The sequence below is a fragment of the Wolbachia endosymbiont (group B) of Xanthorhoe designata genome, assembly GCF_964028585.1.
Taxonomy (GTDB): Bacteria; Pseudomonadota; Alphaproteobacteria; order Rickettsiales; family Anaplasmataceae; genus Wolbachia.
On record NZ_OZ034794.1, the window covers coordinates 1210660 to 1268330 of the forward strand.

General features: G+C 33.9%; 60 protein-coding genes, 4 tRNA genes, 2 other RNA genes and 3 pseudogenes (2 of these 69 only partly in view). 28 read left to right on the forward strand and 41 right to left on the reverse strand.

The features are described from left to right. Window positions 1-348: pseudogene (gene truA / locus ABWU64_RS05950) on the forward strand (tRNA pseudouridine(38-40) synthase TruA) (it extends 392 nt beyond the left edge of the window). Between the two features lies 1 nt (window position 349). Here the strand turns inward: truA and dnaN are convergent. The 7 genes from dnaN to ffs all read right to left on the reverse strand — a co-directional run bounded on the left by dnaN (window position 350) and on the right by ffs (window position 6348). Beyond that, window positions 350-1513, reverse strand: a complete 1164-nt coding sequence (dnaN, locus tag ABWU64_RS05955; protein WP_341815652.1) for a DNA polymerase III subunit beta — start codon at window positions 1511-1513, stop codon at window positions 350-352. 111 nt (window positions 1514-1624) lie between these two features. Beyond that, window positions 1625-2122: an invasion associated locus B family protein gene (locus ABWU64_RS05960; protein ID WP_015588158.1), complete on the reverse strand. Its 498-nt coding sequence runs from the start codon at window positions 2120-2122 to the stop codon at window positions 1625-1627. Further along, on the reverse strand, window positions 2115-3008 hold the full coding sequence (locus ABWU64_RS05965) for an RNA polymerase factor sigma-32 (RefSeq protein ID WP_015588157.1): 894 nt from the start codon (window positions 3006-3008) through the stop codon (window positions 2115-2117). The genes ABWU64_RS05960 and ABWU64_RS05965 overlap by 8 nt, the downstream gene beginning before the upstream one ends. Before the next feature lie 283 nt (window positions 3009-3291). Then, window positions 3292-3978, reverse strand: coding sequence for a P44/Msp2 family outer membrane protein (locus ABWU64_RS05970; protein WP_353279518.1), 687 nt, complete (start codon window positions 3976-3978; stop codon window positions 3292-3294). 336 nt (window positions 3979-4314) lie between these two features. Continuing rightward, on the reverse strand, window positions 4315-4629 hold the full coding sequence (locus tag ABWU64_RS05975) for a YbaB/EbfC family nucleoid-associated protein (protein ID WP_341816075.1): 315 nt from the start codon (window positions 4627-4629) through the stop codon (window positions 4315-4317). A gap of 21 nt (window positions 4630-4650) precedes the next feature. Beyond that, window positions 4651-6234 carry a DNA polymerase III subunit gamma/tau gene (dnaX, locus tag ABWU64_RS05980; RefSeq protein ID WP_353279519.1) on the reverse strand — a complete coding sequence of 528 codons (1584 nt, stop codon included), beginning with the start codon at window positions 6232-6234 and terminating at the stop codon, window positions 4651-4653. Between the two features lie 15 nt (window positions 6235-6249). Then, window positions 6250-6348: signal recognition particle sRNA small type (gene ffs / locus ABWU64_RS05985), an RNA gene on the reverse strand. 115 nt (window positions 6349-6463) lie between these two features. Between ffs and ABWU64_RS06470 the strand changes: the two are divergent. Continuing rightward, window positions 6464-6580 (forward strand): annotated as a pseudogene (locus tag ABWU64_RS06470) (WPE palindromic element domain-containing protein); the annotation flags it as partial. A 203-nt stretch (window positions 6581-6783) separates the two neighbouring features. Beyond that, window positions 6784-7437, forward strand: a complete 654-nt coding sequence (locus tag ABWU64_RS05995) for a glutathione S-transferase family protein (protein WP_015588152.1) — start codon at window positions 6784-6786, stop codon at window positions 7435-7437. Here ABWU64_RS05995 and ABWU64_RS06000 read toward each other — a convergent pair. Beyond that, the gene (locus ABWU64_RS06000) at window positions 7409-8086 is read right to left on the reverse strand and encodes an O-methyltransferase (RefSeq protein WP_353279520.1); all 678 of its coding nucleotides are present in this window, start codon (window positions 8084-8086) and stop codon (window positions 7409-7411) included. The genes ABWU64_RS05995 and ABWU64_RS06000 overlap by 29 nt on opposite strands. 250 nt (window positions 8087-8336) lie before the next feature. On the opposite strand from ABWU64_RS06000, the gene ABWU64_RS06005 reads away from it, so the two are divergent. Then, window positions 8337-8615 carry a DUF2671 domain-containing protein gene (locus tag ABWU64_RS06005; protein WP_015588151.1) on the forward strand — a complete coding sequence of 93 codons (279 nt, stop codon included), beginning with the start codon at window positions 8337-8339 and terminating at the stop codon, window positions 8613-8615. A gap of 28 nt (window positions 8616-8643) precedes the next feature. Here the strand turns inward: ABWU64_RS06005 and ABWU64_RS06010 are convergent, their stop codons facing one another. The 3 genes from ABWU64_RS06010 to ssrS all read right to left on the reverse strand — a co-directional run bounded on the left by ABWU64_RS06010 (window position 8644) and on the right by ssrS (window position 10030). Beyond that, window positions 8644-9336 carry a thioredoxin domain-containing protein gene (locus ABWU64_RS06010; protein WP_015588150.1) on the reverse strand — a complete coding sequence of 231 codons (693 nt, stop codon included), beginning with the start codon at window positions 9334-9336 and terminating at the stop codon, window positions 8644-8646. A 53-nt stretch (window positions 9337-9389) separates the two neighbouring features. Then, entirely contained in the window at window positions 9390-9851 is a 462-nt protein-coding gene (locus ABWU64_RS06015; protein WP_015588149.1) for a type II toxin-antitoxin system RatA family toxin, read from the reverse strand. 17 nt (window positions 9852-9868) lie between these two features. Continuing rightward, window positions 9869-10030, reverse strand: a non-coding RNA gene (ssrS, locus tag ABWU64_RS06020) — 6S RNA. Window positions 10031-10145: 115 nt separating this feature from the next. Here ssrS and ABWU64_RS06025 point away from each other — a divergent pair. Together ABWU64_RS06025 and ABWU64_RS06030 are read left to right on the forward strand one after the other, a co-directional pair. Then, the gene (locus ABWU64_RS06025) at window positions 10146-10730 is read left to right on the forward strand and encodes a phospholipid-binding protein MlaC (protein ID WP_015588148.1); all 585 of its coding nucleotides are present in this window, start codon (window positions 10146-10148) and stop codon (window positions 10728-10730) included. Next, the gene (locus tag ABWU64_RS06030; RefSeq protein ID WP_015588147.1) at window positions 10727-12025 is read left to right on the forward strand and encodes a bifunctional folylpolyglutamate synthase/dihydrofolate synthase; all 1299 of its coding nucleotides are present in this window, start codon (window positions 10727-10729) and stop codon (window positions 12023-12025) included. The genes ABWU64_RS06025 and ABWU64_RS06030 overlap by 4 nt, the downstream gene beginning before the upstream one ends. Here the strand turns inward: ABWU64_RS06030 and ABWU64_RS06035 are convergent. The 7 genes and pseudogenes from ABWU64_RS06035 to ABWU64_RS06070 all read right to left on the reverse strand — a co-directional run bounded on the left by ABWU64_RS06035 (window position 12013) and on the right by ABWU64_RS06070 (window position 15195). Continuing rightward, a complete protein-coding gene (locus ABWU64_RS06035) occupies window positions 12013-12408 on the reverse strand; it encodes a hypothetical protein (protein WP_353279521.1) in 396 nt (131 codons plus the stop codon). The genes ABWU64_RS06030 and ABWU64_RS06035 overlap by 13 nt on opposite strands. Beyond that, window positions 12374-12850 (reverse strand): hypothetical protein, encoded by a 477-nt coding sequence (locus ABWU64_RS06040; RefSeq protein WP_353279522.1) that lies wholly within the window; start codon window positions 12848-12850, stop codon window positions 12374-12376. Before ABWU64_RS06040 ends, ABWU64_RS06035 begins: the two co-directional genes overlap by 35 nt. Beyond that, window positions 12847-13630, reverse strand: a pseudogene (locus ABWU64_RS06045) (IS5 family transposase). Before ABWU64_RS06045 ends, ABWU64_RS06040 begins: the two are co-directional and overlap by 4 nt. A gap of 25 nt (window positions 13631-13655) precedes the next feature. Then, window positions 13656-13790 carry a hypothetical protein gene (locus tag ABWU64_RS06050; RefSeq protein ID WP_353279523.1) on the reverse strand — a complete coding sequence of 45 codons (135 nt, stop codon included), beginning with the start codon at window positions 13788-13790 and terminating at the stop codon, window positions 13656-13658. Window positions 13791-13842: 52 nt separating this feature from the next. Beyond that, a complete protein-coding gene (locus tag ABWU64_RS06055) occupies window positions 13843-13971 on the reverse strand; it encodes a hypothetical protein (protein WP_353279524.1) in 129 nt (42 codons plus the stop codon). Between the two features lie 571 nt (window positions 13972-14542). Next, window positions 14543-15049, reverse strand: coding sequence for a hypothetical protein (locus ABWU64_RS06065; protein WP_341815646.1), 507 nt, complete (start codon window positions 15047-15049; stop codon window positions 14543-14545). A gap of 61 nt (window positions 15050-15110) precedes the next feature. Next, window positions 15111-15195, reverse strand: a tRNA-Leu gene (locus ABWU64_RS06070). 62 nt (window positions 15196-15257) lie between these two features. On the opposite strand from ABWU64_RS06070, the gene tldD reads away from it, so the two are divergent. The 3 genes from tldD to ABWU64_RS06085 all read left to right on the forward strand — a co-directional run bounded on the left by tldD (window position 15258) and on the right by ABWU64_RS06085 (window position 18251). After that, a complete protein-coding gene (gene tldD, locus ABWU64_RS06075) occupies window positions 15258-16688 on the forward strand; it encodes a metalloprotease TldD (protein ID WP_353279525.1) in 1431 nt (476 codons plus the stop codon). A 647-nt stretch (window positions 16689-17335) separates the two neighbouring features. Beyond that, window positions 17336-17593, forward strand: a complete 258-nt coding sequence (locus ABWU64_RS06080) for a transposase (RefSeq protein ID WP_051063876.1) — start codon at window positions 17336-17338, stop codon at window positions 17591-17593. 343 nt (window positions 17594-17936) lie between these two features. Then, window positions 17937-18251, forward strand: a complete 315-nt coding sequence (locus ABWU64_RS06085) for a hypothetical protein (protein ID WP_341815644.1) — start codon at window positions 17937-17939, stop codon at window positions 18249-18251. 470 nt (window positions 18252-18721) lie between these two features. Here ABWU64_RS06085 and petA read toward each other — a convergent pair whose 3' ends face one another. The 6 genes from petA to ABWU64_RS06115 form a co-directional block, all read right to left on the reverse strand. After that, a complete protein-coding gene (petA, locus tag ABWU64_RS06090; protein WP_015588143.1) occupies window positions 18722-19321 on the reverse strand; it encodes a ubiquinol-cytochrome c reductase iron-sulfur subunit in 600 nt (199 codons plus the stop codon). Window positions 19322-19415: 94 nt separating this feature from the next. Beyond that, window positions 19416-22118, reverse strand: coding sequence for a DNA topoisomerase (ATP-hydrolyzing) subunit A (gyrA, locus tag ABWU64_RS06095; protein ID WP_353279526.1), 2703 nt, complete (start codon window positions 22116-22118; stop codon window positions 19416-19418). A 51-nt stretch (window positions 22119-22169) separates the two neighbouring features. After that, window positions 22170-22242, reverse strand: a tRNA-Val gene (locus ABWU64_RS06100). A gap of 64 nt (window positions 22243-22306) precedes the next feature. Next, window positions 22307-23173, reverse strand: a complete 867-nt coding sequence (locus ABWU64_RS06105) for a tetratricopeptide repeat protein (RefSeq protein ID WP_353279527.1) — start codon at window positions 23171-23173, stop codon at window positions 22307-22309. Between the two features lie 68 nt (window positions 23174-23241). After that, entirely contained in the window at window positions 23242-23640 is a 399-nt protein-coding gene (locus ABWU64_RS06110) for a DUF1284 domain-containing protein (protein ID WP_015588140.1), read from the reverse strand. Then, entirely contained in the window at window positions 23637-24164 is a 528-nt protein-coding gene (locus tag ABWU64_RS06115; RefSeq protein WP_341815641.1) for a biotin transporter BioY, read from the reverse strand. The genes ABWU64_RS06110 and ABWU64_RS06115 overlap by 4 nt, the downstream gene beginning before the upstream one ends. A gap of 96 nt (window positions 24165-24260) precedes the next feature. Between ABWU64_RS06115 and ABWU64_RS06120 the strand changes: the two genes are divergently transcribed. Beyond that, the gene (locus tag ABWU64_RS06120; RefSeq protein WP_353279528.1) at window positions 24261-24833 is read left to right on the forward strand and encodes a nitroreductase family protein; all 573 of its coding nucleotides are present in this window, start codon (window positions 24261-24263) and stop codon (window positions 24831-24833) included. On the opposite strand, the gene ABWU64_RS06125 is transcribed toward ABWU64_RS06120, so the two are convergent. Then, window positions 24809-25954, reverse strand: a complete 1146-nt coding sequence (locus ABWU64_RS06125) for a glycoside hydrolase family 5 protein (protein WP_353279529.1) — start codon at window positions 25952-25954, stop codon at window positions 24809-24811. The two genes, ABWU64_RS06120 and ABWU64_RS06125, sit on opposite strands and share 25 nt — an antisense overlap. A gap of 72 nt (window positions 25955-26026) precedes the next feature. On the opposite strand from ABWU64_RS06125, the gene dapF reads away from it, so the two are divergent. Next, window positions 26027-26821 (forward strand): diaminopimelate epimerase, encoded by a 795-nt coding sequence (gene dapF, locus ABWU64_RS06130; protein ID WP_341815638.1) that lies wholly within the window; start codon window positions 26027-26029, stop codon window positions 26819-26821. A gap of 6 nt (window positions 26822-26827) precedes the next feature. Here dapF and sucD read toward each other — a convergent pair whose 3' ends face one another. The 8 genes from sucD to hemF form a co-directional block, all read right to left on the reverse strand. After that, window positions 26828-27709 (reverse strand): succinate--CoA ligase subunit alpha, encoded by an 882-nt coding sequence (gene sucD, locus ABWU64_RS06135; RefSeq protein WP_341815637.1) that lies wholly within the window; start codon window positions 27707-27709, stop codon window positions 26828-26830. A gap of 3 nt (window positions 27710-27712) precedes the next feature. After that, window positions 27713-28873: an ADP-forming succinate--CoA ligase subunit beta gene (sucC, locus tag ABWU64_RS06140; protein ID WP_015588135.1), complete on the reverse strand. Its 1161-nt coding sequence runs from the start codon at window positions 28871-28873 to the stop codon at window positions 27713-27715. 30 nt (window positions 28874-28903) lie between these two features. Next, entirely contained in the window at window positions 28904-29104 is a 201-nt protein-coding gene (gene rpsU, locus ABWU64_RS06145; protein WP_015588134.1) for a 30S ribosomal protein S21, read from the reverse strand. A 198-nt stretch (window positions 29105-29302) separates the two neighbouring features. Further along, window positions 29303-29376, reverse strand: a tRNA-Pro gene (locus ABWU64_RS06150). 122 nt (window positions 29377-29498) lie between these two features. Beyond that, window positions 29499-30194, reverse strand: coding sequence for a 16S rRNA (uracil(1498)-N(3))-methyltransferase (locus ABWU64_RS06155; RefSeq protein WP_015588133.1), 696 nt, complete (start codon window positions 30192-30194; stop codon window positions 29499-29501). Window positions 30195-30226: 32 nt separating this feature from the next. Next, window positions 30227-30298: transfer RNA gene (locus tag ABWU64_RS06160), tRNA-Glu, on the reverse strand. 68 nt (window positions 30299-30366) lie between these two features. Then, window positions 30367-31509: a hypothetical protein gene (locus tag ABWU64_RS06165; protein ID WP_353279530.1), complete on the reverse strand. Its 1143-nt coding sequence runs from the start codon at window positions 31507-31509 to the stop codon at window positions 30367-30369. Between the two features lie 82 nt (window positions 31510-31591). After that, complete coding sequence (hemF, locus tag ABWU64_RS06170) at window positions 31592-32416, reverse strand: oxygen-dependent coproporphyrinogen oxidase (RefSeq protein WP_015588132.1); 825 nt, start codon at window positions 32414-32416, stop codon at window positions 31592-31594. 159 nt (window positions 32417-32575) lie between these two features. Here hemF and ABWU64_RS06175 point away from each other — a divergent pair, with 159 nt between their 5' ends. The 3 genes from ABWU64_RS06175 (at window position 32576) to ABWU64_RS06185 (ending at window position 36848) form a co-directional block, all read left to right on the forward strand. Continuing rightward, complete coding sequence (locus tag ABWU64_RS06175) at window positions 32576-35056, forward strand: response regulator (protein ID WP_353279531.1); 2481 nt, start codon at window positions 32576-32578, stop codon at window positions 35054-35056. An 86-nt stretch (window positions 35057-35142) separates the two neighbouring features. Continuing rightward, window positions 35143-35985 carry a ParA family protein gene (locus ABWU64_RS06180; RefSeq protein ID WP_353279532.1) on the forward strand — a complete coding sequence of 281 codons (843 nt, stop codon included), beginning with the start codon at window positions 35143-35145 and terminating at the stop codon, window positions 35983-35985. Beyond that, on the forward strand, window positions 35982-36848 hold the full coding sequence (locus ABWU64_RS06185; protein WP_108784373.1) for a ParB/RepB/Spo0J family partition protein: 867 nt from the start codon (window positions 35982-35984) through the stop codon (window positions 36846-36848). The genes ABWU64_RS06180 and ABWU64_RS06185 overlap by 4 nt, the downstream gene beginning before the upstream one ends. Window positions 36849-36932: 84 nt before the next feature. On the opposite strand, the gene ispD is transcribed toward ABWU64_RS06185, so the two are convergent. Beyond that, window positions 36933-38138 (reverse strand): 2-C-methyl-D-erythritol 4-phosphate cytidylyltransferase, encoded by a 1206-nt coding sequence (ispD, locus tag ABWU64_RS06190; RefSeq protein ID WP_353279533.1) that lies wholly within the window; start codon window positions 38136-38138, stop codon window positions 36933-36935. Between the two features lie 102 nt (window positions 38139-38240). On the opposite strand from ispD, the gene ABWU64_RS06195 reads away from it, so the two are divergent. From ABWU64_RS06195 to ABWU64_RS06225, 7 genes are all read left to right on the forward strand, one after another. Continuing rightward, the gene (locus ABWU64_RS06195; protein WP_353279534.1) at window positions 38241-39131 is read left to right on the forward strand and encodes an alpha/beta hydrolase; all 891 of its coding nucleotides are present in this window, start codon (window positions 38241-38243) and stop codon (window positions 39129-39131) included. 50 nt (window positions 39132-39181) lie between these two features. Next, the gene (locus tag ABWU64_RS06200; RefSeq protein WP_353279535.1) at window positions 39182-40255 is read left to right on the forward strand and encodes an AI-2E family transporter; all 1074 of its coding nucleotides are present in this window, start codon (window positions 39182-39184) and stop codon (window positions 40253-40255) included. Between the two features lie 113 nt (window positions 40256-40368). Further along, window positions 40369-41004 (forward strand): DnaA ATPase domain-containing protein, encoded by a 636-nt coding sequence (locus tag ABWU64_RS06205; protein ID WP_341815631.1) that lies wholly within the window; start codon window positions 40369-40371, stop codon window positions 41002-41004. A gap of 371 nt (window positions 41005-41375) precedes the next feature. Continuing rightward, window positions 41376-42362, forward strand: a complete 987-nt coding sequence (locus ABWU64_RS06210; protein ID WP_015588226.1) for a site-specific tyrosine recombinase — start codon at window positions 41376-41378, stop codon at window positions 42360-42362. A gap of 56 nt (window positions 42363-42418) precedes the next feature. Further along, window positions 42419-43144, forward strand: a complete 726-nt coding sequence (locus tag ABWU64_RS06215) for a lysophospholipid acyltransferase family protein (protein ID WP_341815629.1) — start codon at window positions 42419-42421, stop codon at window positions 43142-43144. Between the two features lie 43 nt (window positions 43145-43187). Next, complete coding sequence (rpsT, locus tag ABWU64_RS06220; RefSeq protein ID WP_015588228.1) at window positions 43188-43457, forward strand: 30S ribosomal protein S20; 270 nt, start codon at window positions 43188-43190, stop codon at window positions 43455-43457. Between the two features lie 79 nt (window positions 43458-43536). Next, window positions 43537-44778, forward strand: coding sequence for a citrate synthase (locus ABWU64_RS06225; RefSeq protein WP_353279536.1), 1242 nt, complete (start codon window positions 43537-43539; stop codon window positions 44776-44778). Between the two features lie 44 nt (window positions 44779-44822). Here ABWU64_RS06225 and ABWU64_RS06230 read toward each other — a convergent pair whose 3' ends face one another. Next, the gene (locus ABWU64_RS06230) at window positions 44823-46262 is read right to left on the reverse strand and encodes a hypothetical protein (RefSeq protein WP_353279537.1); all 1440 of its coding nucleotides are present in this window, start codon (window positions 46260-46262) and stop codon (window positions 44823-44825) included. Between the two features lie 26 nt (window positions 46263-46288). Further along, window positions 46289-46468, reverse strand: a complete 180-nt coding sequence (locus ABWU64_RS06235) for a hypothetical protein (RefSeq protein ID WP_353279538.1) — start codon at window positions 46466-46468, stop codon at window positions 46289-46291. Between the two features lie 384 nt (window positions 46469-46852). On the opposite strand from ABWU64_RS06235, the gene ABWU64_RS06240 reads away from it, so the two are divergent. Together ABWU64_RS06240 and ABWU64_RS06475 are read left to right on the forward strand one after the other, a co-directional pair. After that, complete coding sequence (locus ABWU64_RS06240) at window positions 46853-47146, forward strand: GIY-YIG nuclease family protein (protein ID WP_015588231.1); 294 nt, start codon at window positions 46853-46855, stop codon at window positions 47144-47146. Window positions 47147-47168: 22 nt separating this feature from the next. Next, window positions 47169-47384 carry a hypothetical protein gene (locus ABWU64_RS06475; protein ID WP_251373714.1) on the forward strand — a complete coding sequence of 72 codons (216 nt, stop codon included), beginning with the start codon at window positions 47169-47171 and terminating at the stop codon, window positions 47382-47384. A gap of 318 nt (window positions 47385-47702) precedes the next feature. On the opposite strand, the gene ABWU64_RS06250 is transcribed toward ABWU64_RS06475, so the two are convergent. The 3 genes from ABWU64_RS06250 to ruvA all read right to left on the reverse strand — a co-directional run bounded on the left by ABWU64_RS06250 (window position 47703) and on the right by ruvA (window position 50750). After that, window positions 47703-48923 (reverse strand): hypothetical protein, encoded by a 1221-nt coding sequence (locus ABWU64_RS06250; RefSeq protein WP_353279539.1) that lies wholly within the window; start codon window positions 48921-48923, stop codon window positions 47703-47705. Window positions 48924-49191: 268 nt separating this feature from the next. Beyond that, a complete protein-coding gene (gene ruvB / locus ABWU64_RS06255) occupies window positions 49192-50181 on the reverse strand; it encodes a Holliday junction branch migration DNA helicase RuvB (protein WP_353279540.1) in 990 nt (329 codons plus the stop codon). Next, window positions 50178-50750, reverse strand: coding sequence for a Holliday junction branch migration protein RuvA (gene ruvA / locus ABWU64_RS06260; RefSeq protein WP_015588234.1), 573 nt, complete (start codon window positions 50748-50750; stop codon window positions 50178-50180). Before ruvA ends, ruvB begins: the two co-directional genes overlap by 4 nt. A gap of 292 nt (window positions 50751-51042) precedes the next feature. On the opposite strand from ruvA, the gene ABWU64_RS06265 reads away from it, so the two are divergent. Next, a complete protein-coding gene (locus ABWU64_RS06265) occupies window positions 51043-51567 on the forward strand; it encodes a c-type cytochrome (protein ID WP_015588235.1) in 525 nt (174 codons plus the stop codon). A 1-nt stretch (window position 51568) separates the two neighbouring features. Further along, window positions 51569-52324, forward strand: a complete 756-nt coding sequence (locus tag ABWU64_RS06270; protein WP_015588236.1) for an alpha/beta hydrolase — start codon at window positions 51569-51571, stop codon at window positions 52322-52324. 43 nt (window positions 52325-52367) lie between these two features. Here the strand turns inward: ABWU64_RS06270 and ABWU64_RS06275 are convergent, their stop codons facing one another. Both ABWU64_RS06275 and ABWU64_RS06280 read right to left on the reverse strand, forming a co-directional pair. Next, window positions 52368-54284 carry an ATP-dependent helicase gene (locus tag ABWU64_RS06275; protein WP_353279541.1) on the reverse strand — a complete coding sequence of 639 codons (1917 nt, stop codon included), beginning with the start codon at window positions 54282-54284 and terminating at the stop codon, window positions 52368-52370. A 128-nt stretch (window positions 54285-54412) separates the two neighbouring features. Then, complete coding sequence (locus ABWU64_RS06280) at window positions 54413-54841, reverse strand: hypothetical protein (protein WP_353279542.1); 429 nt, start codon at window positions 54839-54841, stop codon at window positions 54413-54415. 187 nt (window positions 54842-55028) lie between these two features. On the opposite strand from ABWU64_RS06280, the gene ABWU64_RS06285 reads away from it, so the two are divergent. The 3 genes in view from ABWU64_RS06285 to nuoL are tightly spaced (at most 4 nt apart) and all read left to right on the forward strand, a layout consistent with a single transcriptional unit that may run on beyond the window. Then, window positions 55029-55616: an NADH-quinone oxidoreductase subunit J gene (locus ABWU64_RS06285; protein WP_353279865.1), complete on the forward strand. Its 588-nt coding sequence runs from the start codon at window positions 55029-55031 to the stop codon at window positions 55614-55616. Beyond that, window positions 55607-55915: an NADH-quinone oxidoreductase subunit NuoK gene (gene nuoK, locus ABWU64_RS06290; RefSeq protein WP_353279543.1), complete on the forward strand. Its 309-nt coding sequence runs from the start codon at window positions 55607-55609 to the stop codon at window positions 55913-55915. The genes ABWU64_RS06285 and nuoK overlap by 10 nt, the downstream gene beginning before the upstream one ends. Before the next feature lie 4 nt (window positions 55916-55919). Continuing rightward, window positions 55920-57671 carry the 5' portion of an NADH-quinone oxidoreductase subunit L gene (gene nuoL / locus ABWU64_RS06295; RefSeq protein ID WP_341815622.1) on the forward strand. The gene runs 96 nt beyond the window's last position, so only the first 1752 of its 1848 coding nucleotides appear in the window; it begins with the start codon at window positions 55920-55922; its stop codon lies off the right edge, out of view.

The window sequence follows — 57671 nt, forward strand, 5'->3', positions numbered from 1 at the left end:
CAAGTGTTCAATCCACTCGACGTAAATATCATGCGTGAAGCTGCCAAACACCTGCTTGGAAAACATAATCTTTCAAGTTTCCGCTCAAAAGACTGTCAAGCCACAAATCCAGTAAGAACAATCGATGACATTGATATAGTACAAAGCGGAAGTCATATATACATCAAAATATCTGCGATTTCCTTTTTACATAACCAAGTGAGGATTATTGTTGGCACTTTAGTTGAATTTGGAAAAAATAGAACTAATCCACAAGAAATGTTAAATATATTAAGTCAATGCAAAAGAAACGCTGCTGGAATCACAGCACCGCCTTACGGCTTATACTTAGTAAAGATAGATTACTAGCTTAAGTCCTCATTGGCATCACTATATATAGTGCGCTTTGATCATCTTCATCAGTGATAATTGTAGCACTATTACCATCTGATAAGCTAATCTTACATTTATTTTTTATGCAAGATAAAGCATCAAGCAAATAACGAGAATTAAATCCTACTTCCATAAGAGCTCCATCGTAATCCACCTCTATAGACTCAGTTGCATCACTGCACTCTTGGGAATTTGAATGTAGAGTTAATAAATTCTCTTGCAATGAAAATTTAATTGATTTTATTTTATCGGACACAACAACGGAAACTCGGTCTATAACACTAGCAAGCTTACTACTCTCAACAATCATTTGTTTATCTTGAGACGTCGGGATAACAGCTTTGTAATCTGGAAAAGTCCCATCTATCAATTTTGATATTAGAACATATTCACCACATGTAAATTTGATTTTTCTATCTGAAAGCTTTATATTAATCTCATTACAATCACCCAATACTTTCAACAATTCCATGATAGTTTTACGTGGAATAATCACCCCAAATTCACCGTTGATATCTTCAGGTTTAGGCCTTTTTATACGTGATAAACGATGGCCATCAGTTGCAACACAGTACAGAAATTGCTCGTCTGTATGCAGATATATCCCATTTAAATTATACCTTGTATCATCTAGCGACACAGCAAACTTCGTTTTAGTCAATAAGTCTACCAAATCTGCACTTAGTAGAGTGAAATCGTATTGATGATCACCTTCTTCAAGGACAGGAAAGTTATTTGAAACTACGTTCGGTAAAGAAAAATTTGCATTTCCACAGGATATCAATAATTTTCCTTGATTATTCATTTCGAAATGGACATCCAAATCAGTTGGCAACTTCTTCACTATGTCATGTAAAGTATGTGCTGAGATTTTTACTTCTCCTTCTGCTGATACATTTGCAGCAAGTGAGGCAAATATTGAAATGTCAAGATCGGTAGCCTTTAGCTTTATGCTGCCATGTTGTGCTTTGATATTTATACACGCTAAAACATCTATCGCGTTTCGTCTTTCAACCACCCCGCTCACTCTGGATAGCGTATTTAAAAGACTTGGGCGGCCAACGCTAAAACGCATTTGCTCACATATAGCTTGCTTTTTATCTGCAACTACCGCTTGCCTTTCATCCACAATTTCTGACATACCAATTCTCAAAAGTATATTTTAAATGATATTCATATTCTATGTAAAGTGCTATTCATATTTTTATCTGAGAGATAAAACAGCCTATCTTATACTTTAGCGATCAATAATCTACTTTGTATGGCATAAATCATGCATTTTTTGGTACGCTTTTTGAAATCCAAGCAAGGAATAAGTATCATCAACATTTGCTGTTTTTACTTTTCCATTAACTACCATTGATAATCCCTGCTTCATTTTTAGAATTAAATCTTGGTCTGTTTTTGTATTTTCTGACCACGCAAAATTTCTCTGTATTACCGGTAATTGATATTCAGCTTTCTTGTCAACATTGAGAACTACAGGCTCATTATTATACTGAAAGCCAGAAGTGACGCTTACTTCATCTGCTTTTTTATCAACGTAACTGACCATTACATACGGCTTGCGATCTGCTGTATAGTGTTCACTTTTTTTCTTAGGGTAGGACACAATGTAACACACTTTTTCACCATCTTCCAATGCAGTATACACAAGCCAATCTTTATATTTTTCACTCAGTTGCACGTTACTAATCGATGCAATAGTGCCTATTGAAAAAAATATTAGAAATACGAAAAGACTACGCATGCAAACCAAATTTCAAACTCTCTGATTTTATATGTTGTTTTACCTTACTCATCGCTTGCTCAGCCAACTGTCTTATTCTTTCTCTTGAAACACAATATTTTTTGCTAAGCTCATCCAAAGTTTGAGTATTCTCAGACAAATATCTGTTAATAAAAATGTCCCTTGATCTTTCGTTAAGACTTGCCAGTGCATTGCTTAAAATTTTTTCTTTTAATGTTTTCTCTTCATGATTCTGATAAGTCACTTCTTGGCTAATTGAATTACATGGAATCATGTCTTGTAGCTCCTTTTTAGAATCATCACCTATTTTTATACAATTATTTAACGACTGATCCTTACAAGCCAAACGATAGTTCATTTGTACAACATCTTCTTCAGATACAGAAAGCTCATTTGATATTGCTTTTATTTCTTCGTTACTCAAAGTTTCTCTGTTTGTGTATTGTAAAATTCTTTTTTTTATTTTACGTAAACTAAAAAACAATCTCCTTTGTGCTTGCGTTGTACCTATTTTTACAAGCGACCAAGATTTTAATATAAAGTCTTTCATTGAAGCTTCAATCCACCATACTGCATAAGTTGAAAAACGAAACCCTAAATCGGGATTGAACTTTTTCACTGCATGCATTAAACCCATATTTCCTTCCATGACCAGGTCCATCAACAATAGACCGTAATTCTTAAATTTCATTGCAATTTTTACTACCAAATTCAAATGGCTAGTAATCAACCTGTGAGCAGAAGAAATATCCTGGTATTCTTGCCAATTTTTTGCTAATCGCACTTCCTCTTCTTGGGAAAGCATAGGAAATTTTCGCACTTCAGCAATATATTGCATGAGATTAGTGCTACTATTAACACATAAATTTGCTACTGGGGCCAACATAACAACTTAAATTAAAACTCCATGTATATAATATATTGATTTTCAGCAAAAAATTCAAGCTTTAATTAAAAAAGCATAACTTTATATCTAGTTGAGATCTTAACAACAGCTACCTAAATGTAGCATTAAAATTGCTAGCGTGTAACGATAAAAACTACATTAAATAAATAATGTGTTATTCCAGTGCTCAAACACTGGAATCCACATTTCTTTTTTCTAGATCCCAGTGTCATGCTACTTGAATGACAAGAAAAACTCACTGGGATGACAAGACTGAAACAGACTAGAAATTAAACGCTACTCCAGCTTCTGCACCAACAGCGCTGTAAAGGACATTGATCTCTTTAGTAGCTGATACTGCTTCTTTATTAAAACTAGCACCATAAGAACCAAAATAACGAGCACCAGCATAAAGCTTGATTTCTGGGGTTACATCATAACTAACACCAGCTTTTGCTTGATAAGCAAAACCAAATCCTTTTTGATCTTTAACTGCACTAGCTTCTGAAGGATTGCTGATATATGCTGCACCAACACCAACACCAACGTATGGAGTGATAGGCATATCTTCAATCGCTATATCGTAATAAACGTTAACCAATCCTGAAAATGCTGCCACACTGTTTGCAACAGTTGTTGGAGTAAATGTTGCACCACTAACGTCGTTTTTGTTTAGTTGTGAGTAAAGTCCCTCAACATCAACCCTGATATCGTCCATTTTATAACCAAATGCAGCACCACCAGCCATAAAAGATGCTTTTAAAGGATCATGAACTTCGGTTCCTTTTTTATATTCAATGCCGTCAATTCTTGTTTTAAAAGGTAAAACTTCACCATTATATTGCAAACGAACATAGTAGCTAGTTTCTTCATCACTTATTGGACCAATAGGGTCTGATGAAAAAGCAGAGTTTGATAGGCTTAGCAACGTCACTAAAGCAGCTGCCGAAAAAAACTTTTTATAATGCATAATTGCCCTCGTTAAAAAAATTAAAATTCCACTTTAGCAGTCTAAATAATAACTAAAGTTAAGTCAAGTGCTAACTTAATAACACAAAACCTTCTGTATCTTAACTAACTTTTAGGAAAATACAAAGATTTTATTAATTAATAAATAGAGTTACTCTACTTTTTTTACTCTTGATCTTCTGACACCTATTTCACTAATGTCTTTTTATCTTCTGATCTGCATTCATCATTGTGAATTGCTTCGTATTCATGCAGTAATATGAATGTACTTCATGGAAGTACTAGTATAAAAGGAAAACGCTTAGTTACTGCATTAAGGCAAACTTCAGTAGTAAATTTAAAAAGGAAGTTTAATTCCAGACGGTAAACCCATCATACCTGCAAGATCAGAAGTTGCATTTGCCATATCTTCTTCTGCTTTTTTGATGGCATCATTGAATGCTGCTGTCACTAAATCTTCTACTATATCTTTTTCTTCATTTCTCATAAGCTCTAAGTCTATATTTACCTTTTTAGCTTTATAGCTACCTATTTTTATCACTTCCACTAATACAGAAACTTTACCACCACCAGAAATACCTTGAAACTCTTTTCCAATATACTTTTCTTGAGCTTCCGCAAGCTTTTTTTGCATTTCTTGCGCTTGCTTCATTATTTGACTGAAATCCACAACCTACTCCTTATTTTCTATATTAACTACCTTTGCACCTTTAAACGTATTTAATATATCCTTAACTGCAGGTGCATAATTTAAATTACTCACTTCCCTATTCATATAACTCGTATCAACTATAATAACCCACTCCTGATTAGTAGCTTGATTTAAGTAACTTTTCAAGTCATTACAAAAATTACTATTCAAGTTAGATACAGCTTTTAATTTTAAATACCCAAATTTACAATCTATTAATTGTAGATTACTACGCAGTTGTTTGTAAAGATAAATTTGGTTACTCCGCCTTAATAGTTGCAAAATCTTATCAAAATCGTAATTTTGTTGTTTATTTTTCACATGGATCCCAGTGTCACGCACTGGGATGACAGAGTGGGGTTTTTCCACATATTTTTTTGGATCCGAGTAGTCAGCTACTTGGATGACAGAGGGGGAAGGTGCAACAGGTCTGCCCTGTCTATTTCCTTGCTCTACATTCTGTGAAAGAATTTTTTTGATCACCTGTTCCGGAGAAGGCAAATCAGAAAGATAACAAAGGCTAATTAATATCATTTCAGCGGCAATTTCATTGCATGTTGAAACCTTTATATCTTGAATACCCTTAAGCAGCACCTTCCACAATCTCGAAAAAAATATTAAAGACTTTTTTGTACTCAAATCTTTTACTCTGCTCTTCTCATATTCTGTATCAATCTCTTTTATAATTAAAAAACGGCATATTAACTGGATTGTTTGCAGTAGATCTTCAAAAATATTGAGCGGATTTGCTGTTTTTACCACATTGTCGAATACTAACAAAGCCTTCTGTAAATCACTATCTAATACTGCTTCCAGTAGATCAAATATAACGTTTCTATCTACTAGACCAAGTATGTCTGTAACACTTTGAGTGGATATTGTACCATCTTTGCTATATAGCACTGCTTGATTCATCAAAAATAAAGCGTTACGCATTGAATTGCTACAGTGATGCGCAATTAATTCCGATGCTTCTTTTTCAATAAAATAATTTTCTTTTTGTGCAATATCATTTAAACGCTCCATTATCTTAGCTGAAGGAATGTTATGTAAGTCAAACCTTTGACAACGTGCAATAACAGTTATTGGTATCTTTTTTATTTCTGTAGTTGCTAGAATAAACTTTACGCTAGATGGTGGTTCTTCTAGAGTTTTAAGTAATGCATTAAATGCATTACTGGATAACATGTGTACTTCATCTATAATGTAAACTTTAAATTTAGAACTTATTGGTAAATAGCAAATATCTCCCAAGATCGCTCTAACATCCTCAACACTAGTGTGACTTGCCGCATCGATTTCAACTACATCTGGATGGCTTGAATTTTTTATTGCCAGACAACTTGTACATGATCCACAAGGTTCAAAAGTTGGCCCCAATGAGCAATTCAAACATAAAGCTATTATTCTTGCAGTGGTGGTTTTACCAATTCCACTGCTACCAGAAAGCAGTATAGATTGTGGAATTTTGTTGAGAGTAAAAGCATTTTCTAGTATACGCACCAATATATCTTGACCTACTAAATCTTTAAAGCTACTAGGACGATATTTTAATGCTATGTTCATAGCCTAGATAAAACAAATAGTACAAATAGGTATGCAACCCAAAAAGATTCTGATATGGTTGCTTCATTTCTGACCTGACCAAGTTACAGAATTTTTGCCTGCATACCTTATAAAAGGTTATACTTTTTTTTTTTTTTAGCAAGGTATATTCTATATTAATCTTATAATTTATATGTTAGACCTTTTGCAACATTACTTTGGAATAAACAGCTGTTACCTAAAATACTCTTCTTCTGTCATCCCAGTGCCCAGACACTGGGATCCAGAAAACTTAATTTTAAATGAATACATTAGGCTGTTGTATAATAAGAACTGGATTCCAGTTTCAATCACTGAAATGACACCCTTCCGGTGGGGATTGCTCTCAAACTACAATGTTCGTACAGTTGTACTGGGATCCAAGTATAAAAATATTTGGAAATTATACAATGGACAATGGATTCTAGGAGTATATGTTAAAAGTAATGTCCATAATGAAATAAGCTGGATTCCAATGTCACGTACTGGAATGACAACATATAGGCATTGGAATAACAAAAGAGGAATATTATGATTTTATATCATTTTCCTCTTTGTCCGTTTTCACGAAAAGTTAGAGCTCTTCTCAAGGAAAAAAAGCTGAGTTGTGATTTGGTATATGAAAATCCATGGGAAAAGCGGAATGAATTCATGGAGATCAATCCAATCGGACAAGTACCAGTATTAATAGATAATAACTTTGTAATAGCGGATAGTAATGCCATTTGTGAATATATAGAAGAGACTTACAATAGCGACGTCAAATTACTTGGTTCATCCACTATTATTAAGTCTAAAATACGCGCTTTAATCAATTGGTTCGATAGCAAATTTTACAATGAAGTTACTAAGTATATTATGAATGAAAAAGTAATTACTAACCGCAGCCCTGACTCTAGATTTCTTCATGCAGCTCAGCATAACCTGCCTTACCATATGGAATACATCGAACACTTAATTAACAAGAACGTTTGGCTTGCAACCGATAAGTTCACTTTAGCCGATATTACTTTAGCATCACATATTTCTATAATAGACTACGTAAATAGTTTCCCATGGGAAAAAAGTAAGATTTTAAAAGAATGGTACTCCATTGTTAAATCAAGGCCTTGTTTTCGCGAAATATTATTAGAGAGAGTTTTTGGCTTAACTCCCCCTAGACATTACGCTGACCTTGATTTTTAACTTGCGTTAGTTTTAAAGCTACAGTCATTCCTTCGTCAGTAGGAATCAATATGGAGAAATATTTTTTTTCATCTGACAATCTATCGTTAAACTCTCTCATAGCATGCCATGACTTTTTTGATACTTCTTTTGGAGGAGATTCTAAAAATACTGTATCAAATAATAGAGTGTTATCTGCAACGATTAGCCCATCTTGTTTAATGTATGACTCTGCCCAATCTAAATACTTAGGATAACTACTTTTGTCAGCATCGATGAATGTCATGTCAAATGGTGCCTTTGCTGATAATTCATTAATTTTTTCCAGTGCATCACCTTCTATTAGAGTAATTTTATCACTTAGATTAAAAGCACTAAAATTTTTTTTTGCTATTCTTGAGTGTTGAGGATTATTTTCTATTGTATATATATGACCATCTTTCGGTAAAGCTTTTACCATACAAATTGACGAATAACCATATAAAGTGCCAATTTCAACTATGCTTTTAACTTTATGGATTTTGATAAATAAATTTAATAATTTTCCTTCTTCAGGAGTGATTTGAATACGTTGTTTCTTATCAAGAGTACAATGTTCTTCTATTTTTTTATACTCTTTTGCAAATAAGCTTCTTATGTACAACGATTTTCTGCTAAAGTTATGACGCATTAAGTTTTATAATATAAACTAAGGAGGTTTAATCTATATAAGATTTATAAATATAACAATAGAGTTAAGAATAATAAAATTTTTTATTTTAAGTTGTTATTTTATAAAGTAAAATTTTAAGTGACAAAGATTATTATATATTTTACTATGGTTAACTAGTATAATAACCAATTGTTATACTAGAATTAAGGGATCGTTTATTTACATCTCTCTTAAAATGTAATTTTTATAATCAATTAGAGGGGGTTATATGTCTTATAACATTGCTAACGAAATTGAAACGTTAAGCAAGAAATCTAATAATAATGAAGGAGTGAAATTACTGCACAATCCAGCTTATCGCGAGAAGTACAAAGAACGCTTTAACGAAGCTCAGAAAAAAGTTATGGATATGGTCCAATTTTATGATGGAACGATAGTATTAATAGAGAATAAAATTGCTATGTATTATTATGCTTGGCACAGTAAAAAAAGAGAGTTTGAGCGTAAAAAGCAACAAACAGTATCAAAAAATAATGATTCAGCATAGGGTTTTTATATGGTAAGCTACAGTGTTATTACTTCACTATAGCTTTTCCATATAACTCATCTATTACATTAGTGAAGTATTCCAGCTCTCTATATCCTTCATGTTTGATTTTACCATTCTCTACATATGATTTGTCATCGTTAAGCTTGATGATGAATACAGGAGTAGCTGTGATATCAAGTTTATTAATTGCAAGTGATTTATCATTTATAATTTTGTCCATCATCTTTTTATCATTAATGCATTTGTTAAATACATCTTGCTTCAAATTGCTTAGTGCAGCAATTTTTTGTAGTATAGTTAAATCACTAAAATTAGAGTAGTTCCATGAGTCTATTGCATTAAACACAGCTTTGTTAAAATTAAAATAGTCCTCTTCTTTTTCATAGCAATAACTTAGCATTGCAGCTTTTAATCCTCTGTAATCTAGAGGAAAATGACGGAATATGTATAACATCTTACCTGTATCTATGTACTTCTCTTTGATTTTAGGAAAAACTTTCTTATGAAAAAGAGAACAGTGATAACAAGTGAGCGAGGCGTATTCTATCACTAAAATTGGCGCTTTTCGATCTCCTAATAATTTATCATCAGGCAATAGGGACAGTAGTTCTTTTGGTGTTATTTCATCAGTTTTTTGAGTGTTGGGTAAGTTTTGTTCAATAGCTGCATAAGAACTAACACTTATAAAAATAAGTAAGAACAATAATCTAAAAATCATTACAATGAAAATACTTAACTTATTAAAGAATTTATGCATTTATATAAGTGATGTCAAGATAACTTTTGTTTAGCAAGGCTTTCTAGTCTGTCTTTGAATGCAGTAATTATTTTATTTTGTGCATATTTATACACCGAGTTTAATAAAGTAGAAAACAAATTGGATTTAAACTCAAACTCTATATAGAACTCTACCATAGTTTTATTTTTGCTCATAGGAGTGAATTTCCATTCGTTGTATAAATGTTTAAATATTCCATTTGAGGACACAGCTTTTATCCAACTTTCATTTATTCCATTTGGAGCAAGGGAGGTCACTTCTGATGTGTAACTTCCTTTAATGCCATGAAAAGCTGCAAGGAGATCCACAATCATTTGGCTATCAGTTTTTTCTTTTATATAAACAGCTTTGCACCAAGGAACAAAATCAGGATATTCCTCAACGTCAATTACAACTTGAAATATCTCACGAGATGAACAGAAAAAAACACCTTGTTCTTTATATTGGTGTAACATAAATCTGAATAATAAAAATGGGATCCACATCTACCGTCAGTCTTAGTAGATTCCTGAGACCTAAAGTTAAGGTGGGTATCACATACTAATTTCAATGAAATTAACAGAGGCAATCCCCTTGATCAGAAATTATCGCTCGGGAAATTTAACTTAACTCATAACGTATAGCATAGACCCCTATTAATTATAGATTATTTATATAGAGTATGTCTATAGGTATGTTAGAGCTAGCGACTATTATTTTGCCTTTGTTAAATTTTGCATTTTAAGTATCATAGCTAATAAATACATCTTATGAATGTTATTAAGCTCTTAACCATTTTTATTTTAATATCCTCAAGTGCTTACGCGAGTTGTATAGGTCACAGAACTTTTGTGCTTGCCATGAAGCAGCAAGTAGATAATACGTCTATGAAAGGGAATAGAAAAAATTCAGAACATATACACGAAAAGCTTCGGAAGATCATTCAGAATAATGTTAACCTCAAAGAAATATCTCGATTTGTAATAGGGAAATATTGGAATTTATCTACTCAAAAAGAAAAAGAAGAGTTTCTAAAAGAATATGAAGTATATCTCGCGCGTTTGTGCACTAAAATTTTGTATAAATACATAAATAATAGTGAAATGATTATAATGAGCTCAAAGGTAGTTGATGATGAAACTTGTTTAATTGGTACAAGACTTTCTTATGGTGATGAGGAATTTACAAGTATTGACTTTAAAGTTACTAAGAGTGATAGCTCTTTCTTAATAAGTGACGTTGTAATGAGTGGGATAAGTATCGCTATTAATCAACGTTCTCAATTTAGTGAAAAGATCGACACGAATGGCATGGCAAGTGTAATAGATGAATTAAAACGTAACAATAATTTATGATATACATGCCTCATTGGCCTAAGCTGATTGGCAGTAGGCCAAAGGATTTTTCTCTTGATCGCATAAAAAGTTTTCTAAATAAATTGGGTAATCCCGAGAAAAAAATACCGCCAATAATTCACATAGCTGGCACTAATGGCAAAGGATCAACACTATCATTTATAAGATATATAATGCAAGCAGCAGGGTATAAAGTTCATACGTACACTTCTCCACATTTAGTGAATTTTAATGAGAGAATAGTTGTTGCAGGCAATGATGTCGATGATAGTGAATTACATAACTCACTGGAAGAATGCCGTATAGCAGTTGCGGAACAACCTATCACTCTATTTGAGGCCACAACAATTGCAGCTTTCTTAGCTTTTGCTCGTCATAAAGCGGATATTACTTTAGTGGAGGTGGGTATGGGTGGAAGGCTTGATGCAACAAATGTTATAGATAATCCGATCCTAACGATCATCACTTCCATTGCACTTGACCATACAGAATATCTTGGTCCTACCGTAGAAACCATAGCAGGTGAAAAGGCTGGAATAATGAAACCTAATGTTCCTTGCGTAATAGCACCACAAGAAAAATCTATAACGAACACATTAGAACATCATGCAATAAATAAGAAATCTCCTCTGTATAGAGGAGGACTTGAATGGAATTGCGAAAAACAGAATAACAGGATGGTCTTTCAATCGACTATTCAATCAATAGAATTTTCTTTGCCATCTTTAAAAGGAGATCATCAAATAATCAATTCAGGAAACGCAATTGCAGCATGTAGCATTTTGAGTGGGAAGTATGGATTTAATATTGGAGAAGAGGACATTGCTTCAGGTTTACAGAGCACTTATTGGCCTGCGCGGCTAGAGTCCATAAAAGAAGGTAATTTAATTTCTTTATTACCAAAAGATTGGCAATTATTTCTAGATGGCGCGCACAACAATGATGGTGCCAAAGTGTTAGCTAAGTGGGTAAGAGACAATTTTGCTGAAGGTATCTATATGATCTTTGGTGTTACTCGTAACAGAAACGTTGCAGAGTTCTTAGAGCACTTAAAGCCATACATCAAACTACTATGCGCCGTTTGTGTTAAATCTGAACCTAAAGCAACAAGTACAGATTTAATCAGAGAAGGAGCTAATAAGATAGGAGTAAATGCTATTGAATGTGAATCAATCAGAGATGCTATATCAAATCACATACTAAAAGCTTCTATACAAAACGTCAAAACCATACTAATCTGTGGCTCGTTATTTTTAGCCAGAGATTTGAGTATGGAGAATAATCAACCTACTTGATGAGCCGAGACGTTAAAAGCACCATCAGGATTTACAATGCTGCTTGGCTTTTCGGTTGATGCTCCTATAGGTACATTTTGTTCGTCACCTATTCCTTCAGTTTTTATAAGATCTACAACTTTCCTCTCGTAGATTTCACTTGCTAAGCGTAATAATAAACTACAACCTAGTACTGTAGCAAATCCAATGAGTATTTTACTGTCTACGCAACTAGATTGACACTGTAACACCAAACCTGCTACTAATAAAATAGAAGGAAGATAATTTGAAATTTGGGAAGTAAGAATTAGATATTTAAATGCTTTACTTTTGGATATTTCATCTTTTAGCTCTTCTTGATCTAAATTTTCACCTTGTTCCCATTGAGGATTTTGCAAATCCATAGCTTTTTTTCAATAAAGAAGCTATCAAATAAACAGATAAGAAAAAAGTTGTAACAAATGTTATTAGAGTCGCACTAAACAAAATGCCAGGTGCATCAGTAAAATTAGCAGCCTTATATAGCTTAACCGCCAAGTAAATATACGACACTAATGACGAGATGAGCAGTAGGATATTTACCCGAGTAAAAACAGCATAATACTCTGCACGCTTATCATTCTGACCTTGCTGAATTGATTGTAAATACCTTTTCCATTCCTCAGGAATGATTAATCCCTTATTCTTTCCACTTAGTGGTTTAATATATTGCAAAAGTGCTGCTTTATTTCTGTTAAGGGCTTGTATTTTTTCATCGCTACCTCCTGTTTTATCTGGGTGACACTTTATTGATAACCTTCTATAATTTTTTGCTATTATATTAGATATTTCTAAGAGCCTGTTCATAATCTTTTCAGAAGCAAAGCAGCGAAAGCAAGAACGACCATTTGCAGGCTAGTGTTGAGTTTCCGCTCGCAATTTTTCCACAATCGCCTACATTTTTGCAACCAAGCAAAAGATCTCTCAACAACCCATCTTTTCGGCAATACGACAAAGGTGTGTAATTCGCTTCACCTCAACAGTTGCACCAATAGTTACTTTCATCTGTGTTGCAAAATTTTCTCCTGTGTAGCCAGCATCAACTAGTATATTTTTAACTTCAGATAGGTTTTCTTTAGCATTTTTAACCATTCTCACAGCGCTACTACGATCAGTTATTTCTGCCGTTGTTATATAAATTGCGTGGGGTAAACCTTGTGTATCTACCGCAATATGGCGTTTTATTCCTGAAACCTTTTTGCCTGCATCATAGCCTTTTTCTTCAGCAGTATCTGCATTTTTTACGCTTTGTGCATCAATTATGCAGAAGCTGGTTTTTTCTTTCCGACCATTGTTTTGTCGGACCACGCCAACTATTTTTTTTAATACCAGCTCCAGAACACTTTCTTTATTTGCATCTGCTTTTTCACTCCACTTCTTAAAATAGTCGTAACAATTCCGCCATTTTGGAAACTCTTTTGGTAACATTCTCCACTGGCAGCCACTTTTTAAGACGTATAACACTCCACAAAATACATGATATAAATCAAGTGTTCTTGGCTTTGTCCTCTTCCTGCAAGACTCCAGATCTGCTACAATAATCTCAAACTTTTCTCGACTTATATCACTTGGATATAAACTTCGCATATCCTACTTTATATACTTTATCCTCTCATTCTATCCCTTTTTTGAGATCACGTACAGGCTCTAAGAAGTTACGACCTTCTACTTCTTGTACTTGAATGCCTATCTCTTTGAATAAACTTTCATTATAATCGTATTCTCTTTTTCTTAACTTATATCCCATATCTCCACCTAATAAATTAACTAACTATTAATACTTTATAATATATAAAATTCTAAATTATGTCAATTCTTTCATTCATGCTTATTGTATGAATTATTTCTTTCACGACTGCCATGACAAGTGTATGAAAATTATCATTTAGTGCATAATAATGTTTAGGGTTACAGTTTTCATTGGTCATTTGAGTTACTCAAATCCAATTCATGCCAGTTCTATCTATCTTGTCACTTAAGTAGCCCTTTTTGTGTAATCCCAGTACCCTCTCTTTGATGTCATCCAAGTAGCTGACACTGGGATCCAGTTAAATTTACGAGTATAAAAGTAATCAATGTTTTGATGATTATGAAAAAGCTGGATTCCAGTGACCATCTACCATATAAATAGTACCTTCAAAAACAAACGTTAGTGCGGTTGTGTGTCCCACGCTGAATTACTTTAGCTACAAATATTAAGAAATTTACTAAGTAAAAAAAAGACAAAAGAACCCCCGTATAGCGAGTTTTGACCCTATAATAATTTAAATTGGCGTTATAATAATGTGCTAACGCTTATTTTAAGCGCGATTTGGCTGAATGTAGAAAAAATTTAAAAGACATGCAGCCGCTATAATTTTTATGTAATTTGCCAATAAATATCTGAGTTTTTTACTGAATTTTGCTGTTAAATCCGCGGAGATTAAAAACAAGGATAAATACTCTTGCTATCATAGTAAGGGGGATGGCGTAATTTGTCAAGTTAAATAAGCTAACTTATTAACATGTAATAATCAGGGAGCTATTGCAGATGTTAATGTTCACTAGCTTTGAGGTTTTAGTTTCATCTATTTGCGACTGACTAATCATAGTTCGAATGAAATTAGTTGCCATAAAGGTACAGCCTAGAATAAAAAAAGCAACGGAAATAAAGGGGATAATAGGAAATTCAAGAGGTAATATAGATGTAATTCCTCCTATTAAAAATGAAACGTTAGATGTAATGTCGAGGCAGATCTTCATTAATTTATCTTGCCAAGAGGTATCGAGTTGCTTATTAAGGCCACACTGCCTAAAATGATCAGTTAATGACCATATATTTAAAGCAAGCGAAAGTGCACTTAGCATAGTGCTGACAATAGTACAGTACAAGCTTAAGGAAGAAATATTTAGGGCTAATGCTGCTATGTACCCACTCAAAGAAGCAATAGATAGTGCAGTAACTAAGCGTTTTGAATAAGTTCGTATTTTTTTCCTGTAAATAAGCCTCTCTTTCTCATAACCCATAAACTTAGCAGTAAATTCATATTATATCATAACATTAATTGACTTGAAAATCAATACAGAGTGCCCGAGAGAAGACTTGAACTTCCACAACTTGAAAAATTACTAGCACCTGAAGCTAGCGCGTCTACCAATTCCGCCACCCGGGCTTTTTGTGATTTACTATGTTAAAATAAAATAATATACTCAAATAGTTTTTAGCTCAAAGGTAATGCCAAATCTAGATCAAATATTTTTTGCTCAGAACAATGTTAATATTAATAATGTATATAAAATAGTCAACAACGCTTTGAGCAATAGTGATGGTGGTGAGCTATTTTTAGAGTTTTGCCAATCAGAATCCCTAATTTTTGATGATAATATATTAAAACATATGGATTTAAATATCAGAAGAGGATTTGGTCTAAGGTCTTTTTGTGAAGATAGTACGTCTTTTGTTTGCTCTTCTGAGATTAGCGAAAAAGAAATTAGTAAAGCTGCTTCTATGGTAAAAAGTTCAGCATCTTTAAGCAAAACAAATTCAGTAAACTTAAATGAGGAGGCAAAAAGCCTGTATTCAACGATTAATCCCATAAATGAAATGGACCTGAACTCAAAAATTAAACTGCTCAATGAGATTAATGAGTATGTAAGGTCGAAGAATAACTGCGTGAAGCAGGTAAAAATAACTCTAAATGGAGAATGGCAAGCTGTACAAATAATAAAAGATGATCACAGGTTAAGCGATATTAGGCCTTTGGTACGTTTTAATGTGCTAGTCATCGCAGAGAAAAATGGCCGAGCTGAGAGAGGTTCTGCAGGGCACGGTGGAAGAGACTCTTATAGTAAATTTGTTTCTGAGAAGAAGTGGAAAGAAGTTGCAAACCAAGCGTTAGAGCAAGCGCTGGTAAATCTTGAGGCAATTCCAGCTCCGGCTGGAGAAATGACGGTTGTTCTAGGTCCAGGTTGGCCTGGAGTACTATTACATGAAGCTGTAGGTCATGGACTTGAGGGCGATTTTAACCGTAAAGGAATCTCGGCATTTTCAAATTCTATGGGTAAACAAGTGGCAGCCAGTAACATTACTGTAGTTGATGATGGAACTCTACCTAATTTGTGTGGTTCTATTAGCATAGATGATGAGGGTACTTCACCTGGCTATAATGTGCTGATAGAAGATGGAATTCTCAAAGGATACATGCAGGATCATATGAACGCTAAACTCATGGGTGTAAGCCCAACTGGTAATGGTAGAAGAGAAAGTTACAAAGAAGTTACCATGCCACGCATGACAAACACCTATATGCTGCCAGGAAAACATACACCAGAAGAAATAATATCTAGTGTAAAGAAAGGTCTATATGCAGTAAATTTTGGTGGTGGACAGGTTGATATAACATCAGGAAAATTTGTTTTCTCATCTTCGGAAGCTTATCTAATAGAAAATGGTAAAATTATACAGCCAGTTAAAGGGGCAACACTCATTGGTGACGGTCCAACAGTGTTGAAAAAAGTATCAATGATTGGTAATGATCTAAAGTTAGATCCTGGTGTTGGTACGTGCTCAAAAAACGGACAAAATGTGCCTGTTGGAGTTGGTCAGCCAACACTCAAGGTCGATGCAATAACTGTTGGTGGAACTGAATGTTTAGATAAGGGCTAAGCGAACTCAGCTCATGCTGTACAATTGTACAAATATTATAACCATTATTCAAGTAGCTCATATAGATGCAAAAACTACTTAACAAATCTCTCTGCCTTCCTTGCCATAACGTGTATAACAATCTCACAAAAAATAATATCATAGAATTCAATAGGTGATCTTTAAGAAATCCTTAAGAAAAGTAAAATACTGTTTAAATAGGCCGATATAGATCGTTTTACGATATAATAAAATTATTATAAACAAGAACTTATAAACTCTAGCAAATGAATTTGTGAGTTTAGTGGCGTTAGGAATACCTGGCTCTTTTATGTGGATTGACATTCTCAATAACCTGCTCTAGAGATAGATTATATAATTTTGACAAGGTTCTTGGCATGTGATATTTTTCTCGAATATAGGGAATGGTATAAATGACTTTATATCTATATCCAGCTCTAGGGGAAGCTTCAATGTTTACGTCCATCCCTGATAAAGGATATTCTATGTCCATGTGCAGCTTTGGGGGATAGTTCTACTTTGAAGATTTCTTTCACTTTTACTATTGCGACTCCCGATTGGCTTTGTTGCATAGCTCAGATAAAAAGAACTGGCAGTTACTGACGAAATTCACTATAAAACAGGCATTTAACCTACGAAAGAAAAATATGCCAACTAAAATGAAGGTCAGTAACTGCCATGAATATAACAGATTTCTGCAAGAAAGAGGAAATATTTTTCATTTTATTAATGAGGCAATAGAAAATTGGTACGAAAATAGCTCCAAAATGCGAGGTGGAAATTATATTTATAGTAATAAAGTTGTGATTTTAGTGCATATAGTCGCTAGTCTCTTTAGAATTGGCTTAAGACAAACGGTAGGGTTTATAAAAGGATATTTGCAGCAAGTAGTTAGCAGTCATTAGCTATTCGCAGGCTTCAAGAAGGTTTAAAAAGCTCAATATTAAGATCAATGATTGCAGAGTTGACAAAAACAATATGGAAGATATTGAAATTACCATAGACAGTACAAGTATCAGATAATACCCCTGGTCACAGTAAGGAAAATAGCGAAGTATCGCAGTTATAAACAGGTAAGAAAGCTACACGTAATATTGAGTATAAATAGTAAAAAAGCTATAGCTGCACAATATAGCAATGGTGCCTACTCCGACCATTATGGTGCTTGCGACTTGCTCAGCTTTCAGCATGCTATAAAAGCATTATATGCAGACAGAGCCCCTATGATAGGCGCAAGCTTTATACATTGTGCAAAAATATGATATAAAGACAAAAATTTTACCGAAAAATCGTGCAGCGGAGCATACAAAATTGGATTATATGGCTGAAAGGAATGCTGCCATTAGATTATGTGGTAAAGACGGTGTGAAAGAGTGGAAGAAGGAAGCGGTTTATGGAAAAAGGTCATATATTGAAGGATTTTTTTCAAGATTAAAGCAAATATTTGGGTTTAGTTTTAGAAATAGATCTGAAGTAAATCGAGAAAAAGAGTTGCTAATAAAATGTTACTTACTCAATAAATTTACTGATATTGGCATGGCTAAGTTTGAGGTAGTTTCATGAATTTATTATGCTTTACCCACTATCCGATAAGCGATGCAACAAAGCCATCCCGATTCCACTGAAATCACTCTTTCCCTTAATTCATATTGATATGGTGACTCCATTTATTCCCTCACTTTCAGCTTTTTCTTGCTTTACCATATCTCTTCCCCTCTTGTCTCTATCTTTATGTATTAAGCTATATAACTCAAAATCTTGATGAAATGCAGAAAAGTTTTTTTAATTTCAGCTCCATCCTCGAAGAGTTAGAAAATAATTTTAAGCAAGTTAGTCAGAATTTTTCTGACGCAAAGGAACAAGTTTTAAATTTAGCTGTCAACTCTGAAGATTTGGCAGGCAAATTTCTTAATTATCACCCGAATATGTGCATAGTATAAAATTAGCTTGATAGACTTCAAGAGCTTTGCCTATGAAGTCAGTGTGCTTCTTGAAATGCAATATACTTTTATTACTTTAATTATGAAAATCCGTTAAGCCTTCTTGCCAATTACTACAATATTTTCACTTGGAAAAAAGTAGTCAGGTATAGCCATGTTTTTTGGTGCAGGACCGCCAATCACTCGGCCTGATGTGTCATAATATGAACCGTGACAAGGGCAGAACCAACCGTTGCCGTCTTTTGTAGCGTGATCAACTGGTATACATCCAAGATGGGTGCATATTCCAATCATAATTAACCATTCATCTTTCCCTTTGTATACTCTTTTTTCATCTGATTCAGGATCTCTCAAATTTTCTACATCTATGTCTCTTGCAGCCTCAATCTCTTGTTTTGTGCGCTTGCGGATAAATACTGGCTTACCTTGCCATTTTACCTTTTTTCCTTGTCCTTCTTGAATATCAGATAGATTAACCTCAACCGTAGAAATCGCTAAAACCTCAGCAGAAGGATTCATAGACTTAACCAATGGCCAAAGACCGCTTGCAGCTCCTATACCTGCCATGGCACACGTAGTTAATGTGATAAAATCTCTTCTACTCTTATTTTTGGCAAAATCTTTAACAAGAGATGTTTTTTTATTCTTCTCATTTGTCAATGATTTTTTATTTTTAGTTAACTTCTTATCCATCAATCTCTACTTGAACATAGACATATATTTTAATTTAAATACTATAGATTAATCAATAGAAATTTGCACTATTTGCTTAACCTTTGCTATACAGTTAAGAAGAAACAGAGTTTTCAATTTCGGAAATACTATCTTCAGTGGAATCAGGATCCTCAATTTTCGCTACTGACACTACCTTTTCTCTACTCTCTGTTTTAAACAGAGTGACTCCTTGAGTGCTACGTCCTGCAATTCTGATATCATTTACTGAAATACGAATTAACTTTCCTTTATCTGTAATAAGCATGATATTATCACCCTGTTCAACTGGAAAGCTAGCAACAACATTACCGTTTCTGTCGGTAGTAAGGATATTTGTAATACCAACACCACCTCTATTTGTTACCCTATACTCGTACGCAGAAGTTCTTTTACCAAAGCCATTTTCAGTAATAGCTAATATGAACTCCTCATTCATTGCAAGTTTTAAGAACAGTTTGTTATCTATTCCTAAATCATTCAAAGTTTTTTCCAATTTAGAATCAATTGAGTTGTTGGTTACAGCTTCCATCCTTTTTGCAAGCGGAACTCTTAAGTAAAGCTCTTTTGTTTCTGTTGCAATACCTATGCCGTTTAGTATGGTCATGGATATCACACTGTCATTTTTTGCAAGTTTGATACCTCTTACGCCATCTGAATTACGACTCTTAAATTGACGCACATCGCTTACAACAAATCTGATGCTTTTTCCAAGTGTTGTTGAAAGTAGAACATGATCAATTTCGCTACATACTTTAACTGATATTAACTTATCCCCTTCGTCGAGCTTTATTGCTATTTTTCCATTGCTTGGAATATAGTGAAAATCCGCTAAAGAGTTACGCCTTATGTTCCCATGAGCAGTAACAAAAACTATATTTTGATTTTCGTCATTCTCACTTGGAAGCGGCATAATGTTAGTTATTGTTTCACCATCACTAAGCGGAAATATATTAACAAGCGCTCTTCCACGTGCAGTTGGTTCTGCAAGAGGCAGTTTATAAACCTTTAATCTGTAAACTCGACCAGTATTAGAAAAGAATAAAAGACTAGTGTGGGTATTTCCAACAAATAATTTTGTAATTACGTCCTCCTCTTTTAATCCCTGTCCTAGCTTTCCCTTTCCACCACGATGCTGGGTTTTATAATGAGAGAGTTTCACACGTTTGATGTAACCATTCATAGTTACGGTCACTACCATATCCTCTTGTGGAATTAGATCTTCAGCTTCGATGTCCATATCTGATTCTTCTATTGAAGTTTTTCGCGGCACAGTAAATCTGTTCTTTATTTCTTGTAGATTGTTTTTTATTTCTTTCATCAACTTCTCTACTGAGCCAAGAAAAGCGATATATTCTTTTATCAGGTTAATCATTGAACTTAGCTCAGCTTCTAATTTGTCTTTTTCAAGGCCTGTTAAACGTTGCAATTTCATGTCAAGAATAGCTTTCGTTTGCAGCTCAGTTAATCTATACACTCCGTCTTTCAAAAAGCTCGTGCTGTCTGAGATTAATCTAATAATTGTGCTTATCTCAGCTGAAGTTTTCCATTCTTTATTTAAAAGTTCTCTACTTGCTTCCGCAGGATCTTTTGCACCACGGATGATTTTTATCACTTCATCTATGCTCAAGACCGCAATGTAGAGCCCTATATATATATGAGCTTTTTCCCTCGTTTTTCTTAGACGAAACTCTGTTCTCCTGATTAATACTTCTTTTCTAAAATCAATAAAAGCAGCTATAATTTCTTTCAACGACATCAAAGCAGGCCTGTTGTTGTTGAGGACTAAAGTGTTAACACTAAAACTACTTCTTAGTGGAGTTAGTCCCAATATTTGATTAAGTATAAAACTTGCTTCAGCATTTCTTCTGAGGTCAATTACTACCCTAATACCAGACTTATCAGATTCATCCCTAATTTCTGTTATGCCATCAATTCTTTTTTCTTTTACAAGCTCACCTATCTTCTCAATTAATTTTACTTTATTTACCTGGTAAGGTATTTCATCAATCACTATTGCTTGCCTATCTTGTGGCAGGTCTTCCATGTGAGTCTTGCCTTGCACAACAATTGATCCACGACCCGTTGCAAATGCTGATCTTATTCCAGACCTTCCAAGAATCGTTCCCCCAGTTGGGAAATCCGGTCCTGGCATCACTTCAAGTAACTCATCCAAAGTAACTTCAGGATTATCTATATATAACATACAAGCATCTATTATTTCTCCAAGGTTGTGAGAAGGAATATTGGTTGCCATACCAACTGCAACACCGCTTGCACCATTTACCAATAGATTCGGAAATTCTGCAGGCAGTACAACAGGCTCTGTTTCATTTCCATCATAGTTTGGCCTAAAATCAACTGTATCTTCGTCAATATCATTTAGTAAAAAATGCGACACTCTGTGGAGCCTTGCTTCTGTATATCGCATTGAAGCTGGCGGATCTCCATCTATCGAACCAAAGTTACCTTGCCCATCAATAAGTGGTAAAAGAAGAGAAAAATCTTGAGCCATCCTGACCAAGGAGTCATAGATAGCCATGTCACCATGTGGGTGATATTTTCCCATTACATCCCCGACTATACGAGCTGCTTTTTTATACGGTTTACCGGCATCGAACCCAGCCCTCGACATTGCGTATAATATGCGCCTATGAACAGGTTTAAATCCATCTCGCACATCAGGTATAGCTCGACTTATGATCACACTCATTGCATAGGAGAGATAAGAATCCTCTAGCTCTTTCACTATTGAAACTGGTACTATGTTGTCTTGCATTTTCTATACTTTGATTGAAATAATTGTAATATTAATATTCAACTAGGCTAATGGGCAATGACAGACTTGAACTGCCGACCTCCTCGGTGTAAACGAGATGCTCTACCAGCTGAGCTAATTGCCCCTCTAGATATAATTCTATAGTTCAATGTTGTTGTTGTAAACAAAAATAGCGATACAAGCAACTCTTATGGAATCGCTGGGTGCACACTATGGAGTTGTATAAATTTTAGTCTTGCTGCTACCTTGTATAAAGGTATTCTTTCACTTGCATTTTTTGACATGTTCAACAACTTTGAATAACATGCTGTGGCATTTTTAAAATCTGAGAGCTTATCTAGAATAACAGCTAAATTATAGGTATAAAAAATATTGTTTTGATCTAAAGAAATTGCTGCTTTCATATATTTTTTAGCTTTTACGTAATCCCCCTTTTTCATATAGATCAAACCTAAATTTGCTGATAAAGGGGCGCTATTTCTGAGTGTATCATACAATTTCAACATTTCACTCAATGCTAAATTAGGATCATATTGTGAGATTATCGTCAGAAAATTCTTTAATACATAAGGGTTGCTAGGATATTCTTTTAACAGTCTTATGTAAATCTCTACAGCTTTTTTAAATTCTTTGTTAGCGTAATAGATATTCCCTAGTCCAATTAAAGCACTTTCATGATAAGGAAATTTTGCGATAATCTGATTGAGGAGAGAAGTAGCTGTTTCACTATCTCCTAACTCAAAGGAATCTTTTGCTTTTTTTAAAATAGAGTATATGTCAAAATTCTTGCCAGAATTCTGCGAAATTTTGATATTAAATTTGTCACTTTTTCTCTCGATAACATCAAGATCTTTATATTTTTTATCAGCTTTTATATGCTTGACAACACTATCAAAGACCTTCTGTATCTCCAAATTTTCACTAGCATAGGTAACAGAAGACCTCCATAAAATCACAACGCAAATTAACATGCAGACAAACATAGATCCTAGTGTTGTGGCATTGGCTGCAGCGCGTAACCAGTAAATCTTATTTCTTTGAACTATACGTAACACATTACAAATTCATAAATGCTAAATTACTTATCTAATATAATAATAAAGATATTATTAATTGGCAGATACTATTTAGAATGAGTTAAAAGAGCACTTCTACACATTCCATATGGTTGCCAATTACACTCCTCACATGCGTAGTCAAATTTCTCTAAAGACATTTTCTTTCTAATTCTTTTTACTGCTTCACTCCAGGTCAAAATCTCGCCAATTTTTATTCCTAAAATTTCCATATGCCTTCTATCTAGCTCTAAAACTTTAGCTTGTGTGGTACATTTACCTTGTTTAGTCTGGTTTGGGCAAACACTACAAATAGTGTCAAGATTATCAACTACTTCGATTTTAGTATTAGGATCACTAATTACTTTACTTGCTATCTTTTCATAATTTTCTACAAAGCTCTGAGAATATCCATACCCTTGAAATGCAAGAGTGCACATAAAATGATGAGGACGAAACCTTATCACTTTTTCAAATACTGCAAAGCTGCTACAAGTAGAAAAATTTTTACCAAACCAGGAAGGATGAATGGTAAAACACCTACCATTATTGCTTGTTTCAGACCTACGTAAATAGTAAGCCAACTAATACCACAAATAAAGATTACGACTGTACCCGCCAGACAACTTAAAGAATTACACATAAATGATTGATATTTAGAGTTCAGTAATTCATTTACTCTGCTCATTACTACAACAGCAACTAAACAGCCAATCAAATATCCACCTGTTGGCCCGAGAAAAATGTGATGACCACCAGAAAAATTCGCAAAAACAGAAAATCCTGCTGCACCAAGTGATAGATATGTAAGCACAGAATAGAATGCTGTTCTGCGGTTAAATTTAAGCCCAACAAGCATTAATCCTAAAGTTTGCAATGTGATAGGCACAGGCTGCAATGGTATGCTTATTTGAGCCATCAAGAATAAAAGTAAAACGCAAGACAATATTTCAGCCAGTGTTGACCTACTGCTTGATTGTGTTATAAACATATCTTCCCAATAAAAATAACTTACTAAATGTAATATATGTGTATAAGAAGTTTTGCAATTTAAATTTTGCTTATATTGCGCTACAATGAATTATTTATGCGCTATTTAAAAATGATGAGTAAACAAGATCTATTATCGTTGATGAAAGCAAGACACAGCGGACGTTCATACGATAATACAAGAGCAATATCTCAGAAAGAAATGGATATTTTAATAGAAGCTGTAAGGCTAACACCCTCGTGTTTTGGTGATGAACCTTGGCGATATGTGATATGCAACAAACAGAACAATCAAAGCGCATGGAAAAAATTGCTCGATTGCCTTGATGAATCTAATCAAAAGTGGGCAAAAGATGCACAAATACTAATTATATCTCTAAGCGCTAAGAACTTCCGCAAACAAGGTAAAGGAGAAAATTTTTGGGCTAAGCATGATACTGGTGCAGCAAATTATGCACTTATGCTGCAGGCTGCAGCTATGAACTTAATGGCTCATCAAATGGGTGGATTTGATAGAGATAAAATAGTTAAGAGATTCAATATACCTGATGATTTTAATGTAATGTCAGTGATAGCAGTTGGTTACGAAAAAGAGGGTGCTGAAGTCAAAGAAAAACAAAGAAGATCAATAAAAGAAATATTCTTTTATGAAGAATGGCCAGCGAGCTGACTTGACCATTCTTCTCTTAATATCTTAAAAATCGAATTATTTGGCAAATAATTTTTTTTCATCCTACCCTCTTCAATTGCTTGCCAATCTTTCCACGATAATTTCTTATTTCCAAGTTCATAGTCCATACCATCCCATATATCTTCTCGAAAGCCATAAACAGCAAAATGCCAATTATATTCATTAAAAATAGAAGTAAGATCTCGAAAATAGTGCTCTAATCCTTTTGAGTAGCGGTGCCCGCCAAACTCTCCAGCAAGGATCTTATAATCTGGTATATTATACCTCTTTTGGAAAATTTTTACAGGTTCTATATATGATTTTAACTTATCTTTATTCCAATACTCTACTTTTTTTGCATCAAAAGATTGAACATGTCCAGGGTAGGCAAAGTTACCTTGGTTTAATTTTAAGTTTGTATAAGTAAAGGGCTCATATATATGAAATGAATAAAGAACATTTTTATCACTAACTGGTTCAAATTTGTTAAAAGTATTAGAGTCAGCATAACTGCTGCTATCAAGTATTATTGGGGTCTCTGAGTCAACTTGGCGGACACTGTTTACCACGCTGCTATAAAAGCCAAATAGATTCTTCTGAACTTTGCTTTGTTCTACGTTATAAATAGCCGAATCTGCAGTATTATAAAGCCTTTCTGGATGTGGTTCATTTAAGATATTATATCCAACAATAGCAGGATGATCTTTAAGCTCTTTCGCAAGATCTTGCCAAAATTTTGCTGCTTGTTTTTGAAAAGCTTGATCTGACCATAAACGTAAATCATCTTTATCGTTATTATTTTGCTTCCATCTAGATCCAGGTAAGCTAAGCATCGTTAATACTACTGGTATTTTTTGTTGATGAAAAGCATCTAAAATATCTTTCAGAACTTTCAGGTCTTTGGAAATCAGGCCCGGATAATTGTCTGCATTGCCTAAGAGGAAGTCACGTTGCGTAGTTTCAAATTTGTCAGGAGCAAGACGAATAAAACCAATTTTGTATTCCTTTGCTGCTTTGATTAAGTCACTATCAACTTTTCTATTGAAAACATTTGCCCCCTTTCTAACTCCAGTTTGCCAAAAGAGCATTTTGCTGTTCTCCGGTATTGACTTAGCACTCACATTACAGAAAACTATAGAATACAAAACAGCTGTAATTAGAAGAAAAATTTTCACTTATATAATTTTGCTATAATGGTAAGTAACCTAACAGACAAGATCCCGTTTGTAAAGATGCACGGTACTGGCAATAGTTTTGTTATCATAGACTCACGTTCAGCAAATAATTTAGACTGGAATTATAGACAAATTGCTGATCAAAGCAGTTGTGATCAAGTGATAATTATAACAATGTCTAATGCTGCAAACTGCTTTATGCATATCTACAATGCTGACGGTAGTCGAGCTGAAATGTGTGGAAACGCAGCACGCTGTGTTGGGTATTTGATAATGTTAGAAAAAGGTACTGAATATATCACTATTGAGCTGATAAATAATCGTATCTTAGAATGTTTTAAAGTAGGTGATAAATCAATAAAGGTCAATATGGGTAAACCACTGCTTAAATGGAATGAAATTCCTCTTTCTTGTGAATGCGATCCCCTTTATCTACCTATAGAGCTTGAAATGCTGAAAGAGCCAGTTGCAGTAAATATTGGTAACCCTCATATAGTTTTTTTTGTTGATAACATAAGCGAAATACCATTGCAGAATTTAGGACCAAAGCTAGAAAATCACGAATTATTTCCTCAGAAAACAAATGTTAGTATTGCACAAATAGAAAAATCTGGAGAAATAAACTTAAGAGTTTGGGAAAGAGGAACAGGTATTACTGCTTCATGTGGTAGTGCGGCTTGTGCAGCATTTGTTGCATCTATACTTCGTAAGTGTTTGGCTACTAAACAAACTTCAGTACATTTACCAGGAGGTCAGTTACTGATTGAGTGGTCAAAAAATATACTGATGACTGGGGATATAGGGTTTTTATGACCTAGGCTAGGCACTGACACTCATTACTTCTAACACCTTTTTACCAATCACAGCAGGGGTTTCTGCAATCGCAATCCCAGCACTGCGCATAACCTCTAACTTTGCACCAGCACTTCCGCCACTAGAGGAGATAATAGCCCCAGCGTGCCCCATACGTCTTCCTGGAGGTGCTGTTTGACCTGCTACAAAACCAACGATTGGCTTTTTAGTTTTTTCTGTTTTCACAAAATGTGATACATCCTCTTCTTCGTTTCCACCTATTTCACCAATAACTACAATACCATGAGTGTCATCATCTTTTAAAAACAACTCCATACAATCAACAAACGTCATACCATGAACAGGATCCCCTCCAATTCCTATACATGTTGACTGACCAAGACCAACAGCGGTTGTTTGTGCTACCGCTTCATAAGTTAAAGTTCCAGAGCGAGACATAATTCCTATATGTCCACGTTTGTGAATATGTCCTGGCATAATTCCTATTTTGCATTCTTCGGGTGTAATAACCCCTGGACAGTTTGGGCCAATCAATCGACTGTTTGAACCAGCGAGAGCGTGCTTTACCTTTACCATGTCAAGTATAGGAATGCCCTCTGTGATGCAAACTATTAATTCTATCTCTGCATCTATTGCCTCAAGTATTGCATCAGCTGCAAATTTAGCAGGTACATATATCACAGTAGCATTCACGTCAGTTTTTTCTTTAGCTTCTGCTACGGTATTAAAAATCGGTAAATTAAGGTGAGTGCTTCCACCCTTGCTAGGAGTTACACCGCCAACCATTTTGGTTCCATAGCTAATTGCTTGTTCTGAATGAAATGTACCTTGTGCACCAGTAAAGCCCTGGCATATTAATCTTGTATCTTTATTTACTAAAACAGACATACTCTACTTCACCTCTTGTACTATTTTCTGTGCAGCCTCGTCAAGTTCGTCTGCAGCAATAATACTTAGCCCTGACTCTTCTAAAATTCTTTTTCCTTCTTTGAAGTTAGTGCCTGATAATCTAACCACTAAAGGGACCTTAATATCTATTTCTTTTGCAGCTTCAACTATTCCATTCGCAATGATATCACAACGCATTATACCACCAAATATATTAACCAAAATTCCTTGTACATTACTATCAGATAATATAATTTTAAATGCTTCAGTGACAGTTTCCTTACTTGCTCCACCACCAACATCTAGAAAGTTAGCAGGCTCTGCTCCATAGTACTTTATTATATCCATTGTTGCCATAGCAAGACCTGCACCGTTCACCATGCAACCAATATTGCCATCCATTTTTATATAACTGAGACCATGCTTTGAAGCTTCTATTTCTTCTTTGACTTCTTCATCGTAATCACGTAGGCTCACGATTTCTGAATGACGGTATAGAGCATTGTCATCAAAATTAATTTTAGCATCAAGTGCAATAAAATCTCCAGCATTCGTTTCAACTAGTGGATTAATTTCTATCTGGCTCGCATCAGTTGTAATAAACGCATCATATATATTTTTTGCAATATTCGTTACCTTTCCTATTTGTTCTGAACTCAGATTAAAGCTATTGCAAAGCTTATTGTTATCAAGACTTGTAAAACCAGTAGCAGGGTCAATATTAAAATTCACAATCTTTGTAGGAGAGTTTTTTGCCACTTCTTCGATATCCATTCCACCTTCTGAAGAAAATATAAATACTAGCCTGCTAAGCTTTGGATCGACTACTAGACTCAAATAGTACTCTTTTTTAATGCTTGAACCTTCTTCAATGTATACTCTCTTTACCTGCTGTCCGCTTGGCCCTGTTTGATGAGTAACTAAAGTTATGCCAAGCATGTCCTTTACAAGTTGTTGAGCTTCTTTAGTTGACTTTGCTAGCTTTACGCCACCAGCCTTACCCCTACCACCTGCATGAATCTGAGCTTTAACCACAAACACGTCAGATTTTAGTTGATTTATTTGAGTTTCTACTCCTTCTGCAGATGTAGCAACAAAACCCTTTGGTACCGGGACATTAAACTTGTGTAAAATTTCCTTTGCTTGATATTCGTGAATATTCATAAGATAACTAATTATTAACCTTAGTAAAAACTACCAACCATAACGCTGTCTTCTGCATTCTTGCTGATACCTCTTTTTCCTTGCTTCAGCTTTTTTTTTAGCTGTTTTCTCTGATTTCTTTTCGTGATATTTTTTTTTCATTTTTAGCCCTCTTCCTTCCTTTTGAATTATTTTTTTCAACACTGGAAGAGCTCTATCTACATCACCATAATGGACTGATACTTCAATCAAACTCTATACCTCCTTCGGTAATCACTTCAAAATCCATTTATAAATTAGAAAATTAACATTGTCAATTATTTTATAAACTTGAGCGATAGAATATGATATGCAGTGATTTATATGAAAAAAGCTTCATTCTGCTGTCAATCATTTACTTGCTGATAAAAATTGCTCTTAGGTTACAGTGCTCTCGTAATTTTTCTAATCTCGGGGCGGAGAGATTTGAACTCCCGACCCTTTGGTCCCAAACCAAATGCGCTACCAGGCTGCGCTACGCCCCGACTTCTTTACTAAGAGTATCGATAGTTCGGAAAAATGCAAGTTTCATTTATTTCTTTTAGAAAAAATATAATGCAGATTTCTTTATATAGAGTGTCAAGTTGCACTAGCCATATTAAAAAATCTAGCTATACCAATTGGTGAAGGTTAATGCAGCAACTACAGCAGTATCAACTCTCAAAATTCTTTTTCCTAGACTCAGTTTCTGACAAAATTTATTGGCAGAATCAAGTTCGTAAGATGAAAAACCACCTTCGGGGCCAACAATAATAGCAACGTTTTTCTTGCCTTTTAGAACTTTATTAGGAGGTTGTCCTTCACCTGTTTCATCACACAAAACAAAATTTTTATTCTGGGAATCGGATAATTCACAAAAATTAATAGGAAGAAAAATCTGTGGTATACTTGTCCTACCGGATTGTTCCGCAGCTTCAATTGCCTGTAATTTCGCTCTACTTAGGTTAATGTTTTTTACTACTGTACGTTCTGTTGAAATAAATTGAATGCAGGTTACTCCCATTTCAGTTGCTTGTCTTACTATGTTGCTTAAGGCGCCGCTTTTTACCAGAGCACAATACAAATATAGATTTTTTTCATGTTGTTGTTGTTTAGTGCGTTCTTTTATTATAATTTTTGTCGATTTACTTGATATATTCACCACTTCTCCTAACCATTCTCCATCCTTTCCATTAAAAAGATAGATGTTATCATGCTTCTTAAGCCGCATTACATTGTAAATATAGTGACTTTGTCGTGGATGAAGCGCCAAACTTACATTTTGTGATAAAGCTTCTTCAACATAAAGCCTAATTTTTTTCATTCAAAACTTTAGTTATTTGCATTCTGTTTGAGTGACTCTTACGGGATTTGAACCCGTGTTACCACCGTGAAAGGGTGGTGTCCTAACCACTAGACGAAAGAGTCGACTTGAATCTAACTGAGTTATATCGATTATACATATAAAGTCAATTCAATTATTTTGAATCACACAGTTAGAGTGATATATCAGTGATTTTATATCGACAGTCTCCTATTACCCCATGTTCAATGCTTACTGAACCTATCTCAGATTTAGGAGCTTTAGATCCTAATTCTAATTTTTGTTCAACTTTTGTATCTGAATCATAGCCAGAATCGTATCCAGAATCTCTACGCTCAAAATTTTGCCTTATTTCTTTTACGTTAAAGCCAGCCTTGGTCTTGATTTGCTGACTCGCTGGCTTATTAGCACTTTGCTCATTTAGTTTTATTTGCAAATTATTTACTTTATCCTGCACTAATCCATGATAAGTTCCAGAATTAGCCTTTATATCCTTTATTTTCCTTTCTGCTCTCTTTTTGAATAAATCTACTTTAGCATAAATAGGTTCTGACTGTTCTTTATGATTTAAGCTAGCAGGCTTTTTTTGCTCTGAAAAATTATCTACATCTTCATAAATAGGTTCTCCTGATATACTAGAATAACCACTATCTTTCAATGATAAATTTTCAGTAGATCTTTTATGTGAATCATATACTTCAGCATAAATGGATTCTTCCGATACGCTCAACTCTTCTAATGAGTTACTAACCTTAGCGTCATACACCTCAGCATAAATGGGCTCTTTTAAAAGCAAAATATCATCATGCTCAAAAATTCTAGGAGGTTTTTTAGGTGAGTTGGCCTTAAATTTTAGCTCTACTTCCTCTTTAAGCTTGTCACAACCTTCCGCTTGTTTCAAAATCTCCAATATTTCTTTTCTTTCTTTTTTTATTAGCTCACCAAGCACTAAACAACATTTTTCTTTACGATCTTTGAGACTGTCCTTATCTCCGTACTGCATAGCTTCTGATGCTATTTTGTATTGAAGGATTACATTTCCTATACTATTATTTATTTCATTAATATTTGCTCCAGCACTAATAAGTAACGTCATTACATTATGATCAAGATTTGTTACTGCATACTCTAAAGCTCGATTTAAAGTTTGATCATTATTCAAGTCAAATGACCCCTTGTTCCTAAAAGGATTAATTCTAGAAAAGAGTTTTTCAAAGCTGTTTACTATATTATGAAGATTTAAAGCTAGCCTCACGCCTCTTATATTATTACTATTTCTAGCGGATTTAATTAAAAAACTATCTACTATACCCATGATTGTACCCCTCTATATAAAAGCTCACCATTGTGGTACAATTTTAAACTATAACGATTTATTTTATATTAATAACCGCTTTTCACACCCACTTAACAAGAGGCGGCATCGACATCATAATTGCATCGGGGTTACCATTAGTCATTAAACCAAACCTTGTACCACGATCATAAAGAAGATTGAACTCCACATATCTGCCACGTTTTATCAATTGTTCTTCTCGTTGTTCTTTTGTCCAAGATTTTTGCATATGTTTGTGTATGATGTGTAAGTAAATTTCTAAAAAGGCTTCACCTACTGCTTTTGTGAACTCAAAATCATTTTTCCAGTTGCCAGAAGTTAGATTGTCATAAAAAATTCCACCAATACCACGTGGCTCTTTTCTATGTTGTAAAAAAAAGTAATCATCACATTGCTTTTTAAATTTCGGATAATATTCGATGTTGAACTCATCGCAAGTTGCTTTAATTGATTCGTGAATATATTTGCAATCTCCCTCATCTTTATAAATTGGAGTAAAGTCCATTCCTCCACCAAACCATTGTTTTGAGGTATATATCAGCCTTGTGTTCATATGCGCTGCAGGGATAAGGGGAGATTGCATGTGAGACACTAAAGATATACCGCTTGCCCAAAACTCTCCATTGCTTTCACTTGCACCAGGAATTTCATTAATGGCTGAGTCTGCGAGCTTTCCGTATACTCTTGAAACGTTTACTCCAACTTTTTCAAAAATATTACTAAAGATAATTGTAGATTCACCACTTCCTCCACCTGGTCGGTTCCACTTTCTTTTTTCGATTTTTGGTTCTGTGAATGACTGCACCTCAATTGATAAGAAAGATTCGGTGATCTTGTTTCTCAGTGCGCAGAACCATTCAAATGCTTGTGTCTTTTGTTTTTCCATAATGCCTTCTGTTGGCTTATTAATATTATTGTACTCTATATTTACAGGACTTAATTAGATTGGGATAGTAACTACCCATCAAGGATGTTAATAAATCTATAATAATTAAATCAATATAGTAGAATATTTTTATATGTGCAAGGATGCCAAGCAATAATAATGAGTAAAAGATACATAGATAACAAAAAAGAGAACAGAGTTGACTTCATACTAAGAAATTATGGGATGTCAATTATTGTGATGGCAGTCATTATGTTCTTACCTCCAATAGCAATATCAGTACTCTATTTTTCTAATGTATATAGTCAGCATATTAATATAGAGATTAATTTATTAACTAGTACTCTAATGACTCTCTTCGTGGTATACAATATAAAACGTTACAAGTATCTACTTAATATCATAGAGTTTCAAAATGCAATATTTGCAAATGCGCTGAATCATAATACAGAGTTTTGTCTCATTTTACATAAAGATGAGGGTATTATTTATGCTGATGCGAGGTTCTACGAAAGGTTTAAAGATCACATAAACGATGATGTTACGCTAGATAAAATTCTTGAAGCAGGAGATGTTTCAGAAAAAGACAGAAAATCACTCTATCATGCATTAAGAAATAACACTTCTGTAAAAGTATGCATTTCCTTAAACAAGAAGAGTAGAATATCTAACTTTCTTTTGCTCTCTGAACCAATACCGGATAATCCACAAATTGCTATAAATAGTAATAAGACTTTAAATTTATCATTAGCCCCAATAGCAAGACCGAATGGGTATTTTGTACTAAAGGCAACACAGGTAAACAAAGAGCAGGTATATGAAGAGTTGATAGAGAAACACAATATAGCAACTTACGTTGCAAATACAAAAGGAGGTATCTTATCTGTAAATAAAAGATTTTTAGACATGTTTGAACTAAAAAAATTGGAAAAAGGTAGCTCAATCAATGATTTTATATCTCAATCTAAGTATGACGATACAATAACCAAAAATGAAATTATGTTTTTTACTATAAGCGGTGCTCCATTTAAGGCTTATATGAGCACTGCTATATTTTGTGATAAATACAATCATAGCTATATACACGGCTTTATAACACCAACTGAATCAAATATTGTTGATTATCAACTACACCCTTGTTTTACAAATTCGTCAATTGCTATTGCACAATGCGACATAAATGGCAATTTTATAAAGAAAAATATAGCATTAGTAAAACTTGCGGGGTCAAATAATGGTTCTATCTTTGCATTGATATCAGATGGTTATCATATGAAAGTGCGTGAATATTTTTCAAGTAATAGGATAAATAATGCGTCCTTTGATGTGCAGCTCAATGGCGGTAATAACATGAAAATATATTTTAATAAATTTCTTCATAATAAAGTGATGTTCATACTTTGTTATTTTATTGATAATACTGAACGTAAAAAACTAGAGATAAAACTTGAGCATTATCAAAAGGTGCAAGCTATAGGGCAGTTAGCAGGTGGTATTGCACATGATTTCAATAATATATTAACCGGAATAATAGGATTTTGTGATTTGCTTTTACTCCAGCACTCAGCTAGCGATCCATCTTTTGGAGATATAATACAGATACAGCAAAATGCAAAACGTGGGTCAAATTTAGTAAGACAACTGCTTGCTTTTTCAAGAAGACAGACTTTGCAGCCAAAGATTATTAATGTAAATGGTACGATAGCTAATCTTTATGAAATGATCAAAAGATTAATAGGTGAAAATATAAAATTTAATATTTATTATGGTAGCGATTTGGGTGCTGTTAGGGCTGACCAAGGACAATTAGAGCAAGTTATGCTTAACTTAGCAGTTAATGCTGGTGCTGCTATGGAAAAGGGGGGAGAGTTAACTATACGAACCTTTAATCAAAAGGTTGATTCATTAAATTCTACACCTCAGGATATGTTTTCTCCAGATAAGGAAACGATTGAACATGGAAATTATGTTGTGATTGAAGTGATTGATACTGGATGTGGAATGACGAGTGATATAATTGAAAAGGCATTTGATCCATTTTTTTCTACCAAAGATATTACTTCTGGTACAGGTCTTGGCCTCTCTACTGTATATGGCATTATTAAACAAACCGAAGGATACATCTATGTTGCTAGCAAAGTAAATCATGGAACTAAATTTAGCATATTTTTGCCCATAGTTTACATATCGGATGAAAATGATAAAGAGGAAGATAGTAAAGAAATAGAGAAACCGGTAGAGATTAAAGGTAATGGTATAATTTTATTAATTGAAGATGAAGATTCAGTAAGGGAATTTACTGCTAAGGCTCTTACAAGAAAAGGATTTAATGTAATAGAAGCGAGTATAGGCAGCGAGGCACTAGAGATCATTGGAAAAAAAAATCAACACATAGATCTAATAATCACTGATGTAATCATGCCAGAGGTGAGTGGTCCAGAAATAGTTAAAGAAATATTGATACATAGGCCAAACATCAAAGTTATTTTTATTTCTGGGTATGCAGAGGATGCTTTTTTAAAGAGCGATGAAATCAATATAGAAGACTTCCATTTTTTACCCAAACCATTTACTCTGAATGAGTTAGGAAATAAGGTTCAAAGTGTGTTACACAAGACAAAAAAAGGCAGTTTACTTTGAGCATGATTGGCAACAAAAAAATTTTTCTAATGCAAAAATTTCTTGCATATATACAATAGAGTTATTTTATACATAAGATAAAAGGCGTGAGCAAGATCATTGCAATAGTAAATCAAAAGGGTGGAGTTGGTAAAACCACAACTAGTATAAATTTATCAACAGCCTTTGCTGCTGTGGGAAAAAGTACTTTATTGGTAGATCTTGACCCTCAAGGAAATGCTAGTACAGGATTTGGGGTTTCTTATCGTAGCAGGGAAGAAAAAAATATATATAAAATACTGCTGAGCAGCGAAAGTGAATTGGTGAAATCGGCAATTTTCAATATAAAGGAAATTCCAAATCTATCGCTGATTTCATCAGTGGTTGACTTATCAGCTGCAGAAATTGAGCTATCACAACTTGAGCAGGGAAAATTCGTACTAAAAGATACGCTAGAGAAAGTACGTAATAATTATGAGTACATAATTATAGATTGTCCTCCATCACTTGGTCTGCTTACTATCAATGCTCTGACCGCTGCTGACTCGATTATTGTTCCTCTTCAGTGTGAATTTTTCGCTCTGGAAGGATTAAGCCATTTAGTTAAGACTGTAGAGCTGATAAAAAGAAATAACCTAAACCCTTTCCTGTTAATAGAAGGAATATTGCTCACAATGTATGACAGACGCAACAAACTTAGTGAGCAGATTAAAAATGATATTTGCCAATATTTAAATGATAAAGTATATAAAACTATTATCCCCTTGTATGAGACCATTATTCCACGTAATGTACGGCTATCAGAAGCACCTTCTCATGGAAAACCTGCTATTGTATATGATCTTAAGTGTCCTGGTGCACAAGCATATATAAGTTTGGCAAAAGAAATTTTAAAGAAACACATGAGCATCTGTAAAGAGAAAAAGCTGATAAGTGAGGGTGCAGCATGAAGGACAATAGGCGCTTAGGTAGAGGTCTTGCTGGCCTCATAGGCGATAATTATGATAATAAAGAAGATCGGTTACCTATTTCATTACTACACCCGAGCAAATTTCAGCCGAGAAAATATTTTGATGAGGAGTCATTAAAAGAACTTGCAGGTTCGATAGAGAAAAATGGTATAATACAACCTGTTGTGGTGCGCAAAGATCCAAATAATGAAGGTTACGAAATAGTAGCAGGGGAACGTCGTTGGCGAGCAAGTAAGGTCATAAATCTTGATAGTGTACCGGTTATCATAAAAGATTTAAATGACAAGGAATGCTTAGAAGTATCGATAATTGAAAACATACAGAGGCAAGATATTAATCCAATAGAAGAAGGTGAGGCGTACAGAAAACTAATAGATGAATTCTCCTATACACACGAAGAATTAGCCTCAACTTTAGGTAAAAGCCGCAGTCACATAACCAATATGATACGAATGCTATCACTCCCCAATGGAGTAAAAACAATGATCAACGAGAAAAAATTGTCTATGGGTCATGCAAGAGCATTGATTAATGTTGAAAATGCGGAAAGTATTGCAGAAAGAATAGTTTCTCAGAGCCTGAGCGTTAGACAAACTGAAAAATTGATAAAAGACTTACAACAAAATAACGACCGAAAAGAGCATAAGTGTACTAAAAATCAAGATATGGCAGCATTAGAAGGAGCTATATCTTCTCAGCTTGGTTTAAAGATCAAAATTAATGACAGTAATTCTAAGGGTAAAGTCATGATACGTTATAACAACTCAAATGAATTGGATTTTATATTGAAAATTTTGAATAGAAGACTTGAATCAGCTATTAATGTCGAAAGCAGCTCATAGAAATTTCTTGACAAACCTTCCCACTTTCCTTGCAATGGAAGTGAAATGGTGGAGTTTGTCAAGTAAGTTATTTCGTTTCTACCTTCAATAAAAATTTGCACACAATAGCACAGAAGCATACGTTGCTATTCCCTCATTTCTTCCAATAGAACCTAATTTTTCCGCTGTGGTTGCTTTGATATTTACGAATTCACCATTAATTTTTAATATTTTTGATATGAATTCCTTCATTCCTGCTTTGTAAGGCGATATTTTAGGCTCTTCACAAACTATAGTAATATCTAAATTAGATACGCTATATCCTTTTTCCTGTGCTTTTTTAGCAGCAAAGTCAAGAAAATGAGATGAATTGCAATCCTTCCATTTAGAGGAATTAGGAGGAAAATGTTCTCCTATATCGCCACATCCTAGTGCTCCGAGTATTGCATCAACGATTGCATGTATTGCAACATCACCATCGGAATGTGCCTCTATTGCCATATTATGCTCAATTTCCACACCGCAAATTTTTATAAAGCTCTTAGTATCATTTTGAATTTTAACAAATTTATGTATATCATAACCGGTTCCGACACGGAATTTTGGCTCTCCAAAGAGAAGTTTTGCCATATTGATATCCTCTTTTGTAGTTAACTTAAAATTCTTTTTCTCACCTTCAATAATCGCAACATGTTTTTTATGCTCCACCATTAGTGATGAATCATCAGTAAATTCTTTGACTGACTGATGGCACGATAATAATTCTCTGAAATTAAAAATTTGAGGGGTTTGTATGGCTCTAAGTTTTTCTCTTAAAATCGCAGATTCAACGAAATTATTACTCACCAACGATATAGTATCCTCGACTTCTATTGCTGGAACTACTCCTGTATATTGACCATTAATCATAGATTCAATCAAGTTATTTATTAGAATATTTGATACAAAAGGCCTACAAGCATCATGTATAATAACAAAATCTGGATTGATCTTTTGCAAACTCTCCAGTCCAAGTTTAACTGAACTCTGCCTGCTTTTTTCTCCACATACTGGACTCAGCAATTTAGTATCTATAGTTGATGACGCAACTTCTTTATAGAAATCTTTTTGACTTTCATTTACTACCACTCTTATGTAACTTATGTACTGATTAGCTAAGAATTTTCTAATTGTGTGAAATAAAACAGACTTACCTGCCAGTTTTATATACTGTTTAGGGATTTTGGCATTGCATCTACTGCCTACTCCTGCTGCAACTATTAATGCTGCTATCTTGTATTCCTCAAGTCTGTTAGTGTGCATGCTTACCATTTTCGGTGTTAATATAAGTTATCTAGCATTTTAAAAAAGTTTGATCTAATTCTCAAAAAGGAATATTCTTTTACTAGGTGTAATATATGTTAGAGGGAAATAATGCACGTTGCTAAGTATAATAAAGAAAATGAGATACATCTTATATTTTTTCATGGAATAGGTAATAATTATAAAAATGCGTCCAGGTATATACAAGATAGATCTACATATCTCCATAGGTCTAATTTTCACACTCATGCACATAAATACCCAATTGCATTTCAAAACTATATAACTTACGCAATAGCTAGTTTCTTGTTTCTAGGAACATCAATACTATTACCAACTTTAATATTACTTACTAATCCAATGACATCTAGGACAGCAAGTTTAGCCATCTTAGCAGCTTTAACTTGCATCTTTTTATCTGTACCACCACTCATGATTCCGTTTATAAATAAGAATCAAAGCTTGTCTCAGCCTTCAATAAAAGAAATCAGTAAATTAATTGACAATGGTGTGAAGCCTGAAAACATTATACTTCTCAGCCATTCCTTTGGAGGAGCAATTGCATCAGAAGTGCTGAAATATTTTACAGACAGAGATATTAAACTCGGAGGTATTATTTTTACCAGCACTTTCAGCTCTTTTCACAAGGCAATAAAGCATTTTCCAATTCCTCAGACAAAAACTCTAAGCATACTACCCTCTTGTTTGTTAAAAAAAATGCTTAAGGTCCTAAATTTAGACTTTGATATAGTAAGCAATATACAAAAGCTACAAAATAATAATATATCAATAGTGGTCATTAATCATGAAAGAGACACCTTAATACCATATCCTGCACAATTAGCAAAAGGACTAGAAGATAATCAATCATTAAATATGAATTTGACCAAAATCGTTAATTTGAAAAGCTTTGAATATGACCCGCACAACGGAGTTTTATCTGGTTGGGAATTGGATGAAAATTTAGCTGATCTAATACTTAATAAAACAATGAATAGATAGTATTTACAAAAAACTGTATATTTTTTTGGTAAATCGACTATGTTAGACATATGCAAAAACGTTATATAACTATTTGTTGTGTACTACTTTTTATAATAGGAGCATTATTTTTGATGCGTCCTATGATTGTTCCGTGTCTAATATCCGTTTTTGTTGCACATTTGTTTAACCCTCTAGTAACCAAGTTTGAAAAATACAGAATACCGCGTTCATGTTCTGTAGTTTTTATAACACTTGCCTTATTGATAGCTTTTATATTAGTTATTACATTTGTTTTACCTATTATATATTTTCAAATTACTTTAATATTAAATTTCTTAGTGAATAAGATACCTTCATTAAAGCTTAAAGTGATTCCTTCTATGCTAGAATTTCTTAATATAAAAACTGAAGATAGTTTATTTGATCACTTGTCTAAAAATCTAGTAGAAAATTACAGTGATTATATATCTTATTTTATAAATGCTCTTAGCATGGGCAGTAATCTTATAATTCAAGTGCTAAGTTCAAGCTTTAGTTTGATTTACATGGTATCATTAATAGCTATTACGCTTATGGTGTTTTTTTATGTATTACGTGATTGGCCTTCAATTGTAGAAAAGGTTAGTAAACTAATTCCCATTCTCTACAGAGAAAAAGCTGCAGGTTATTTTTCCAAAGTAGATTTCATTATATCTAATTACCTAAAGGGACAGCTAAGCGTATGTATAGTTATGATGATCTTTTACTCCGTGGGCCTTAGCATAATTGGGCTGAAGCATTCTGTAGCTATTGGAATTTTATCAGGAACATTAACATTTATACCCTATATAGGGCCATTATTATACACTATTATCGGATTTTTGAGCGCCATTACTCAATTTAGTGGATGGTTTGAAAGTGCTGCTGTCTTGCTGTTATTTAGCGTTGGTCAATTAATAGACTCAAGCATATTAGTGCCTTTATTAATAGGAAAAAAAGTTCATATACATCCAACTATCATTATTTTGGGAGTTGTCATATGCACCTCATATTTTGGGTTTATAGGTATATTATTTTTTATTCCAATAATAGCAATGTTCAGTGTGTTAGTAGAATATACAGTTAATAAATATTTTGAAAGTGAGCTTTATAAAAATGGCTAATGAACCTTTTAGTTCACGATAAAAAGAAAAAGGATCTCTGATACATTTGAGAAATGCAAGTAAATTCTTATGCAAAAATTATTATCAAAAAGTAGAAGTGTCAGAGGCTTTACGTGCAATTAAATTTATTTAGCAATAATCAAGTTGATTATTGCTGGCAAAACTATATCACCTTAGACGAAAATAAGCACGTATATAACTCAATAGTTAACGATTTATCTTGGAAATGCCTGATTCTTTTTGGACCTAACAGCTCTGGAAAAACTCACCTTGCTCATATTTGGCAATCAATAAACAATGCAATTTTTATCAATGTGAATAATTTTGCAAGCGAAATTAGGTATAGCGATGCGTTTATTTTAGAGGATGTACAAAACATTAAAGATGAGGAAATGTTGTTACATTGTTATAATTATATGAAAGAAAATGATAAGAGACTGCTAATCACTTCTTCAATTTCACCAAAAAAGCTTAACTTCAAACTAAGAGATTTAAGCTCCCGAATATTGTCAACTACCAGCGTAAAAATTTTGCCTGCAAGTGAGGAATTATTAAGAATTATGCTAATAAAACGATTTTCAGATAAACAGTTAAAAATTGATTTAAAATTGATTAATTATATTCTAGCAAGAATAGAACGTTCTTTCCACAGCATTAATAAAATTATAGAAAAAATAGATAGTGAATCCATAGGATCAAATGTAACCATTCCTTTTATTAACACTTTATTAAAAAAAAGTCCCAAGTGATTCCTTCTGCTGCAAGACATTTGTTATATATATTAAAGATTTATTAATACCCATACAATAATGAAGTTGAAATCACTATCTCTTTATGTTAAAATTACAATAAATACTATGATGTAATAAGCATAAACAGACATAGCTAAGGGATATTTTATATGATAGTAAAACTTACTTTACAGGATGTTTTTTATAGATTTGATGTTATAATTGAAATATGGTAAAAATAAGATCAAATTTAAAGAAAAGGTTAAAACAAAGGTTTGTAGTATTTACTTTATTGATAAATGTTTTATTTATCTCATATTTTCTTATAAAAAACACAAAAAATACTTTCAATCAAATTATAGTCAAAGAAATAAATATAGGAGCTGATAATGAAAAATAAACAACCACAAAATAAAAAAGAGGATCTTTACATAACGTATTACATAGATACTTTGGTTTCCGAAAAATCCTCTACACAAAATACTTTGGAAAGTTATCGTTCAGATTTACACCAACTTGAAAAATTTTTATTAGAAGGAGGCACTACCTTAGTTGGTGCAAGTAAAGCTAATATTAAAGATTATGTAAACTTTTTACGTACACAAAAGAAATATAAAACTAGCTCTATATCAAGAAAAATATCTGCTATCAAAAATTTCTATAAGTGCCTATTCAATGATGGAATAATAGATTTTAATCCAGCACCGGCTAATGATAATGAATTAAGAAATCCAAAAGTTTCCCGTCCTTTGCCTAAGTATTTAAGTGTTCAAGAAATATTTTTGCTTATGGAAACAGTAAAAAAATCAGCAAGCGGATCGAATAAAGAGATAAGCAGTAAAAGGCTATGTGCAATTTTAGATATTCTTTACTCTTCCGGGATGCGTGTTTCTGAACTAATCAATATGAAGTTATGTGAAGTATCACATTTAGTAAACAGTAATGGTAAGGAAGGCTACATAATAATAAAGGGAAAAAGTGGCAGAGAAAGGCAAATCTTTTTTAATCAACAAGCATTGCAAAGTCTTAAAAATTATTTATCAATTCGTGACAATCTGCTTCCTAAGAACAAAAAATCTGATTGGCTATTCCCAGGTGATAAACCTAATAAACCAATTACAAGGCAAAGAGTTGGTCAATTAATAAAGGAATTAGCAAGAAAGTGCGATATTGATGAAAATAAAATCTCTCCACATGTGATTAGACATTCTCTTGCTACCCATCTACTGAATAGCGGAGCAAATATTGTGCTGATACAAAAAATTCTTGGCCATACTAATCTTTCTACAACACAAATATATACTCATATTGCTAACGAAAAGTTAAAGGACAAATTAGCTGATTCTCATCCTATTACTCAGATGATCAATAATTAAACTTATTGCTTTTAGTTTTGTAGTAAAGTTAAATTCAAATAAGTTTACGTGTGTTTGTGATTGCAAGTTTATTGTTTAATTTACTCCTTATATTATGGGAAGTATTCTATACTTTAATTACTCTCCCTGTAATTTGCTTTCCTGAGTGTGTAATAACCATTTTCCTTGTTTGCTCGGTGAGAGTTGTATTATTCATGTTGCGTTTATTATGTGGCATTAAATATGAAGTGAGGGGAATGGAAAACATTCCTAAGCAACCTTTTATAATTGCATCTAAACACCAATCTCCATTTGAAACATTTATTTTTATACTACTCTTTAGAAAAGCAGTTTTTATTTTAAAACGCGAATTGAAATGGATTCCATTCATTGGTTTGCATCTCATGGCATTAAAAATGATTTTTATTAACCGCTCAGATGGTATTAGTTCTGTGCGTCATATCATGAAATTAGCAAAAGTGTGTATAAAAGAAAATAGAGGCATAATAATATTTCCTGAAGGTACAAGAACAACTATAAACCAAAATATAAAATATCAATCGGGTATTGCTGCTTTATATAGCGTATTATCTGTTCCTGTGTTACCGATTGCTTTAAACACTGGTTTGTTTTGGCCAAAAAGCATACTTTCTCTGAGAAAGAATCCCGGAAAGGCGGTAATAGAAATATTACCTCCCATATATCCTGGGTTAAACAAAAATGAATTCTTGCAAAGTTTAGAAAAAATAATTGAAGAAAGAAGTAGTAGATTAATTGCAGAAAAAACTGATATTGCAAATTAACAAAAAAACTTTATAATTAAAAGAAAAGTACAGGTATTAATATATGGCAAATCATAAGAGTGCTAAAAAAATGATGAAGGTAATAGCAAAGCGTACTTTAGTAAATAAGATGCGAAAAAGCAAAACTCGTACTGCTATTAGAAGATTAGTTGATATAATCAAGTCTGGTGATAAAGAGAATGTTGTCTTGGCATTTCGGAATGCTGAATCCAATTTACACAAATGTGTAAATAAAGGTGTCATTCATAGGAATACTGCTGCGCGTAAAATAAGTCGCTTAAATGCAAGAGTAAAAGCATTGATGACAGCATAATATGGTTAATGTAAGGTTAACCGGATTAATGTATACTCTTCAATTTGTATATTCTGTATAAAATTAAGTAGCTCAAGTGATGGATAAAAAAGCATTATTGGAACTAAGTAATGGGTCAAAAATTGATCTGCCCGTATTAAGTGGAACAATAGGTCCTGGCGTGTTAAATATCAAGGATTTATATAAGAAGACAGGATTATTCACTTACGATCCAGGATTTGTTTCTACAGCTTCATGCCCTTCCACAATTACATTCATTGATGGAGATGAAGGAGTTCTTAAATATAGGGGACATAATATAGCTGATTTGGCAGAGAATAATAATTTTACTGCTGTGATTTATTTATTGCTCTATGGTGAATTACCCAGTTCAGAGCAACACAAAAAATTTCTTCTCAAAATACAAGAATCATCCAAAGTATCAGAGCAAGTTACAAATGTAATCAAAGCATTTCCAAAAACTGCTCACCCTATGTCGATTTTAGTTGCATGTTTTGCAAATTTGTCAGCGTCTTACCATGAAATGCATGGCAACAATGTCAATGGTGAAGATTTAGATTTTGGAATTTCTGCAATAGCAAAAGTTCCTGCAATTGTTGCAATGATTTATAGACATATCAACAATCAGAAATTCATAAATGCTAATAATAAATTAAGTTATAGTGAGAATTTCTTAAATATGGTATTTGGCAGTGCTGTTAATAATACCCTTTTTGTAAAAGCTCTGGATAAAATATTTACTCTCCATGCTGATCATGAACAGAATGCTTCTACAGCAGCTGTCAGATTGGTAGGGTCAGCTGGTTCTAATCTATTTGCAAGCCTATCTGCAGGAGTTGCTACACTTTGGGGTCCAGCACACGGTGGAGCTAATGAGGCAGTTATAAATATGCTAAAAGAGATAGAGCAAAGTGGAGATGTATATAGATTCATTGAGAAAGCTAAAGATGATAAAGATCCATTTAAGCTAATGGGATTTGGACATCGTGTTTATAAAAACTATGATCCGCGCGCGCTTATATTAAAGGATGCTTGTCATGAGATTTTAAGCAAACTAGAGCAAAACAATGAATTACTTGAAATTGCAAAAAAACTTGAAGAAATAGCTTTAAAGGATGAGTATTTTATTACGCGTAAGTTGTCTCCAAATGTTGATTTTTACTCAGGTATAATGATGAATGCTATCGGTATCCCTTCAAGTATGTTTACACCCATTTTTGCACTTGCAAGAACTACTGGTTGGGTTGCCCAGTGGTATGAAATGGTAAACGATGAAGAAACCAAGATTTGTAGGCCAAGGCAGCTATACCTTGGCAAATAAACTTTCATTCACAATTCGTCCTCAAATAGTCTAATTTTCTTTAGCTATAAAATAGAGCAAATTGATTTTTTACTAATTGATGTACGCTTTTTTGGAGAACATTGGCCAGACTGTGATACAGACGGTTGGTCAAGTGTTGGTTCGGGCTGATTAGAAAAAGATCGTGCTGAAGATCGTGCTGAAGAAGCGCCAAAACCACTATCTTTAGCCGAATTATCATCTTTAATTCCTTGTGCATCTTCATCATAGTAATTGAGCCTAAGTAATTTTCTTGAGTTTCCAGTATGTGATTTACCTATAACTGAATTCTTAGGTGAACCACCAAAACCACTATCTGCACTTGTATCTGCACTTGGTCCATCTATCCTTACTTTTTCAGAAGGGGCAAGAGTTTGTGGTTTCATAGCTAGCACACGCGCAGGATCAATGGACAGTTTATAATCCTTATTGATTACAGAGCTCTCTGTGATCTTATCCATCACGCAGTAAGCAATGTCTGGGTTAGCAAAATCTATTGCATATATTTGTTCGGCACCATATGTTGGAAGACCTCTTTCTGCAATATCATTTTTTACATCACGAAATACTTTTGTACCACCAAACACCTTATTATTAATATGATCAACTTCTTTCTCATTCAAAAACTTTACATGATCACCACAATCAACAATAGGAGCCAAAATTGAAAGCTCACCATTTTCTTTATGGGAAGCATGCCAGACAGAATCAATTGGTAGGTGCGGAAGTGATTTACGAATTAAATCAACCATTGCGAACTTCAGAATCTCAATAGTTTCATTTTCGTCCCTTGACATTTCAAGATTACGATATGTCAGAGATACCTTATCCATTACTACGTCTTTAATGAATTGAGGATTATCAAAAAAGCCTTTCTTTATATACACATCACTTCCTTTCTCTTCTAAAAAATCCTTAGTTTTTTTAGGACCATTTTTATAACTTTTCACCTTTGATGAAAATGAGTTTACAAGAGAATTTTGTAATTCTCTATTCTTAAAGCGTATACAGTATAAATAGGATTTTCTGTCAAAGCTCACCTCGCGTGTATTATCATCCACATAATCTTGATCAGAGTAACTTTCCATAATAACATTTGTTGTAAACTGTACTAGTGAATTAGCTAGCAAATACTTTAGATTACGAACTACTTCTTTTTCAATTGGCACTGAAAACCTATGTTTGCTACTATCTGTAGTCCATTTTCCTTGATTAAAGTTAAAAGGAAAAGAGTCTGTATAAAAAAGATCATCGGCAGCACTTTCACTTCCACAAAACTCTTCTACTATACTCCCTCTCATATTAATCAAGCACTCTCTGCACTGATCAATATTCATATTTTTATCAAATGAGAGAACAATATGATCTTCTTCTACAGTGAGATTAGTAATAAAAGTCTCATCAAAAAGAAGAACACTATTAAACGCTTTTACTAATTCTCGATTTATTTGATTTGTACTAGGCATAACGCCACCCCCCTAAACTAATATAATTATTTACTGCTACCCCGACCACTTTTACTACTACTGGATTGATTTTGCTTCATTCGTTCTTGTTCACGCTTAATCATATCGCTGAAGTTATCTATTCTCTTTGGATCTAAATCTTTTTTATAAATCCTTGTTCTCCCTGAATCAGGTACTTTTTTATTTGGATCATTATTGCCATGCATATCAACCTCTAAATTAAATTATTATGTAATGAGTATATTAAGAATCAATTGTCAGCACAAGCAGTTTTTTTACATAAATTTTATTCACCATTTTTATACTCCTGGATTCCAGACTGGGATGACAAGAGAAGAAGTGCTGGAATAACAACTTTTTAAATTAAGCTTTCTGGATCCCAGTGTCAAGCACTGGGATGACAGGAAAATAGGCACTGGGATGACAAGAGAGAGACCTACATTGGAATAACAACGGAGGGGCTACTTGTATGACAGCCTTTTAAAATTGGTGTGACACCTTTGTGGTACACAACCTTTGGTGCATTATGCACTCAAGACAATGTCATTCCAGTGCTTGACACTGGAATCTAGTAAATTTATTTATTATATATGAAAGGTTATTATATTTATATACTTGCAAGTGAACGCAATGGAACCCTATATATAGGTATAACATCAAATTTGACTAAACGAATTTGGGAACACAAAAGCAAAGCCATCTCTGGTTTTACGTCAAAGTACAATGTTTGTAAACTAGTCTATTTTGAAGAATTTCAAGACATAAATTTAGCAATTAGTAGAGAAAAACTCCTGAAAAGTTGGCAGAGAAAATGGAAAATAAACTTAATTGAAAAAACAAATCAAGAATGGAAAGATTTATATGATGAAATTGTGTCTGGATGACAGTGTCTGAGTACACAACTTTATGAATATTGTAATCGAAACAGACCAAGAAAGATGTTATGCCGCCATTACTAGTTTTTCTTCTGGATTCCAGTGCCTATTTTCTTGTCATTCCAGCGTCTATTTTTCTGTCATCCCAGTGCTTGACACTGGGATCCACTCTTTTCCTAATCTCATCAACTTAGCATTACCTTATGTATCCAACATTTCTGGATCCCAGTGTCAAGCACTGGGATGACACCAAAGGAGCTTGCTCGCATGACACCGAAGGAGCTACTTGGATGACATTCCGCCATGTCATTCCAGCACTTGATGCTGGAATCTAGAAGAGAAAATGGATCCTAGACTGAAATAACAACTCTTTTAAACTAAGTTCTCTGGATCCCAGACTGGGATGACATCAAAGGGGCTACTGCATGACACCGAAGGGACTACTCACATGACACCCCTTTGGTACATTACACACTGATTTCCATTCAAGACGGTGTCATTCCAGCACTTGATGCTGGAATCCAGATAAAAAACCAGTCTGGAATGAAAAAAAGAGAGAGAACCTTTACACACCTCTCTCTTTGACTGAAGAAGCGTGGTTTTCAACTCTCACATCATCAGTTAATCCTCCTGGCAATTCCACAGCAGCATTAGACTTTTGCTTATTATTCATTGAACGATTACACTCAGGAGATCGCTTTTTACCCTTCGTACCTAAATTACTGTATCTTTTAACTCTCCTGTGTTCCTTTTGCTGTGGAGCAGGTGGACAGACAGCTAATTTTGGTTTTTCAGTTTTCCCTTCTTTTGCTTCTTTCTTTTCTTTATTCATTTTCTCCAGTTTTTGTACTTCACTATTTTTGTGACTTATAACAGATTTAGGTAGAGTGTCTACTAATTTTTCTATAGGCTTTGGTAAAATAGCACGTTCTTGCTTGTCTAGAACAATTGGCATTGGAACTTGAGATGAAAAATTAAATAGGGAAATTGATGTGATTTCATTCACTTTTGTTTCTATTTCTTGATGAACTTCTTTTGATTCTGCTTTTTCTGCTTTTTTGTCTCTTTTTTCCTCAGTTACATCTTGCTCTACTACTGCCGCTAAATCAACTGCAAAAATTTCTGCAAACATTGCAATGACTGAGCCCACGAGAAAAGTTTGAAGCTTCAATTTTAAATTTTGCAACGCTTGCAAACGTTCGAGTATTGCTATTTCTTCTTCGGGAGATAATCCACCACTGAGTAATTTCTCCTGCAATTCTTTTATCTCTTTGTCTAGCCTTTTATCCCAGCTTAAGTCTAAATCTTTTTTGAAGATCTTTTTAACTAATTCCTTAAGCTTATCACGCAAAAACTTAATTATCGAAAGAAGCAGATTTTTCTCTTTCTTCTCCTTGAGCATTTTGTAGACTTTCGGATCTACATTTACTTCAAAAAGATTAAAGAGGGATTCAAAGAAATTTGCGAATACCCCTTGATTATCATCAGTAAAGTAATCCTCATTATCTTTTATCTGTAGCTCTACTTGAGATAATGTTTCATCAATGCAACTCGCAGCCTGACGCTCAAGCTCTATTCTCTTGAGCTCAGCTTTCCTAGCAAGCTCCTCCATGAATCCTTTTAATTCATTGAGCTTCTGCTCTGCAGAGAGATCTTGCTCCCTGATTCGACCAATGAAGATTGAGCTACCGTCCTCTTCGTTGTTATTGATTAAAAAATTTTCCATTGTTTTTTCTCCATTAATTGAATTACTGTTTCTATAATTGTTTAGAAAGTTTTTTACCATTTTATCTTAAGTCTATAAAACACAATAACTCAATCTTACAATATGAAGTATTTAATAAGTATTAATCTTAAAAAATATCAATAACCTATTAATATCTTTGCATTTATACTATATATAGCCTAGCATATATTACGTAATTTTTCAAGAACATATTCACTATAACAGAAGACTTTCTTATTTGCCTCTAAAACACCTGCAAACCATATAATAAGAGAATATTATAATATTTAGTGTAATACTATACAATGTGATAAAATATAGTATAATACTAGCATACCACTGAATTAATACTGAGATATTCCTTTGCTTGATCAGTTAAAACACGTCCTCTTGGTGTGCGCTTTACGAAACTGACCTTGATTAAATAAGGTTCTACTGTTTCTTCAATATTGCCAACATCTTCAGATAGTGCAATAGATATGGTGTCAATTCCAACAGGTCCTGAGGTGTTAAACAAAAATCTTAGATAATCCATATCTAATTTATTTAGTCCCATTTTATCTATACCCAATTTTGACAGTGCAGAACCGGCGATTTCATGGGTAATTTTTTTATCATCTTTTACTTCAACAAAATCTCTTATTCTTCTGAGTAATCTCAAAGCAATTCTTGGAGTACCGCGGGCACGGCAGGCAATTTCCTGCACAGCATCCTTTTCGATTTCAGCACAAAGAACTCTTGCACCTCTTTTTATAATATCAACCAGTTCCTCAAAAGAATAAAACTCAAGATGTAGGGGAATACCAAAACGATCCCTCAGCGGTGCAGAAAGCAGTCCAAGCCGTGTTGTTGCCCCAATCAGTGTAAATGGTGGTAAATCTATTCTTAAAGTTCTGGTAGATGGGCCCTCACCTACTAGTATATCTAGGCAAAAATCTTCCATAGCAGTATACAAAACTTCCTCAATGCTACGATTTAATCTATGGATCTCATCGATAAATAGAACATCTTTTGCATTTAAAGTAGTGAGCACTGAAGCTAAGTCCCCAGCTTTACTAAGCAATGGACCAGAAGTTGCACGAAAGCTAACCCTTAACTCCTTAGAGACAATTTGTGCTAAAGTTGTTTTACCAAGCCCCGGAGGACCACAGAGCAATACGTGATCCAAAGCTTCAGCTCTCGTCTGTGCAGCATTTATAAACACTTTTAAATTTTGTATTAAGTCTTTTTGCCCGACAAAATCATCAAGTTGCTCAGGCCTGATATTTAAATTACGTACATCTTCAGAGTATTCCTTACTACATGATATTGACTTCATATTGTTTTAAGCGCCATACGAATAATATCTTTAGTGTCCAAGTTTGGTGATTCATCTTCTATTTTTTTTATTGTATCATAAGCTTTTGTTCTTTCATATCCAAGATTGATCAAAGCTGAAAGAGCATCTTCACTAATTGAGTGAAAATGATTGTTATTTGTCTCTAATTTACTTACTTTACCATTCAGCTCAGTAATAACTCGATTTATGAGTTTTAGGCCAAGTCCACTCACCTTAAGTGCTAGTTTATCCTCATTTATAATTGCCAAAAACAGTTGCTCTGGAGTTAATTTGCTCAAAATTGACATTGCGGTTTTATAGCTGACACCGCTCACTTTAACTAATAAACGCAGACACTGCTGTTCTTCTTTACTTATAAAGCCATATAGCTGAGTAACGTTTTCTCTGCTATTTACATAAGTGTCGATAAGTAATTTTACTCTACTTCCAATCGAACAAGCACTTAAAGTTTTGGCTGAAAGATATACTATGTAGCCAACATCATTCACATTCAGGATTATGTGATCGCTACACACCTCATCAACTATTCCTCTTAGATTTCCTATCATTTTTAGTACTTTATAAAATTCAGTTTAAATGCTCCTGAATCTTAGGTCAAGCAAACGAACATTATAGAAGTGATTCCAGTTTCAATCATTGTAGACAGGTTTGCAGGAAATCTATTTGAATATATTATTCCGGACCAGTATGTGACTGGACCACGGAGTTACTTCAGCAGCAGAATTGCGGTCTATTAACTAAGTAATAGAAATTTCTATCTTTGGCAAAATAAAGGTAATTGTTTGCTGTTTGCAAAAATATTTGCATAATTTAAGTAACATTACTTGATAAGAATTAACTATGGAGCTTAATAAGATTGCAGCATCGATTTTACTTTCTGGATTAATAATTATGATAGTTAGTAATGTAGTTGATATGCTCTATAACCCAGAGGATTATAAAATTGAACACCAAACAATAGTAGCAGCCAGCAATGAACCTCAGCAAAAGATTGAACAAGTGGCACTTGATATTGGGGAGCTCATGCAAAATGCTAGCTTTGAAAAGGGGAAGTCAGCAGCAAAAAAATGTATAGCTTGCCACAGTTTTGAGAAAGGTGGAATGAATAAAGTAGGACCAAACTTGTGGAACGTAGTTGAAAATAAAAAGGCCCATCTTCACAGTTCATTCAATTACTCAAAAGCACTGCTTGAAAAAGGTGGAAAATGGGGATATGAAGAATTATTTACTTTTTTAAAAAATCCAAAAGCCTATATAAAAGGTACACGTATGGCATTTGCAGGCATTTCCAATCCACAAGAAATTGCAGATCTAGTCAGCTATTTGCGTTCGATGAGCGATAGTCCGGTTGCCTTGCCAAAGTAGTATGAATTATTGTAAATTACTTAATGGAAGCAATGACCATATAGCATATCGAAAGCTACAAGGAAATAAAGCTTCCATAGTTTTTTTTGGTGGTTTTGCATCCAATATGGATGGAACTAAAGCAACTGCCATTTACAAATTTTGCCAAGAAAATGATGTAGCACTTGTGCTCTTTGATTATTTTGGCCACGGTAATTCAAGCGGTGACTTCGCTGATTATACAATAAGTGATTGGCAAAAAAATTGTGCTAAAGTGATAAGCGAATTAACTAGCAGCAAACAAATAATTATAGGCTCAAGTATGGGGGGATGGCTGATGCTGCTCACTGCCCTTCAATTTCCAGAAAAAACTGCAGCGCTAATTGGTATATCGTCCGCTCCTGACTTCACTGAAGATTTAATATTTAATCAATTGTCGGGTAGGCAAAAAGAAGAGCTGTGTTCTAAAGGTGTAATAGATTTTACTTCAGGGCACTGCGCATACAAAATAACTAAAAATTTGATCGAGGATGGCAGAAAGAATCTCCTTTTAAATCAAGAAACAATAGATATAAACTGTCCTGTGCGTTTATTGCACAGCATTAACGATAGAGATATTCCTTATCAAATTTCATTAAATTTAGCTAAAAAAATCAAATCAACAGACGTTGAAGTACACTTAATAAAATCAGCAGAGCACAATATGTCTGATAATTATTCACTGAAAATTTTATTTAAGACCATCAGAGAATTTTTACCAGAAGAAATATATAATTGAAGTAGCTCAGATTTGCAAGGTATGTTTATCTGGAATTATAGCTTCAGCAGTAAGCAATGTTACTCTTAATGACCTCAATATTTTCCCTTGGCAACTCTTTGATGAATCGAGAAGTGTACATTGGTTGCCATTGGTTATTCATTTCCCTTCTGTCTGCACATGAAATGATTAACCTTTCCTTTGCCCTGGTTATGCCAACATATGCAAGTCTCCTTTCTTCTTCTAAAGCTTTACCACTTTTATCTTCAAAAGATCTTTGATGAGGAAATAATCCCTCTTCCCAACCAGGTAGAAACACGCACGGGAATTCAAGTCCTTTGGCTGCATGAAGAGTCATAACATATACGGTGTCATCGTTATTCATATTATCCACTTCCATCACTAGACTTATGTGCTCCAAGAAAGTTGTGGCATTATCGAAATTTTTTAAAGATGAGATGAGCTCCTTGACATTTTCTATTCGTACTAAGCCTGTTACCTCCTCATTTTCAAGCATTTCAATATACCCTGATTGGTTTGCTACGATTTTAACGAATTCATGCAGTGGTTTTACACTTACTATTTCCTCCCAAGCTTTAATTTTATTTAAAAAATCATTTAGTGAGAGTTTAATTCTTTCGGTTACTTGATCACTATTAACCAATATTTTTGCTGCCTCAAAAAAAGAAATTTTGTTATCCTGAGCAGTCGTGTATATTTTCTTTAGAGTTGTAGCTCCTATGCTTCTTTTTGGCCGATTTACGATCCTTTCGAAAGCTAAGTCATCGTTATTGTTTGTAACGAATCTTAAATATGCAATTATATCCCTGACTTCCTGACGTTCGTAGAATTTTACACCACTTATAATCTTGTAGGGAATTGAATATTTTATAAAATACTCTTCCAGAACTCTAGTCTGAAAAGTCGCCCTTACCAGCACTGCAATGTCACTAAATCTGTATTTATTGAGCTTTAATATCTGTTCGCTTATGAACCTTGCTTCAGCTTTTCCGTCCCATAATTTTATTAGATTTACCTTTTCCCCTTCAACGTTTGTTGTCCACAATTTTTTTTCTAAGCGAGTCTTATTGTGATTGATAACATATGACGCAGTTGCAAGTATGTGGGATGTTGACCTGTAGTTACACTCCAGTTTAAAGGTTTTTGCATTTTTAAAATCATCGGAAAATTTCAAAATATTTTCAACTTCTGCACCACGCCAACTGTATATCGACTGGTCATCATCTCCTACACAGCAAATATTTGAATGCTCTTTTGCAAGGTATTTTAGCCAAAGATATTGTATTGCATTTGTATCTTGATACTCATCTACCATGACATACTTAAACTTGTTTTGGTAGTAAGATAGAGCCTCAGTCTTTTTATTAAAAAGTTGTATGTTATATAACAATAAGTCACCAAAATCGACAGAGTTAAGGAATTTTAACCTTTCCTGATACTGGTAATAGACTTTGAGTGCAGTTACGTAAACTGGCCTAAATGATTGAACATCTTCCACTTCAGACGGCAATAAACACTTCTCTTTCCACTGCTGGATGATATTCATAATGGTCTTACATTTTTCTGATAGGTAATCAGGGCTTATTTCATTAATAATATTTTTTATTACCTGTAATTGATCGTCCACACCAATAATTGTAAAATTGCAATTTAAGCCTACAATTTCAGCATGATGACGTAAAATTTTCGCTGCAATTGCATGGAAAGTGCCAAGCCATGGTATGTTTGTACCCGTTAGCTCAAGCACTCTTGATACCATCTCATTTGCTGCTTTATTTGTAAATGTAACTGCTAAGATCTCATCAGAGTAAGCATAGCCATTTCGAATTATGTGCGCTATCCTTGAAGTGATCGTTCTTGTTTTTCCTGTTCCGGCTCCTGCTAGTATCAAAACTGGTCCATTCACGTTAGTTACAGCTAATTGTTGCTCTGGATTTAGCAGTGAGAGATAATCGTTCATTGAAGCCCTATAGACTATAACTTCGTAAAGTTAAACCTATGATCCAAATATTGTAAAGATTTTATTGAATAGAACAGTTTAAAGAATGCTTCACTCAAGTACTACATATTTAAACGTAGGTTTTTTATCTATCTTGTTTTAGTAGCTTCAGGTGTATGTCGAGTAACAACAACTTGATTTGAGGTATTGGCACTAGAGCTTCTGCTTGTTGGATGAATAGGTGGAGTTTGGAATGGCTTATATGTACGGTTTAGCTCCTTCATTTCTACTTCTTCAGCTTCAACAAGGAGTTTTTCCTTTGGGGTATAGTGATTACACATTGCAGGTCGTTCAGTGAGATTTTCATATGTTTCTTTCAACCAAGCTCCAATATCATATATAAATCCATATGCTTTTTCTTTAAATTCTCTCAATGATCTACTGAAACTCGCTAATGTGTTATTAAAGTAAATTGTCATATAGTCTCTTGTGGTGTATTGATAACTTTCTCCATTTAATCTGCTACTTTGTGCGTTAGAACTATTGTTGCTTTTGAAATAACCAAATATGTTGTACATTTTGAGCTATCGCTGACTATTAATATGTATACATTATATATTAATAAATCAAGATTGTCAAGAGTGTTTATTGCATTACTGAGGAGCTGAAGCTTGTAGTACGATGTTTTCAAATCTTTAATATAGTATTGACTTTACAGCAACAATTACCTTAAGTTAGTAACTATTGTTGCAGTTAAAAGTATCAATGCATTTTTTCTTTTATTTTTTTGCAATTCTAAGCATCTTATCTGCTGTTTGTGTAATTAGCGTAAGGAATCCTGTGCATGCAGTGTTATTTTTACTTTTCACTTTCGTTAACTCTGCAGTGCTTTTTATTCTCCTTGGAGCTGAATTCATTGCTATGATGGTGCTAATAGTATACATCGGTGCAGTTGCAGTGTTGTTCCTCTTTGTAGTTATGATGCTCGATATTGATTACATAAGGTTGCGCCAGGGTTTTGCGAAGCATTTCACTCTTGATGCTATATTATGTGTTGTGTTTTTTCTAGTCATCAGCTTTGTAATCCGCAGCTCAGCACCCAACATAAGCAATGTTATAAACTATAATACTAATAACGTGAAAGCTATTGGTAATTTGCTCTACACTGACTACATGTACGCTTTTCATCTCTCTGGTATTCTGCTGCTTGTTGCAATTGTTGGTGCAATTGCTCTTACTTTGCAGGACAAGAAAAAAAGAGTTAAAAAACAGAATGTATTAAAGCAATTGATACAATCTTCATCTGTAAAATTGGTTAAGGCTAAATTTGGAAAAGGAGTAGAATGGAAATAGGATTAAATCACTTTTTGATAATTGCTGCTGTTTTGTTCACTATTGGGATGTGTGGTATTTTCATCAACCGTAAGAGCATAATCAACATACTGTTATCAATAGAAATATTATTGCTGGCGATTAACATCAATTTAGTTGCTTTTTCTGCCTTTATGAATGATATAGTTGGGCAAATTTTTGTGATGTTTGTGTTGACTGTTGCGGCAGCAGAGTCAGGAGTTGGGCTTGCAATATTGGTTGTATATTATAGAATCCGTGGCAATATAGACGTTGAACAAGCAAATTTAATGAAAGAATGAAAGTATGATAGATATACTGAAATTAATAGTATTTCTGCCACTTTTTGGTTCATTGTTTGGAGCGTTTTTTAGAAAAAGTCAGTTAGTTACAACGGCAGGGATTGGAATATCTGCAGTTTTATCTTGGTATGTTTTTCTCACCTTCTCTGAAAATTATCACTTGAGTTTATTTCCTCTATTTTCATTAAGTGTATTAAAAGTAAATTGGGCAATTAATGTGGATGCTCTCTCATCCTTAATGCTTATTGTTATTACCACCGTTTCACTGGTAGTCCACCTCTATTCTATCGGTTATATGGAGCATGATAAGGGGAAGTCGAGGTTTTTTTCTTACCTATCGCTATTTACGTTTTGCATGATTGTGCTGGTTGTAAGCGATAATTTTGTGCAGCTTTTTTTTGGCTGGGAAGGGGTTGGCCTGTGTTCTTATTTACTCATAGGATTTTGGTTCCAAAAATATTCTGCAAATAATGCGGCAATTAAAGCATTTGTTGTGAATAGGGTAGGAGATTTTGCACTATTGATTGGGATCTTTCTCATTTATTATACATTTCACTCTTTGAAATTTACTGAAATTTTTGACACAGCTGATTTTCTTGGCACGCAGAACATTAGAGCATTCTGCTGTGAATTTAAAATAATTCATATAATATGCATATTACTTTTTATTGGCTGTATGGGTAAATCTGCACAGCTTGGTTTACATGTTTGGTTGCCAGATGCAATGGAAGGGCCAACCCCTGTTTCTGCACTCATTCACGCAGCAACGATGGTAACAGCAGGTATATTTTTAGTAGCAAAATGTTCTCCATTATTTGAGCTATCAAATGTGGCACGAGAATTAATAGTTATTGTTGGTGCACTTACTGCTTTTTTTGCAGCCACCGTTGCGATTACTCAGGATGATATAAAAAAAATAATTGCTTATTCAACCTGCAGTCAACTTGGTTATATGTTCATGGCATGTGGGCTTTCTGCTTACAATGTTGCTATTTTTCATTTAATGACACACGCTTTTTTTAAAGCTCTACTATTTCTTGGTGCTGGCAATGTAATTCATGCAATGCATCATGAGCAAAGCATTCAGAAAATGGGAAATTGCTGGAAGAAAATCCCTTGCACTTACACTCTCATGTGGATTGGGTCTCTTGCGCTTTCTGGAATATTTCCATTTGCAGGTTTTTACTCAAAGGATTTGATAATTGAACATGCTTATAGCACGGATAGCTTTGCTTTTGTAATAAGCTTAGTTGTTGCATTCTTTACAGCATTCTACTCTTGGAGGTTGTTGCTTCTTGTGTTCCATAGCCAAAAACAAAGTAAAATTAATATACATGAAGCACCAAAGATTATGCTTATACCATTACTGATACTTGCTTTTGGATCGGTATTTTCTGGAGTGTGGGGAGCAAATATTTTGAACATAACTAGTAATGCGTTTTGGAAATCAAGTTTAATGATGATTGATGAGCATGGAGTTCATAATTTCTTTATAAAACTACTGCCAACCTTAGCAAGCCTAAGTGGAATAGCACTTGCGTACCTAATTTACCAATATCAAGTAATTAGGCAAATTAAGAGTAAATTTTTACTTAAGTTTTTGCAGAATAAATGGTACTTTGATGAGGTGTATGAGTTTGTTATAATTGCACCGATAAGGTTTATATCTAGGCTTCTATGGAAGTTTGATGTTAAGGCTATTGATTCATTTGGACCAAATGGTGTTGTAAGGTTGGTTAATGAATGTTCAAAAAGT

Coding starts and splice junctions, on each gene's coding strand:
- dnaN (WP_341815652.1), bottom strand. CDS start 1,513: ATGTCAGAAATTGTGGATGAAAGGCAAGCGGTAGTTGCAGATAAAAAG.
- ABWU64_RS05960 (WP_015588158.1), bottom strand. CDS start 2,122: ATGCGTAGTCTTTTCGTATTTCTAATATTTTTTTCAATAGGCACTATT.
- ABWU64_RS05965 (WP_015588157.1), bottom strand. CDS start 3,008: ATGTTGGCCCCAGTAGCAAATTTATGTGTTAATAGTAGCACTAATCTC.
- ABWU64_RS05970 (WP_353279518.1), bottom strand. CDS start 3,978: ATGCATTATAAAAAGTTTTTTTCGGCAGCTGCTTTAGTGACGTTGCTA.
- ABWU64_RS05975 (WP_341816075.1), bottom strand. CDS start 4,629: ATGAAGCAAGCGCAAGAAATGCAAAAAAAGCTTGCGGAAGCTCAAGAA.
- dnaX (WP_353279519.1), bottom strand. CDS start 6,234: ATGAACATAGCATTAAAATATCGTCCTAGTAGCTTTAAAGATTTAGTA.
- ABWU64_RS05995 (WP_015588152.1), top strand. CDS start 6,784: ATGATTTTATATCATTTTCCTCTTTGTCCGTTTTCACGAAAAGTTAGA.
- ABWU64_RS06000 (WP_353279520.1), bottom strand. CDS start 8,086: ATGCGTCATAACTTTAGCAGAAAATCGTTGTACATAAGAAGCTTATTT.
- ABWU64_RS06005 (WP_015588151.1), top strand. CDS start 8,337: ATGTCTTATAACATTGCTAACGAAATTGAAACGTTAAGCAAGAAATCT.
- ABWU64_RS06010 (WP_015588150.1), bottom strand. CDS start 9,336: ATGATTTTTAGATTATTGTTCTTACTTATTTTTATAAGTGTTAGTTCT.
- ABWU64_RS06015 (WP_015588149.1), bottom strand. CDS start 9,851: ATGTTACACCAATATAAAGAACAAGGTGTTTTTTTCTGTTCATCTCGT.
- ABWU64_RS06025 (WP_015588148.1), top strand. CDS start 10,146: ATGAATGTTATTAAGCTCTTAACCATTTTTATTTTAATATCCTCAAGT.
- ABWU64_RS06030 (WP_015588147.1), top strand. CDS start 10,727: ATGATATACATGCCTCATTGGCCTAAGCTGATTGGCAGTAGGCCAAAG.
- ABWU64_RS06035 (WP_353279521.1), bottom strand. CDS start 12,408: ATGGATTTGCAAAATCCTCAATGGGAACAAGGTGAAAATTTAGATCAA.
- ABWU64_RS06040 (WP_353279522.1), bottom strand. CDS start 12,850: ATGAACAGGCTCTTAGAAATATCTAATATAATAGCAAAAAATTATAGA.
- ABWU64_RS06050 (WP_353279523.1), bottom strand. CDS start 13,790: ATGGGATATAAGTTAAGAAAAAGAGAATACGATTATAATGAAAGTTTA.
- ABWU64_RS06055 (WP_353279524.1), bottom strand. CDS start 13,971: ATGACCAATGAAAACTGTAACCCTAAACATTATTATGCACTAAATGAT.
- ABWU64_RS06065 (WP_341815646.1), bottom strand. CDS start 15,049: ATGGGTTATGAGAAAGAGAGGCTTATTTACAGGAAAAAAATACGAACT.
- tldD (WP_353279525.1), top strand. CDS start 15,258: ATGCCAAATCTAGATCAAATATTTTTTGCTCAGAACAATGTTAATATT.
- ABWU64_RS06080 (WP_051063876.1), top strand. CDS start 17,336: ATGCCAACTAAAATGAAGGTCAGTAACTGCCATGAATATAACAGATTT.
- petA (WP_015588143.1), bottom strand. CDS start 19,321: ATGGATAAGAAGTTAACTAAAAATAAAAAATCATTGACAAATGAGAAG.
- gyrA (WP_353279526.1), bottom strand. CDS start 22,118: ATGCAAGACAACATAGTACCAGTTTCAATAGTGAAAGAGCTAGAGGAT.
- ABWU64_RS06115 (WP_341815641.1), bottom strand. CDS start 24,164: ATGTTTATAACACAATCAAGCAGTAGGTCAACACTGGCTGAAATATTG.
- ABWU64_RS06120 (WP_353279528.1), top strand. CDS start 24,261: ATGCGCTATTTAAAAATGATGAGTAAACAAGATCTATTATCGTTGATG.
- dapF (WP_341815638.1), top strand. CDS start 26,027: ATGGTAAGTAACCTAACAGACAAGATCCCGTTTGTAAAGATGCACGGT.
- sucD (WP_341815637.1), bottom strand. CDS start 27,709: ATGTCTGTTTTAGTAAATAAAGATACAAGATTAATATGCCAGGGCTTT.
- sucC (WP_015588135.1), bottom strand. CDS start 28,873: ATGAATATTCACGAATATCAAGCAAAGGAAATTTTACACAAGTTTAAT.
- ABWU64_RS06155 (WP_015588133.1), bottom strand. CDS start 30,194: ATGAAAAAAATTAGGCTTTATGTTGAAGAAGCTTTATCACAAAATGTA.
- ABWU64_RS06165 (WP_353279530.1), bottom strand. CDS start 31,509: ATGGGTATAGTAGATAGTTTTTTAATTAAATCCGCTAGAAATAGTAAT.
- hemF (WP_015588132.1), bottom strand. CDS start 32,416: ATGGAAAAACAAAAGACACAAGCATTTGAATGGTTCTGCGCACTGAGA.
- ABWU64_RS06175 (WP_353279531.1), top strand. CDS start 32,576: ATGAGTAAAAGATACATAGATAACAAAAAAGAGAACAGAGTTGACTTC.
- ABWU64_RS06185 (WP_108784373.1), top strand. CDS start 35,982: ATGAAGGACAATAGGCGCTTAGGTAGAGGTCTTGCTGGCCTCATAGGC.
- ispD (WP_353279533.1), bottom strand. CDS start 38,138: ATGGTAAGCATGCACACTAACAGACTTGAGGAATACAAGATAGCAGCA.
- ABWU64_RS06195 (WP_353279534.1), top strand. CDS start 38,241: ATGCACGTTGCTAAGTATAATAAAGAAAATGAGATACATCTTATATTT.
- ABWU64_RS06200 (WP_353279535.1), top strand. CDS start 39,182: ATGCAAAAACGTTATATAACTATTTGTTGTGTACTACTTTTTATAATA.
- ABWU64_RS06210 (WP_015588226.1), top strand. CDS start 41,376: ATGAAAAATAAACAACCACAAAATAAAAAAGAGGATCTTTACATAACG.
- rpsT (WP_015588228.1), top strand. CDS start 43,188: ATGGCAAATCATAAGAGTGCTAAAAAAATGATGAAGGTAATAGCAAAG.
- ABWU64_RS06225 (WP_353279536.1), top strand. CDS start 43,537: ATGGATAAAAAAGCATTATTGGAACTAAGTAATGGGTCAAAAATTGAT.
- ABWU64_RS06230 (WP_353279537.1), bottom strand. CDS start 46,262: ATGCCTAGTACAAATCAAATAAATCGAGAATTAGTAAAAGCGTTTAAT.
- ABWU64_RS06235 (WP_353279538.1), bottom strand. CDS start 46,468: ATGCATGGCAATAATGATCCAAATAAAAAAGTACCTGATTCAGGGAGA.
- ABWU64_RS06240 (WP_015588231.1), top strand. CDS start 46,853: ATGAAAGGTTATTATATTTATATACTTGCAAGTGAACGCAATGGAACC.
- ABWU64_RS06475 (WP_251373714.1), top strand. CDS start 47,169: ATGAATATTGTAATCGAAACAGACCAAGAAAGATGTTATGCCGCCATT.
- ABWU64_RS06250 (WP_353279539.1), bottom strand. CDS start 48,923: ATGGTAAAAAACTTTCTAAACAATTATAGAAACAGTAATTCAATTAAT.
- ruvB (WP_353279540.1), bottom strand. CDS start 50,181: ATGAAGTCAATATCATGTAGTAAGGAATACTCTGAAGATGTACGTAAT.
- ruvA (WP_015588234.1), bottom strand. CDS start 50,750: ATGATAGGAAATCTAAGAGGAATAGTTGATGAGGTGTGTAGCGATCAC.
- ABWU64_RS06265 (WP_015588235.1), top strand. CDS start 51,043: ATGGAGCTTAATAAGATTGCAGCATCGATTTTACTTTCTGGATTAATA.
- ABWU64_RS06270 (WP_015588236.1), top strand. CDS start 51,569: ATGAATTATTGTAAATTACTTAATGGAAGCAATGACCATATAGCATAT.
- ABWU64_RS06275 (WP_353279541.1), bottom strand. CDS start 54,284: ATGAACGATTATCTCTCACTGCTAAATCCAGAGCAACAATTAGCTGTA.
- ABWU64_RS06280 (WP_353279542.1), bottom strand. CDS start 54,841: ATGTACAACATATTTGGTTATTTCAAAAGCAACAATAGTTCTAACGCA.
- ABWU64_RS06285 (WP_353279865.1), top strand. CDS start 55,029: ATGCATTTTTTCTTTTATTTTTTTGCAATTCTAAGCATCTTATCTGCT.
- nuoK (WP_353279543.1), top strand. CDS start 55,607: ATGGAAATAGGATTAAATCACTTTTTGATAATTGCTGCTGTTTTGTTC.